The sequence below is a fragment of the Novosphingobium rhizosphaerae genome (genome assembly GCF_050920675.1).
GTDB lineage: Bacteria > Pseudomonadota > Alphaproteobacteria > Sphingomonadales > Sphingomonadaceae > Novosphingobium > Novosphingobium rhizosphaerae.
In genome coordinates, this window is record NZ_CP137862.1 from 1 (window position 1) to 56461 (window position 56461).

General features: G+C 66.1%; 51 protein-coding genes and 5 pseudogenes (1 of these 56 cut by a window edge). 26 read left to right on the forward strand and 30 right to left on the reverse strand.

Features of this window, described 5'->3' with window-relative positions:
* The 3 genes and pseudogenes from R9J51_RS20090 to R9J51_RS20100 form a co-directional block, all read right to left on the reverse strand.
* Positions 1–184 (reverse strand): annotated as a pseudogene (locus tag R9J51_RS20090) (acyl-CoA dehydrogenase family protein); the annotation flags it as partial.
* Between the two features lie 38 nt (positions 185–222).
* Positions 223–991 (reverse strand): annotated as a pseudogene (locus R9J51_RS20095) (SDR family NAD(P)-dependent oxidoreductase).
* Between the two features lie 85 nt (positions 992–1076).
* Positions 1077–2210 carry an acyl-CoA dehydrogenase family protein gene (locus R9J51_RS20100; protein WP_179562848.1) on the reverse strand — a complete coding sequence of 378 codons (1134 nt, stop codon included), beginning with the start codon at positions 2208–2210 and terminating at the stop codon, positions 1077–1079.
* A gap of 90 nt (positions 2211–2300) precedes the next feature.
* Between R9J51_RS20100 and R9J51_RS20105 the strand changes: the two are divergent.
* Positions 2301–2920: pseudogene (locus tag R9J51_RS20105) on the forward strand (TetR/AcrR family transcriptional regulator).
* Here the strand turns inward: R9J51_RS20105 and R9J51_RS20110 are convergent.
* From R9J51_RS20110 to R9J51_RS20140, 7 genes are read right to left on the reverse strand one after another with little or no spacing between them, the layout of a single operon-like run.
* Positions 2817–3191 (reverse strand): hypothetical protein, encoded by a 375-nt coding sequence (locus tag R9J51_RS20110; protein ID WP_432788055.1) that lies wholly within the window; start codon positions 3189–3191, stop codon positions 2817–2819. The pseudogene R9J51_RS20105 and the gene R9J51_RS20110 overlap by 104 nt on opposite strands.
* A 7-nt stretch (positions 3192–3198) precedes the next feature.
* On the reverse strand, positions 3199–3678 hold the full coding sequence (locus tag R9J51_RS20115; RefSeq protein ID WP_179562846.1) for a TspO/MBR family protein: 480 nt from the start codon (positions 3676–3678) through the stop codon (positions 3199–3201).
* Positions 3675–4904 (reverse strand): geranylgeranyl diphosphate reductase, encoded by a 1230-nt coding sequence (locus tag R9J51_RS20120; RefSeq protein ID WP_168557233.1) that lies wholly within the window; start codon positions 4902–4904, stop codon positions 3675–3677. Before R9J51_RS20120 ends, R9J51_RS20115 begins: the two co-directional genes overlap by 4 nt.
* On the reverse strand, positions 4901–6220 hold the full coding sequence (locus tag R9J51_RS20125; protein WP_432788056.1) for a BCD family MFS transporter: 1320 nt from the start codon (positions 6218–6220) through the stop codon (positions 4901–4903). Before R9J51_RS20125 ends, R9J51_RS20120 begins: the two co-directional genes overlap by 4 nt.
* Positions 6217–7119 carry a chlorophyll synthase ChlG gene (chlG, locus tag R9J51_RS20130; protein ID WP_179562844.1) on the reverse strand — a complete coding sequence of 301 codons (903 nt, stop codon included), beginning with the start codon at positions 7117–7119 and terminating at the stop codon, positions 6217–6219. Before chlG ends, R9J51_RS20125 begins: the two co-directional genes overlap by 4 nt.
* A 58-nt stretch (positions 7120–7177) precedes the next feature.
* Complete coding sequence (ppsR, locus tag R9J51_RS20135) at positions 7178–8632, reverse strand: transcriptional regulator PpsR (protein ID WP_168557235.1); 1455 nt, start codon at positions 8630–8632, stop codon at positions 7178–7180.
* Between the two features lie 12 nt (positions 8633–8644).
* Entirely contained in the window at positions 8645–9562 is a 918-nt protein-coding gene (locus R9J51_RS20140; protein ID WP_168557236.1) for a cobalamin B12-binding domain-containing protein, read from the reverse strand.
* Between the two features lie 276 nt (positions 9563–9838).
* Here R9J51_RS20140 and bchF point away from each other — a divergent pair, with 276 nt between their 5' ends.
* From bchF to hemA, 14 genes are read left to right on the forward strand one after another with little or no spacing between them, the layout of a single operon-like run.
* Positions 9839–10306: a 2-vinyl bacteriochlorophyllide hydratase gene (gene bchF / locus R9J51_RS20145; RefSeq protein WP_432788077.1), complete on the forward strand. Its 468-nt coding sequence runs from the start codon at positions 9839–9841 to the stop codon at positions 10304–10306.
* On the forward strand, positions 10303–11586 hold the full coding sequence (locus tag R9J51_RS20150) for a ferredoxin:protochlorophyllide reductase (ATP-dependent) subunit N (protein ID WP_179562840.1): 1284 nt from the start codon (positions 10303–10305) through the stop codon (positions 11584–11586). The genes bchF and R9J51_RS20150 overlap by 4 nt, the downstream gene beginning before the upstream one ends.
* Before the next feature lie 4 nt (positions 11587–11590).
* A complete protein-coding gene (gene bchB / locus R9J51_RS20155; protein ID WP_179562838.1) occupies positions 11591–13129 on the forward strand; it encodes a ferredoxin:protochlorophyllide reductase (ATP-dependent) subunit B in 1539 nt (512 codons plus the stop codon).
* Positions 13119–16709 (forward strand): cobaltochelatase subunit CobN, encoded by a 3591-nt coding sequence (locus tag R9J51_RS20160; RefSeq protein ID WP_179562836.1) that lies wholly within the window; start codon positions 13119–13121, stop codon positions 16707–16709. The genes bchB and R9J51_RS20160 overlap by 11 nt, the downstream gene beginning before the upstream one ends.
* Before the next feature lie 10 nt (positions 16710–16719).
* A complete protein-coding gene (gene bchL / locus R9J51_RS20165) occupies positions 16720–17640 on the forward strand; it encodes a ferredoxin:protochlorophyllide reductase (ATP-dependent) iron-sulfur ATP-binding protein (protein WP_179562834.1) in 921 nt (306 codons plus the stop codon).
* Positions 17640–18341, forward strand: coding sequence for a magnesium protoporphyrin IX methyltransferase (bchM, locus tag R9J51_RS20170; protein ID WP_168557320.1), 702 nt, complete (start codon positions 17640–17642; stop codon positions 18339–18341). The genes bchL and bchM overlap by 1 nt, the downstream gene beginning before the upstream one ends.
* A complete protein-coding gene (locus R9J51_RS20175) occupies positions 18341–19789 on the forward strand; it encodes a BCD family MFS transporter (RefSeq protein ID WP_179562832.1) in 1449 nt (482 codons plus the stop codon). Before bchM ends, R9J51_RS20175 begins: the two co-directional genes overlap by 1 nt.
* Positions 19790–19811: 22 nt before the next feature.
* Entirely contained in the window at positions 19812–20600 is a 789-nt protein-coding gene (puhA, locus tag R9J51_RS20180) for a photosynthetic reaction center subunit H (RefSeq protein WP_179562830.1), read from the forward strand.
* Positions 20597–21223, forward strand: a complete 627-nt coding sequence (gene puhB / locus R9J51_RS20185; protein WP_179562828.1) for a photosynthetic complex putative assembly protein PuhB — start codon at positions 20597–20599, stop codon at positions 21221–21223. The genes puhA and puhB overlap by 4 nt, the downstream gene beginning before the upstream one ends.
* Entirely contained in the window at positions 21220–21702 is a 483-nt protein-coding gene (gene puhC / locus R9J51_RS20190) for a photosynthetic complex assembly protein PuhC (RefSeq protein ID WP_169475132.1), read from the forward strand. Before puhB ends, puhC begins: the two co-directional genes overlap by 4 nt.
* On the forward strand, positions 21699–21989 hold the full coding sequence (locus R9J51_RS20195; protein WP_179562826.1) for a hypothetical protein: 291 nt from the start codon (positions 21699–21701) through the stop codon (positions 21987–21989). The genes puhC and R9J51_RS20195 overlap by 4 nt, the downstream gene beginning before the upstream one ends.
* Positions 21986–23062, forward strand: a complete 1077-nt coding sequence (gene acsF, locus R9J51_RS20200; RefSeq protein WP_168557246.1) for a magnesium-protoporphyrin IX monomethyl ester (oxidative) cyclase — start codon at positions 21986–21988, stop codon at positions 23060–23062. Before R9J51_RS20195 ends, acsF begins: the two co-directional genes overlap by 4 nt.
* Entirely contained in the window at positions 23056–23868 is an 813-nt protein-coding gene (gene puhE / locus R9J51_RS20205; protein ID WP_179562813.1) for a putative photosynthetic complex assembly protein PuhE, read from the forward strand. Before acsF ends, puhE begins: the two co-directional genes overlap by 7 nt.
* Before the next feature lie 33 nt (positions 23869–23901).
* Positions 23902–25122 carry a 5-aminolevulinate synthase gene (gene hemA, locus R9J51_RS20210; protein ID WP_179562811.1) on the forward strand — a complete coding sequence of 407 codons (1221 nt, stop codon included), beginning with the start codon at positions 23902–23904 and terminating at the stop codon, positions 25120–25122.
* Positions 25123–25198: 76 nt separating this feature from the next.
* Here hemA and R9J51_RS20215 read toward each other — a convergent pair whose 3' ends face one another.
* The 12 genes from R9J51_RS20215 to R9J51_RS20270 form a co-directional block, all read right to left on the reverse strand.
* On the reverse strand, positions 25199–25729 hold the full coding sequence (locus R9J51_RS20215) for a c-type cytochrome (RefSeq protein ID WP_169475135.1): 531 nt from the start codon (positions 25727–25729) through the stop codon (positions 25199–25201).
* A gap of 270 nt (positions 25730–25999) precedes the next feature.
* Positions 26000–27106 carry a photosynthetic reaction center cytochrome PufC gene (pufC, locus tag R9J51_RS20220; protein WP_179562809.1) on the reverse strand — a complete coding sequence of 369 codons (1107 nt, stop codon included), beginning with the start codon at positions 27104–27106 and terminating at the stop codon, positions 26000–26002.
* Positions 27103–28077, reverse strand: a complete 975-nt coding sequence (gene pufM / locus R9J51_RS20225; protein WP_179563094.1) for a photosynthetic reaction center subunit M — start codon at positions 28075–28077, stop codon at positions 27103–27105. The genes pufC and pufM overlap by 4 nt, the downstream gene beginning before the upstream one ends.
* A gap of 14 nt (positions 28078–28091) precedes the next feature.
* Positions 28092–28916, reverse strand: a complete 825-nt coding sequence (gene pufL, locus R9J51_RS20230; protein ID WP_168557252.1) for a photosynthetic reaction center subunit L — start codon at positions 28914–28916, stop codon at positions 28092–28094.
* A gap of 117 nt (positions 28917–29033) precedes the next feature.
* Positions 29034–29219 (reverse strand): light-harvesting antenna LH1, alpha subunit, encoded by a 186-nt coding sequence (gene pufA, locus R9J51_RS20235; RefSeq protein WP_168557253.1) that lies wholly within the window; start codon positions 29217–29219, stop codon positions 29034–29036.
* A 79-nt stretch (positions 29220–29298) separates the two neighbouring features.
* Positions 29299–29454, reverse strand: a complete 156-nt coding sequence (gene pufB / locus R9J51_RS20240) for a light-harvesting antenna LH1, beta subunit (protein ID WP_168557254.1) — start codon at positions 29452–29454, stop codon at positions 29299–29301.
* A complete protein-coding gene (locus tag R9J51_RS20245; RefSeq protein ID WP_179562807.1) occupies positions 29447–29617 on the reverse strand; it encodes a hypothetical protein in 171 nt (56 codons plus the stop codon). Before R9J51_RS20245 ends, pufB begins: the two co-directional genes overlap by 8 nt.
* Positions 29614–31074: a chlorophyllide a reductase subunit Z gene (gene bchZ / locus R9J51_RS20250; protein ID WP_179562805.1), complete on the reverse strand. Its 1461-nt coding sequence runs from the start codon at positions 31072–31074 to the stop codon at positions 29614–29616. Before bchZ ends, R9J51_RS20245 begins: the two co-directional genes overlap by 4 nt.
* Positions 31071–32612 carry a chlorophyllide a reductase subunit Y gene (bchY, locus tag R9J51_RS20255; protein WP_179562803.1) on the reverse strand — a complete coding sequence of 514 codons (1542 nt, stop codon included), beginning with the start codon at positions 32610–32612 and terminating at the stop codon, positions 31071–31073. Before bchY ends, bchZ begins: the two co-directional genes overlap by 4 nt.
* Complete coding sequence (locus tag R9J51_RS20260; RefSeq protein WP_179562801.1) at positions 32599–33600, reverse strand: chlorophyllide a reductase iron protein subunit X; 1002 nt, start codon at positions 33598–33600, stop codon at positions 32599–32601. Before R9J51_RS20260 ends, bchY begins: the two co-directional genes overlap by 14 nt.
* Entirely contained in the window at positions 33597–34574 is a 978-nt protein-coding gene (gene bchC, locus R9J51_RS20265) for a chlorophyll synthesis pathway protein BchC (protein WP_179562799.1), read from the reverse strand. The genes R9J51_RS20260 and bchC overlap by 4 nt, the downstream gene beginning before the upstream one ends.
* A gap of 124 nt (positions 34575–34698) precedes the next feature.
* Positions 34699–35817, reverse strand: a complete 1119-nt coding sequence (locus tag R9J51_RS20270) for a methyltransferase (RefSeq protein ID WP_179562797.1) — start codon at positions 35815–35817, stop codon at positions 34699–34701.
* Positions 35818–35920: 103 nt separating this feature from the next.
* Between R9J51_RS20270 and crtD the strand changes: the two genes are divergently transcribed.
* Both crtD and R9J51_RS20280 read left to right on the forward strand, forming a co-directional pair.
* Positions 35921–37480: a 1-hydroxycarotenoid 3,4-desaturase CrtD gene (crtD, locus tag R9J51_RS20275; RefSeq protein ID WP_179562795.1), complete on the forward strand. Its 1560-nt coding sequence runs from the start codon at positions 35921–35923 to the stop codon at positions 37478–37480.
* A gap of 23 nt (positions 37481–37503) precedes the next feature.
* Positions 37504–38319 carry a hydroxyneurosporene dehydrogenase gene (locus tag R9J51_RS20280; protein WP_432788057.1) on the forward strand — a complete coding sequence of 272 codons (816 nt, stop codon included), beginning with the start codon at positions 37504–37506 and terminating at the stop codon, positions 38317–38319.
* 250 nt (positions 38320–38569) lie between these two features.
* Here R9J51_RS20280 and R9J51_RS20285 read toward each other — a convergent pair whose 3' ends face one another.
* Together R9J51_RS20285 and R9J51_RS20290 are read right to left on the reverse strand one after the other, a co-directional pair.
* Complete coding sequence (locus tag R9J51_RS20285) at positions 38570–40036, reverse strand: PepSY domain-containing protein (RefSeq protein WP_432788058.1); 1467 nt, start codon at positions 40034–40036, stop codon at positions 38570–38572.
* A complete protein-coding gene (locus tag R9J51_RS20290; RefSeq protein WP_179562791.1) occupies positions 40023–42170 on the reverse strand; it encodes a TonB-dependent receptor in 2148 nt (715 codons plus the stop codon). Before R9J51_RS20290 ends, R9J51_RS20285 begins: the two co-directional genes overlap by 14 nt.
* Positions 42171–42694: 524 nt before the next feature.
* On the opposite strand from R9J51_RS20290, the gene R9J51_RS20295 reads away from it, so the two are divergent.
* Positions 42695–43081: a response regulator gene (locus R9J51_RS20295; protein ID WP_179563090.1), complete on the forward strand. Its 387-nt coding sequence runs from the start codon at positions 42695–42697 to the stop codon at positions 43079–43081.
* A 13-nt stretch (positions 43082–43094) separates the two neighbouring features.
* On the opposite strand, the gene R9J51_RS20300 is transcribed toward R9J51_RS20295, so the two are convergent.
* The 3 genes from R9J51_RS20300 to R9J51_RS20310 all read right to left on the reverse strand — a co-directional run bounded on the left by R9J51_RS20300 (position 43095) and on the right by R9J51_RS20310 (position 45848).
* Positions 43095–44585, reverse strand: a complete 1491-nt coding sequence (locus R9J51_RS20300) for a PAS domain-containing protein (RefSeq protein ID WP_179562790.1) — start codon at positions 44583–44585, stop codon at positions 43095–43097.
* Positions 44586–44768: 183 nt separating this feature from the next.
* Positions 44769–44885: a CsbD family protein gene (locus tag R9J51_RS20305; RefSeq protein ID WP_218847461.1), complete on the reverse strand. Its 117-nt coding sequence runs from the start codon at positions 44883–44885 to the stop codon at positions 44769–44771.
* Positions 44886–45299: 414 nt separating this feature from the next.
* Positions 45300–45848 carry a TetR/AcrR family transcriptional regulator gene (locus R9J51_RS20310; RefSeq protein WP_169475146.1) on the reverse strand — a complete coding sequence of 183 codons (549 nt, stop codon included), beginning with the start codon at positions 45846–45848 and terminating at the stop codon, positions 45300–45302.
* A gap of 108 nt (positions 45849–45956) precedes the next feature.
* Here R9J51_RS20310 and R9J51_RS20315 point away from each other — a divergent pair, with 108 nt between their 5' ends.
* The 5 genes from R9J51_RS20315 (at position 45957) to R9J51_RS20335 (ending at position 50759) form a co-directional block, all read left to right on the forward strand.
* The gene (locus R9J51_RS20315; protein WP_179562789.1) at positions 45957–46745 is read left to right on the forward strand and encodes an SDR family NAD(P)-dependent oxidoreductase; all 789 of its coding nucleotides are present in this window, start codon (positions 45957–45959) and stop codon (positions 46743–46745) included.
* Between the two features lie 55 nt (positions 46746–46800).
* Complete coding sequence (locus R9J51_RS20320) at positions 46801–47895, forward strand: alkene reductase (protein ID WP_179562787.1); 1095 nt, start codon at positions 46801–46803, stop codon at positions 47893–47895.
* Positions 47896–47990: 95 nt separating this feature from the next.
* Positions 47991–48815: an oxidoreductase gene (locus R9J51_RS20325; RefSeq protein ID WP_179562785.1), complete on the forward strand. Its 825-nt coding sequence runs from the start codon at positions 47991–47993 to the stop codon at positions 48813–48815.
* Between the two features lie 48 nt (positions 48816–48863).
* Positions 48864–49727, forward strand: a complete 864-nt coding sequence (locus R9J51_RS20330) for an alpha/beta fold hydrolase (RefSeq protein ID WP_179562783.1) — start codon at positions 48864–48866, stop codon at positions 49725–49727.
* Positions 49728–49757: 30 nt separating this feature from the next.
* Positions 49758–50759, forward strand: coding sequence for an NADP-dependent oxidoreductase (locus R9J51_RS20335; protein ID WP_179562781.1), 1002 nt, complete (start codon positions 49758–49760; stop codon positions 50757–50759).
* Positions 50760–50916: 157 nt separating this feature from the next.
* Here R9J51_RS20335 and R9J51_RS20340 read toward each other — a convergent pair.
* The 3 genes and pseudogenes from R9J51_RS20340 to R9J51_RS20350 all read right to left on the reverse strand — a co-directional run bounded on the left by R9J51_RS20340 (position 50917) and on the right by R9J51_RS20350 (position 53740).
* Positions 50917–52076, reverse strand: a pseudogene (locus R9J51_RS20340) (IS3 family transposase).
* Positions 52077–52113: 37 nt separating this feature from the next.
* Positions 52114–52293: a hypothetical protein gene (locus R9J51_RS20345; RefSeq protein WP_179562779.1), complete on the reverse strand. Its 180-nt coding sequence runs from the start codon at positions 52291–52293 to the stop codon at positions 52114–52116.
* Positions 52259–53740, reverse strand: a complete 1482-nt coding sequence (locus R9J51_RS20350; RefSeq protein WP_179562778.1) for an efflux transporter outer membrane subunit — start codon at positions 53738–53740, stop codon at positions 52259–52261. The genes R9J51_RS20345 and R9J51_RS20350 overlap by 35 nt, the downstream gene beginning before the upstream one ends.
* A 91-nt stretch (positions 53741–53831) precedes the next feature.
* On the opposite strand from R9J51_RS20350, the gene R9J51_RS20355 reads away from it, so the two are divergent.
* From R9J51_RS20355 to R9J51_RS20365, 3 genes and pseudogenes are all read left to right on the forward strand, one after another.
* On the forward strand, positions 53832–54446 hold the full coding sequence (locus R9J51_RS20355) for a TetR/AcrR family transcriptional regulator (protein ID WP_168553860.1): 615 nt from the start codon (positions 53832–53834) through the stop codon (positions 54444–54446).
* Positions 54447–54568: 122 nt separating this feature from the next.
* Positions 54569–55600: an efflux RND transporter periplasmic adaptor subunit gene (locus tag R9J51_RS20360; RefSeq protein WP_218847459.1), complete on the forward strand. Its 1032-nt coding sequence runs from the start codon at positions 54569–54571 to the stop codon at positions 55598–55600.
* A pseudogene (locus tag R9J51_RS20365) lies at positions 55597–56461 on the forward strand (efflux RND transporter permease subunit); it runs 2243 nt beyond the window's last position. Before R9J51_RS20360 ends, R9J51_RS20365 begins: the two are co-directional and overlap by 4 nt.

The window sequence follows — 56461 nt, forward strand, 5'->3', positions numbered from 1 at the left end:
GATATGCGGGGTCAGCACGCCCGCCGCGCGCGCCCTTTCGCGCAGTTCGCGCACCAGGTCGTCGGTCGGCGCGCCATGATGGTCGCGCCGACCGTCTTTTTTCATAAGGCACCACCACGGCGCGCACGAAGGCTTCCACCTTCCGCGCCAGGTCTTGCGCCGCTGCCATCCCGATCCCGCTCATCACCCTCTCCCTTTTCTGTTCGGCCCGGCGTCCTGGTGTCAGCGCGGCGCCATGCGGATCGCGCCGTCCAGGCGGATCACTTCGCCGTTGAGCATCGGGTTGGTCACGATCGCTTCCACCAGCTTGGCATATTCGGCCGGCTGGCCCAGGCGGCTGGGGAACGGCACTTGGTTGCCGAGCGAATCCTGCGCTTCCTGCGGCAGGCTGGCGAGCAGCGGCGTCCAGAAAATGCCCGGCGCGATGGTGTTGACGCGAATGCCGAAGCGGGCGAGTTCGCGGGCGATCGGCAGGGCCATGGCCACCACCCGCCTTTGCTGGCGGCATAGGCCGGCTGGCCGATCTGCCCGTCGAACGCGGCAACGCTGGCGGTGTTGACGATCACCCCGCGCGCACCATCGGCATCGAGCGGCTCGGCATCGAAAATGCGCGCGGCGAATTTCGACAGCACGTTGAACGTGCCGATCAGGTTGATGTTGATGATCCGGGCGAAATCGGCCAGCGGCAGCGGCTGCCCTTCGCGGTTGAGCACTTTGGCCGGCGGGCCGATCCCGGCGCAATTGACCAGGATCCGCGCCTTGCCGTTCAGGCCTTCGGCCTCGGCAATGGCATCGGCCACGGCGTCTTTCGTCGGTGACGTTGACCGCCTTGAACAGGCCGCCGATTTCCGCCCGCCTTGGCCGTGCCCAGTTCGGCATTGAGATCGAACAGCGTGACCTTGGCCCCGCGCGCGGCAAGCAGTTCGGCCGTAGCCGCGCCCAGGCCCGAGGCCCCGCCGGTCACGATTGCCGCAACGCCATTGATATCCATGAATGCATCTCCCGCAGATTATCGATTTGCTGATGTCTTAGACGGCTTTGCCGATGGGCCTCACTGGCCGAAAAACGAGGGTGCCCTATCCGGCCAGCGCGCGCGCAATCACCATGCGCTGGATATCGGATGTGCCTTCATAGATCTGGCACACGCGCACATCGCGATAGATCTTGGCCACGCCATATTCCTCCAGGTAGCCATAGCCACCCAGGGTCTGGATCGCGCCCGAAACCACCGCCTCGGCCGTTTCGGAGGCCACGAGCTTGGCCATCGACGCTTCGGTCAGGCACGGCGCGCCGGTCTGCTTGACGGCGGCGGCATGCAGCACCAGTTGCCGCGCCGCTTCCAGCCGGGCGGCCAGATCGGCCAGGCGGTGCCCCACCGCCTGGTGGGCGATGATCGGTTGGCCGAAGCTGCGCCGTTCCCTGGCATAGTCGAGCGCAATGGCCATGGCGGCGTCGGCCATGCCGATGCACTGCGCGGCAATGCCGATACGCCCGGCTTCCAGGTTGGACAGCGCGATGCGATAGCCCTCGCCGGGCGCGCCCAGCACCATGGCATCGGGCACGAACACGTCGTCAAAGCGGATCGCGCACGTGTCCGAGGCCCACTGCCCCAGCTTGTGCTCCACTTTGTCCACGACATAGCCAGGGCTATCGGTCGGGACCAGGAACGCGGTCATGCCCTTCTTGCCCGCTGCCGGGTCGGTCATGGCAAAGACGATTGCCAACCGGGCGATCCGGCCATTGGAAATGAACTGCTTGGCCCCGTTGAGGCGCCAGCCACCGTCCACCCGGTCGGCGCGGCACCGCAGTGCAGCGGCATCCGATCCGGCGTCGGCCTCGGTCAGGGCAAAGGCCCCGGTGGCGCAGCCTGCAACCAGATCGGGCAGGAACCGCGCCCGCTGCTGTTCGCTGCCATAGCGCAGGATGCCGGCCACGATCAGGCTGTTGTGGATCGAAACGATGGTCGACAGCGCGCCGTCGCCCGCAGCGATCTCCATCAGTGCCAGGGCATAGGACACCGCGTCGAGCCCGGCCCCGCCCTCGCTTTCAGGTGCGGTCATTCCCATCAGGCCCAATTGCGCAAGCTGCGCAAAGAGTTCGGGCGGATAGCCACCGGCCGCTTCGAACGCGCGGGCCTGCGGGCGCAACTGCTCCTGGGCAAAGGCATGGACCATGTCGCGCACGGCAATCTGGGTTTCATCGAGAATCATAAAACTGACCGGACTATTGTTTACTCATGAGTAGATTTGCCTTCTGCCTGGTATCGTGTCAACACGGCAGCGTTCCGCGCATGGAGTTAAATCTTGCCGCCTGCCGATTCCCCGTTCCAATCCCCGCAACAGCGCAGCAAGGCGCGCGCCGCCAAGCGCGAGGCGGTGCTGCGCGCGGCAGTGCAGATGTTCAACGAGCGCGGCTTTCACCAGACCTCGCTGGATGACGTTGCCGCGAGCCTGGGCATCTCCAAGCCGACGATCTACCACTACCTGGGCAACAAGGATCAGGTGCTGCTCGAATGCGTCACCATCGCCTGTCGCAACTGCTTGAGGCGGCCGAGCAATCGCGCCAGAGCGCGGGCACCGGGGCCGATCGACTGATTGCCTTTCTCACCCGCTATGCCCAGGTCAACATGGACGATTTCGGGCGATGCGTGGTGCGCACCGGGGCAGAGGCGCTTGGCCCGGAAAGCCGGGCACAGTTCCAGGCGCTCAAGCGCAAGATCGACACGGCGATGCGCGAACTGATCGAAGAAGGCGTGGCCGATGGCTCGCTCGCCCCGGTCGATACCAAGCTGCTGGGCTTTGCCCTGGCCGGTGCGCTCAACTGGCCGGGCCGCTGGCACGATCCGGGCGGCGCCCTGCAGCCGGCGCAAATCGCGCAGCAATTGGTCGCCATGCTCGCGCAAGGTTTCCTGCCGCGCTAGGGCGCGCGCTGCTTCCATCGGCGGGCGCGCGCTGCCACAGGCGCGGATCGGCCAGGTGGATCGGCAGCGACAGGGCCAGCGGCAGGGCGATCCATGGCCAGGGCGCACCAACCAGCGCCGCGCGCAGGCCCAGCACGATCAGCGCCGCCGGGCCCAGCATGACCAGCACCAGGCCCAGACGCCGCCCGCGCGCAAGCAGCCAGGCCGCCTCCAGCACCAGTGCGGCCAGCATCACGTCGGCCGCATAGCCCGAGGCAAAATAGGCCTGCATGGCCGTTCTAGAACGGCCCGTTGAGTTGCACGACCTGCCAGTTGAGCAGGCCCGCCACCGTGACCCAGGCCAGGTAGGGAAGCAGCAGCGCCGCTGCCAGGCGCGAAATGCGCAGGCAATAGACGATCAGCAGCGCAATGGAGCACCACAGCGCGATCAATTCGAAAAAGGCCCAGTCCGGCCGTTGCAGGCGAAAGAACAGCAGGCTCCACAATATGTTGAGGAAGCCATTGAGCGCGAAAAGGCCGATCACCGTGTCGGACGTGCGCACATCCCGCGCCCCGCGCCAGGCCGTGACCCCCGCCGTGGCGGCCAGGGCGAAAATCAGTGTCCAGGCAATCGGAAAGACCGGGCGCGGTGGGGTAAAGGCCGGCTTGTGCAAGCCCTGATACCAGGGCCCCAGATCCGTGATCGTGCCGCCCAGGAGCGCGATGACCAGCGCCGCGACGACCGCGATCCCCACCGGCATGGCCCATGGCCGGCTCATGGCGCGGGGCTTTCTGCAGGGCTGCGGGCAATACCCAGCAGGTGCGCGCAATCCTTGAGGAAAATGCGCAGGTGGGCCCAGGGGTGCTGCCGTACCAGCCGTTTGTTCATATAGGCCTGCCAGGTAAGCTGTTGCACATCGCGATCGGCGCACATCGCCACGAAGCGTTCGCGGCGCTTGTCGCTGGAATACCAGAAGCGCTGCATCATGCCCAAGATCCAGAACACCCGGCCATGCGCGCGCAGGAAATCGCGGCGCGCCTGGCGCAGCACCGCCGGATTGCCGCTGGCCAGGAAAGCCAGCGCGGTCTGTGCCGCGATGCGCCCCCCGGCCATGGCATAATAGATACCCTCGCCCGAGGCCGGGGCAACCACCCCGGCAGCATCGCCCGCCAGCAGCACGTCGCGCCCGTTGTCCCAGCGCTTCAATGGCTTGAGCGGAATTGGCGCGCCTTCGCGGCGGATTGTCTCGCAGCGCGCCAGGCCCATGTCCTCGCGCATCAGCTGCACCGCGCCGCGCAGCGAAAAGCCCTTGCGCGCGCTGCCCACGCCCACGCTGGCCGTCTCGCCATGGGGAAAGACCCAGCCATAGAAATCGGGCGACACCCGACCCTGGTAGAGCACATCGCAGCGCCCACCATCAAAGCCCCGCCCCGCCTGGCCCTCTCCAGTCTCGACCGGCGCGCGGATCACCTCGTGATAGGCAAAGACGCAAGGGTTGCGGCCGGCGCCGGGCACATGCGCGCGCGCGATGGCCGAACGCGCACCGTCGGCGCCGATTACCAGCCGGGCGCGCACGGCGTGCATGGCGCCGCCGCGCTGGGCGCGATAAGAGACGATCGCGCCACCCGCAGCGTCGTGCGTGATGCTTTCATACGTTCCGACGCGCCGCTCTGCCCCCGCCGTGGCCGCGCGCTGGCGCAGCCATTCGTCGAACGCGGCGCGGTCCACCATGCCGACATAGCCGATATCGCCCACTGGCATGTCCACCGCGCGGCGAGACGGGGCGACCATGCGCGCCGCGCGTGCACGCGCCACCAGCAGCGCTTGCGGCACATCGAATTCTTCCAGCAGCCGCGGCGGCACGGCACCGCCACAAGGCTTGATCCGCCCCGCCCTGTCGAGCAGCAGCACCGAACACCCGGCGCGGGCCAAGTCCCAGGCCGCGGTCGCGCCGCTTGGCCCACCGCCCACGACCACCACATCGAAAGTGGCGTCCGGTGTCATACGCCCACCGACTGCAAGCGAGCGGCGGGGGATGGCTGGCTGCGCGTGCGCATGGCCAGCACGGCGGAAGCCAGGAACAGCCCGGCTTCGGCAGCAAAGATCACCGCAAAAGCCATGCCCGGTCGGCCAAAGGCGCCCCGCGCCACGTCGACGCCCAACGCCCCGATCAGCCCGCCCAGCCCGAATGCGATCGCCTGCGCGGTGCCCCACACCCCCATGCGCACGCCTTCCCCGTTGCTGCGGCCTGCCCCGGCCAGCCCCATCATCGAGCCGATGGCCGAAACCGCAAAGGCGCCGTTGCACAGGCCGAGCAACGCGATATTGGCCGCAATCGGCCAGCCTGGGCCGACCCAGGCAGCCACCGCCAGGCCGGCCAGCGCCGCGGCAGAACCCAGGCAGCCCACCATCGTCCAGGTGCGCAATTCGATCGGCAGGCGCCCGCGAAACGCGCTGCCACCCACGCCCGAAACGATCATGCCGACCAGCACGCCGCCGTTCTGCAGGCCGGAAAGGCTGGTCGATTGGCCGGGCGTCAGTGCAAAGACCAGTCCCGTAAACGGCTCCAGGATCAGGTCCTGCATGCTGTAGGCCAGCATGGAGACAAAGATGAACAGCGTAAAGCGGCGCGCTTCATCGTCGGCGAAGATCTCTGCCAGCGCCTGCCGCAGGGACAGCGGCGGATCGGCCGAACGCGTGGTATTGCGCAGCAGCGGCGCCTGCCCCTCCAACCGGAACGTGGCCAGTATGGTCACCAGCAGCGCCACGCCGACCACGCCCGAGGCAACCGCCGTGAGCCGCTGCTTGGAATAGGGATCGAGCAGGGCGCCGGCCGCGCCCGCCGCCACCACGATGCCGAAGACCATCATGATCCACGTCACCGCCGCGGCCGCCGCGCGCCGTTCGGGCGCAACGCCCGTGGCCAGCAAGGCGAGCACCGATGTGCCCGCCGCGCCCACGCCGGCGCCGATCAGGGTAAAGGCAAACACAGCAAGGGCAATGCCCTGCCCGCGCGAAACGTCCAGCAGGGTAACGCCACGCACCGCCAGCAGCGCGCCCAGGCCCAAGGTTACCATCCCGGCCAGGATCCATGGCGTGCGGCGGCGGCCCACGTCCGATCCATGGCCCCACAGCGGGCGGGACAGCTGCACGCCGTAATGCCAGGCGACCAGGCCGGCCGGAATCCCCGCCGCCAGCCCATATTCCAGCACCATCAGGCGGTTAAGCAACGAAGTGGCCAGCATGGTGATCGCGCCGATCGCCGCTTGCACCGCACCCAGACGCAGGATGGACCACCAGCCGAATGCGTGCTGTCTCACAGGTATCCTCCCAGGCCGAACGCGGCGGCCATCATGCCGAGCACGTAAAGCGAAACCCCGGTGGCGTTGTACCAGGGCGCACGCGCCGCCGGATCGGCAACCAGCCGCGGCATCAGCGCGATCTGCGTCGCCAGCGCCAACGCCACGGCAAGCGCCGAAATGGCCATGTCCCAGCGCAGCAACAGCAGCACGACCAACGCTTGCGGCACGGCCATGACCGCGCTGGCCAACAGGGCCGCGCGGCGTTCACCCAGAACCACCGGCAGCGATCGCAATCCGGTCATCCGATCGCCGACCACGGCCTTGAAATCGTTCAAGGTCATGATCCCATGGGCGCCAAGGCTGTAAAGGCACAGCACCGCCAGGACACGGCCGGATGGCAGTGCCCCGGCCATGACCGCAGCCCCGGTGAACCAGCTCAGCCCCTCATAGCTCAGCGCAACGACTCCCGGGCCGATCCAGCCGCTGGTCTTAAAGCGCAGCGGCGGTGCGCTATAGGCCCAGGCACAGGCCAGGCCCAGCATGGTCGCTGCCAGGACCCACCGCCCGGTGAGCGCGGCGACCAGCAACGACAGGCCCGTCCAGCCGATGGCGATGGCCAGGCCCCAACGCCCGGCGATGCGCCCGGACGGGATTGGCCGGTGCGGTTCGTTGATGGCATCGACATGGCGATCGAACCAGTCGTTCACCGCCTGGCTGGTGCCGCACACCAGCGGCCCGGCCAGCGCCAGCCCGGCGATCAGGAAAGACCAGCGTGAAAGGACCGGCACGCCCGAAGAAACGACGCCGCACAGCAGCGCCCACATCGGCGGAAACCAGGTGATCGGCTTGAGCAGCGTGGCAACGTCCCGGACCGCCGGAAACGGCGCCATCGCAGGAAAGGCAGCAGAGCGAGCCATGGGCTGGAGACTAAGCCCAAGGCGCCCCATGCGTCAAATTAAATTGACAGATTTTGTGTCAATCTTCGGCGTCAGCCATGTTGCCCAGACCATAGCGATGCAGCTTGGAATAGAGGCTTTGGCGGCTCAGCCCGAGGATCTCGGCAGCCGATGCGCGATTGTTGGAGGTATATTCCAGCGCCGCCTCGATACACAGGCGCTCGATCAGATCCGTGCTTTCGCGCACGATGTCGCGCAGCGACATGCGGCCCACCAGTTCGGTCAATTGCTCGACCGAGCGCGGCGAGTCGCTGGTCGGCGGCAGGTCGCGCAGGCGGCGCCCGATCGGGCGGATGACAAAGCCATAAAAGACCTGCTCGCTGCCGATGCGCACGGCGGAAAGCTCCACCGGCTCGCCTTCAAAGCCATCGCGTGCGCCCACCACGGTCATCACGTTGCGGGCACTCTCGTGCTTGGCCAGTTGGCCATCGATGAGATCGAGATCGATGCCGGGACGCCCGACGTGGTCGCCAAGCGGCTGCCCGCGCAGTTGCTCGGCGCTGGCTGCCGCCACCAGTTCGACAAAGGCGGCATTGGCTTCGCGAATGATCATTGCCTCGTCGGTCAGCACGAAGGCATCGGGCATCGACTCGATCACCCGCGCGGTCACGCTGGCATCTGCACGCACCGTACCGGGCGCGCTCGCAAGCCGCACCAGCAGGAATTGGCCACCCCGCTCGCGAAACCCGCTGGCGGACAGCTGCACTTTGTCAACGCTGTGGGCCAGGGCGGCGTCAAGCGGCTGCAACCCGTGGGAAACCATGGCCGAACCCAGGAACGCAATGACCTGGTCACGCGCGGCGTGGGCAAACAGCGCGGTCAGCTTGCCGCCCGGCAAGGTGCCGGGGCGGCTGTGGAACAGCTGGTGCGCGGCCAGGTTGGCCTCGCGAATGCGGAATGTATCGGCATCGATGATCAGCACCGGCTCGGCGGTCTGCTCGAACAGCAGGCGATAGCGTGCTTCCAGCTGGCGCAGGCGGATGTAATCGCGTTCCAGCGATTGCTGCGCCTGGAGCAGGCGCTGCTGCAACTTGGCCTCGTCGCGCATGTCACGGCCAATGGCAATGCAGCCACCACCGTTGCCGCTGCCGTTACCCGTGCCGCTGCCCCCCGCCGCGCCGAGTGCCACGGTGACAAAGCGCACCGCGATATCGCCGTCGCTGGCCACCAGGTTGACCTGCCGCCAGTGCTGGGTCACGCCTTTGCGCATCCCGGCCAGCATTTCCATGATCTTGGGTCGGCTCTCGATCGTGACGGTGTCCAGCCATTCGCGTCCCACCCAGGCGGCCGCTTCGGGAAATGCGCGCGGGTCGGCCGCAACGTCCACAATACGGCCGGCCGCATCGAGGATCAGGGCGATGTCTCCAGCCACCATCGCCAGCTTGGCCGCAACATCGCCATCCAGGCCGGCAAAATGCCGGGTGGCCGTCGCGAAAGGCGATTTGCCTTCCAGGCTGTTTCTGCGGTTGGACATCGTCGGGCCGGACTAAACGTCGAAGGCGGCGGGAAACGCCGGCATCGGCACCAGTCGTTCTGCAAGAGCAAGCGCACCGCAAGCGTCAGGGGCGCTGCCATCGGCGCCGACCTCGTCAACGAGTGCGGGATTGGCGTTGACCATCTTTCCACCAATGAAAATCTTCAGATCGGGCGATCTCGATACACTGCGCATGGCGGAAATCAGGCTCGCTAGCTTGGCGTTAGGACAATCACAACTGATGGTCAAGCCAACCAGATTCACGCTGTGCGCGGAAATATGCTGGAGCAATTCCTTGCGTTCGGGTTCGATCAGAACCTCGGTCTGCCACCCGGCGCGGGCAAAGACTTCCTCCACCATCAGCGCGCCAAAACTGTGCACGTCACCCGGCACCGGCGCGAACAGCGCGGCGCGCTGGCGCGCCAGGGCAGAGCGCGGCGGCGGAAAGCGCATGGTCACCTCGCGCATCACTTCCTGAAGCCGCCACAAACCCATTGTCACATCGACGAAATCGCAATCGTCGTCTTCCCAGTGCTGCCCCAGGCGCCGGGCCGAGGTGGCCAGCAGATCGACGAATACGGATTCCACGCTAACCCCGCGCGCCAGGATGCCTTCGACCACCACCAGCAGTTCGTCGGCTTCCAGTTGCAAGGGCAGCGATGCGAAACGTTGGGCTTCGGCCGGATCGACGGTCAGATTTCCCGGCGTCACGTCGCGCGGTGGCACGCTGTGGGCCTGCGCCATCAACAGCCGCGGAATGATCTGTTCACTGATCAGCGCATCGACCGCGGCGGGCGGAAACGCCAGCGTGCATTCGCGTCGGGCCGCGCCTGGACGGCCCGGTGCAGTTCCCATTCCATCCTTGGTTCGAGGAGCGTTTTCTCCGCGACCGGCACGTTTTGCCGCGCCTGCACCAAAAACAGTTGCCATGACAGACCCCTCCGGTCCGGTTTGGCGCAGATCGCGCCTTGCCCGGACGGCTGCATCGACAAGTCGCTGCTGTTCGGGACCATCAGCCTACGCCCTTTTCCACCATCTGACAAATAGCAAAGTGTCATTTTTATTTGTCGTCAACCTAGATTGACACTTACCGGAAGGGAGGCGTAATCTCCGCCCAACAACAAAGGCGAGCGTCTGCACATGAGAGGGGATGCGATCAGTTCCGGCACCACGGGTGCGAACGGTCAGGGCCGCCAGCGCGGGCGCATGCTCTACACCGCAGAACAGCGCCGCCGCCGCGACGCGACTCGCTGGACACTGGTGCAGGGCCTGCTCGCGCCGTTCCAGTTCGCAGTCTTCCTCGCCAGCCTGGTGCTGGTGCTGCACAGCCTGGTCACGCACACCGGCACGGCCGCCGCCGACATTTCGGTCGTGGCCAAGACGCTCACCCTCTACGCCATCATGATCACCGGCTCGATCTGGGAGAAGGTCGTCTTCGGGCGCTGGCTGTTTGCGCCCGCGTTCTTCTGGGAAGACGTGTTCTCGATGCTCGTGATCGCGCTGCACACCGCCTATCTGGCGATGCTGCTGAGCGGCAGCGGCACGTTCGACCAGCGCATGGAGGTGGCCCTTGCCGGCTATGCCGCCTATCTCGTCAACGCCGGGCAGTTCCTGTTCAAGCTGCGCGCCGCACGGCTCGAAGCGCAAGGCCAGCCAGCGGCGGTGGTCGCATGATCGGCCAGGCAGACCTTGCCCCGCCAGCCCCGGCGGTGCTGCGCGAACGCGGCCAGCGCGAGGTGTTCTGCGGGTTGACCGGCATCGTCTGGCTGCATCGCAAGATGCAGGACGCATTCTTCCTGGTGGTTGGCTCGCGCACTTGCGCGCATCTGCTGCAATCGGCAGCCGGCGTGATGATCTTTGCCGAGCCGCGCTTTGCCACGGCGATCATCGAGGAGCGCGACCTGGCCGGCATGGCCGATTGCCAGGACGAGCTTGATCGCATCGCCTTGCAACTGCTGGAGCGGCGGCCGGAAATCCGCACGCTGTTCCTGGTCGGCTCGTGCCCGTCGGAAGTGATCAAGCTGGACCTGGGCATGGCGGCCCAGCGGCTCGACCGGCACCTGGCCGGGCGTGCCGGGGGCGGCCCGCGCGTGCTGCATTATTCGGGCAGCGGCATCGAAACGACTTTTACCGAAGGCGAGGACGCGTGCCTTGCCGCCCTGGTGCCGCACATGCCCGCACACGAAACCGCCGCCGCGCCGCAACTGCTGGTGGTGGGCACCCTGCCCGATATCGTGGAAGACCAGTTTCAGCGCCTGTTTGCCGAACTGGGCATTCCCGCCGTGGGCTGGCTGCCGGCGCGGCGGCTGGCAGACCTGCCGCCGGTGGGGCCGGCCACGCGCGTCCTGCTGGCCCAGCCGTTCCTGGGTGAAACCATGCGCGCCCTGCAGGATCGCGGGGCGCAGCGGCTCGACGCGCTGTTTCCGTTCGGGGCCGAAGGCACCACCGACTGGCTGCGCGCGGCAGCCGATGCCTTTGGCATCAGCCCCATGCACGTCAACCGCGTGGTCGCGCCGGGGCGGGAGCGGGCCAAGCGCGCCATGGCCCACAGCCACGATCGGCTGCGCGGCAAGCGCATCACGTTCCTGCCGGATTCGCAGCTGGAAGTGCCGCTGGCGCGGTTCCTGTCCAGCGAACTGGGCATGGTGCCGGTGGAAGTGGGCACGCCTTATCTTCACCGCGATCTGCTGGCGCGCGAATTGCCACTGCTGCCCCCGGCCACGCGGATCAGCGAAGGCCAGCACCTGGAGCGGCAGCTCGATCGCGTGCGCGCCGACCTGCCCGATCTCACCGTGTGCGGCCTGGGCCTGGCCAATCCGCTGGAAGCGGAAGGCTTTGCCACCAAGTGGGCGATCGAGCTGGTGTTCTCGCCCATCCATGGCTTCGAGCAGGCCGGCGACCTTGCCGACCTTTTTGCCCGGCCGCTGCGGCGGCGCGACATCTTGAGGGTATAGCGCCATGCAACTCGCCGTCTGGACCTATGAAGGCCCGCCCCACGTGGGGGCCATGCGGGTGGCCACGGCGATGGAGGGCGTGCACTTCGTGCTGCACGCGCCGCAGGGCGATACTTATGCCGACTTGCTGTTCACCATGATCGAGCGGCGCGACCGACGCCCGCCCGTCACTTACACCACGTTCCAGGCACGCGACCTGGGCAAGGACACCGCCGCTCTGTTGCAGGACGCGATCCGCCAAGCGGCCGCGCGCTTCGCGCCCCAGGCGCTGCTGGTCGGCGCGTCGTGCACCGCCGAACTGATCCAGGACGATCCGGCCGGACTGGCGCAGGCGCTTGACCTGCCCTGCCCGGTCATTCCACTCGAACTGCCCAGCTATCAGCGCAAGGAAAACTGGGGCGCGGCCGAAACCTTCTATCGCATGGTGCGCGCACTCGCCGATCCGGCCGTGCGCGCCGGGCCAAGACAAGGCCGCCGCCCGCTGGCCAACCTGCTCGGCCCCTGCGCCCTGGGCTTTCGCCATCGCGACGACGTGGTCGAAGTGGTCAAGCTGTTCGATAGCCTGGGCATCGGCGTCAATTGCGTCGCCCCGCTGGGCGCCACGCCGGCAGACTTGCGCGACCTGGGCCGCGCCGATTTCAACGTGGTGCTTTATCCCGAAATCGGGGCCGAGGCGGCGCGCTGGCTGGGCCGCACGTTCGGACAGCCCACCATCGACGTGGTGCCGATCGGCATTGGCGCCACCAACGATTTCATCCAGGCGGTCGCCGCGCTCGCCGGGGTCGATCCGGCCCCGGCCCTCGCCGCAGCAGGCGCACGCCTGCCTTGGTGGAGCCGCTCGGTCGACTCGACCTATCTGACCGGCAAACGCGTGTTCATTTTCGGCGATGCCACCCATGCCATCGCCGCCGCGCGCATCGCCAGCGAGGAACTGGGTTTCACCGTCTGCGGGCTGGGTTGCTACAACCGCGAATTCGCGCGCGAGATGCGCGCCGCCGCCGCGCGCCATGGTCTTGATCCGCTGATCACCGACGATCACCTGGCCGTCGAAGCCGCGATCCGCGCCAGCGCGCCCGAACTCGTGCTCGGCACCCAGATGGAACGCCACATCGCCAAGCGCCTGGGCCTTGCCTGCGCGGTCATTTCCGCGCCGGTCCACGTGCAGGATTTTCCCGCGCGCCACAGCCCGCAGATGGGCTTCGAAGGCGCCAACGTGATTTTCGATACCTGGGTCCATCCCCTGGTGATGGGGCTGGAAGAGCATCTGCTCACCATGTTCCGCGATGATTTCGAGTTTTCCGATGTGGCCGGCCCCTCGCACCTCCCCCCCGCCCACCTCCCCGCCGCGCCCCAGGCACCCGCGCCCGCTGAACCGGCAGCCGCGCCCGGCTGGACCGGCGAGGCCGAGCGCGAACTGCGCAAGATCCCGTTCTTCGTGCGCAACAAGGCCCGCGCCAACACCGAACGCTATGCCGCGCTCCACGGCCGCGCGCAGATCGACCTGGCGACCCTCTATGACGCCAAGGCCCACTATGCCCGCTAGCCCCGCCTCGCCCCTGCGCGCCGGTGCGGCGGTCCGCGTCGCCATCGTGACGCTCGACAACCACCTCAAGGGCGCGGTGGAACGCGCCGCCGTGCAGCTCGCCGCCGGCAACATCACGCTGACGCTCCACGCCGCAGCCGATTGGGATCGCGAGGCCGGCGCGCTCGACCGCGCCAAGGCCGCCGTGGCCAAGGCGGACATCGTCATCGCCACGATGCTGTTCCTCGACGATCACATCCGCGCGATCCAGCCCACGCTGGAAGCGCGGCGCGAAGCCTGCGACGCGATGGTCTGCATGATGTCGGCCGGGGACATCACGCGGCTGACACGCATGGGCGCCTATCGCATGGATGCCCCGGCCAAGGGGCCGCTGGCGCTGCTCAAGCGGCTGCGCGGATCGACCAAGCCCAAGGCCGGCGCCAGTGCCAATTCGGGTGCCGGCCAGATGCGCATGCTCCGCCGCCTGCCCAAGATCCTGCGCTTCATTCCCGGCACCGCGCAAGACGTGCGCGCCTATTTCCTGACGCTGCAATACTGGCTGGCCGGTTCGGACGAGAACGTGGTCGCCATGGTGCGCAACCTGATCGATCGCTATGCCGCCGGCCCCCGCGCCGCGCGCCGCGGCACTTTGGCGGCCGCACCGCCGCGCGACTATCCCGAACTGGGCGTCTATCACCCGCGCACCACGCAAAGGATGTCGGAAAGCGCAAGCCTGCTGCCTCCGGCCAAGGGCGCACGCGGCACGGTCGGGCTGCTGCTGCTGCGTTCCTACCTGCTCGGCAACGATACCGGCCATTACGACGGGCTGATCGCGGCGATGGAGCAGGCCGGTCTGCGCGTCATTCCAGCGTTCTTCTGCGGCCTGGACGCGCGCGCGGCGATGGATCGCTTTTTCCTGCGCGATGGTGCCGTGGCGGTCGATGCCATTGTCAATTGCACCGGTTTTTCGCTGGTCGGTGGCCCCGCCTACAACGATGCCGCGGCCGCCGTCGAAACCCTCGCGCGGTTCGATGTGCCCTATATTGCGGCCCACGCGCTGGAATTCCAGACGATCGAGGAATGGCGCGAGCGGCGCACCGGGCTGGTGCCGCTCGAAGCCACGATGATGGTGGCCTTGCCCGAACTCGATGGTGCGATCTGCCCGAGCGTGTTCGGCGGGCGCAGTGCCGCCCCGGCCGGTGCCGACCGGCCTGGTGCCGCGCATGTGCAGGCGATGTGCGGAGACGCGGAACGCGCCGCCGCGCTGGCCGCCAAAGTGCGCAAGCTGATCGTCTTGCGCCGCGCCGCCCGGGCCGAGCGGCGCCTGGCGATCACCATCTTCAACTTCCCGCCCAAGTCCGGCGCCACCGGCACGGCCGCGCATCTCGCGGTGTTCGAATCGCTCCACGCCCTGCTGCGCCGCCTGGGCGAGGAAGGCTATGACGTGGCCGTGCCCGAAAGCATCGCCGCGCTGCAGGCCGCCATCCTCCACGGCAATGCGGCGCGCTTTGGCGCCGATGCCAATGTCGCCGCGCGGATCAGTGCCGACGATCACGTGCGGCGCGAGGCGCACCTGGCGCAGATCGAGGCGCAATGGGGCCCGGCACCGGGCAAGCTGCAATCCGATGGATCGCATATCCACGTGCTGGGCGCGCATTTCGGCAAGGTCTTCGTGGGCGTGCAGCCCGGCTTTGGCTATGAAGGCGATCCGATGCGGCTGCTGTTCGAAGGCGGCTTTGCCCCGACGCATGCCTTCGCCGCGTTCTATAGCTATATCCGCCACGATTTTCGCGCCGATGCCGTGCTGCATTTCGGCACCCACGGCGCGCTGGAATTCATGCCCGGCAAGCAGGCCGGTCTGAGCGGAGCATGCTGGCCCGAACGGCTGATCGGCGATCTGCCCAATTTCTATCTCTACGCGTCCAACAATCCGTCGGAAGGCATCCTGGCCAAGCGGCGCTCTGGCGCCACGCTGGTCAGCTATCTCACCCCGGCCCTGGCCCGCGCCGGGCTCTATCGCGGGTTTGTCGAGCTCAAGTCCAGCGTCGAGCGCTGGCGCTGGTCGGCCGCCGGGGCAGAGCGCGACGCGCTCGAAACCCTGATCCAGGACCAGTGCGCCGCGCTCGATCTGGAATGCACGGACATCGCCGATCTTGCCCCGGCGCTCTATGAACTGGAACGGACGCTGATCCCCGAAGGGCTGCATGTGCTGGGCCAGTCGCCCCACGGCGCCGCAGGCCAAGACCTGGTCGGTGCCATGCTGGAAGCCGATCCTGCGGCCGAGCGCGCCACGCTGGAAGCCAGCCTTGCCGCCTGCGACGAGATCGGCGCGGTGATCCACGCCCTCGACGGTGGCTATATCAAGCCGGCACCGGGCGGAGACGTGCTGGCCAACCCGGCCGTGCTGCCCACTGGCCGCAACATCCATGGCTTCGATCCCTTTGCCATGCCCAGCCGGTTTGCCTGCATCCAGGGCGCCGAGCAGGCCGAACAGATCATCGCCCGCCACATCGCCAGCGGCCAGCCCTTCCCCGAAAGCCTGGCCATGGTGCTGTGGGGCACCGACAACATGAAAAGCGAAGGGCTGCAGATCGCCCAGGCGCTGAGCCTGATCGGCGCGCGCCCGCGCATCGACAGCTATGGGCGCGTGGTCGGCGCGCAGCTCGTGCCACTGGCAGAGCTGGGCCGCGCGCGCGTGGACGTGGTCGTCACGCTCTCGGGCATTTTCCGCGACCTGCTGCCGATGCAGACGCGGATGCTGGCCGAGGCGGCCTTGCTGGCGGCCAGCGCCGACGAGCCGCTGACTCACAATTTCGTGCGCAAGCACAGCCTCGCCCACCAGGCCCAGCACGGCTGCGACCTGGAAACGGCGGCGCTGCGCGTGTTTTCCAATGCCGAAGGGGCCTATGGCGCCAACGTCAACCAGTTGATCGACGGCGGCGTGTGGACCACGCCCGAAGACCTCGCCAATGCGTTCGAAACGCACAAGGGCTATGCCTATGGCGTGGCCGGCCCGCCCACGCAGCGGCGGGATCTGCTGCAAAGCGCGCTGCGCGATGTCGATTTCGTCTATCAGAACCTGGAAAGCGTCGAAGTCGGCATTACCGATCTCGATCAGTATGTCGATGGGCTGGGCGGGGTCAGCCGCTCGGTGGCGCGCGCCAAGGGCAGCGAGGCGCCGGTCTATATCGTCGATGCCACGCAAGGGGCGGCCAAAGTGCGCACCCTGGCCGAACAGATCGACCTGGAAACCCGCACCCGCACGCTCAATCCCAAGTGGTTCGAAGGCATGCTGCGGCACGGCTTCGAAGGCGTGCGCCACATCGAACAGCATGTGACCAACACGGTCGGCTGGTCCGCCACCACCGGGCAGGTCGCGCCCTGGATCTATCAGCGGATCAGCGAAACCTTCGTGCTCGATCCGCACATGCGCGCGCGGCTTTCGCAGCTCAACCCCGACAGTTCCGCCCGCGTCGCCAATCGCCTGCTCGAAGCCTGCGACCGGCATCTGTGGGAACCCGACGAACAGACGCTGGAGGCCCTGCGCGTGGCCAGCGACGAGCTGGAGGACCGCCTCGAAGGCGTGTTCGCGGCGCAATGAGGAAACCGGCATGACCCTGATCGACACCCCCACGCGCTTTCCCGCCAATCTTCTGGATAGAGAAGGCATTCTGGATGGCGAAGGCTCGGTGCAAGTGCGCCTCGACCCGCAGGACCGCATCGGCACGGCCAAGGTCTTTGCCATCTATGGCAAGGGCGGGATCGGCAAATCGACGACCTCGTCCAATCTCTCCGCCGCCTTTTCCAAGCTGGGGCACCGCGTGCTCCAGATCGGTTGCGATCCCAAGCACGATTCCACCTTCACCCTCACCAAGAAGCTGATGCCCACGGTGATCGACGTGCTCGAACAGGTGGAATTCCATGCCGAGGAACTGCGCCCCGAAGACTATATGTTCGAAGGCTATAACGGCGTCATGTGCGTGGAGGCCGGCGGCCCCCCGGCGGGCACCGGCTGCGGTGGCTATGTCGTGGGGCAGACGGTCAAGCTGCTCAAGCAACACCACCTGCTCGACGATACCGACGTGGTGATTTTCGACGTGCTGGGCGATGTGGTCTGCGGCGGCTTTGCCGCGCCGCTCCAGCATGCCGAACGCGCGCTGGTAGTGGCGGCCAACGATTTCGATTCGATCTTTGCCATGAACCGCATCGTCGCGGCGATCGGCGCCAAGGCGAAGAACTACAACGTGCGCCTCGCCGGCGTCATCGCCAACCGCTCAGCCGCCACGGACGAGATCGACCGCTTCAGCCAGGCCATCGGCATGCGCCGCCTCGCCCATTTCCGTGATCTCGATGCGATCCGGCGCAGCCGGCTCAAGAAATGCACGCTGTTCGAAATGGAGCCGTCGCCCGAAGTCCTGGCCGCGCAGCAGGAATACCTGCGCCTGGCGCAGATGCTGTGGGACGGCGTCGATCCGATCGCAGCGGCACCGATGAAAGACCGCGATATCTTCGATTTCCTGGGGTTCGAATGATGAGCACGCACCCGCTTTCCCCTTACGAGCTGCAACGCGAACGCCTTGCGCAGTATTTCGACGGCAGCGCCCGTAAGGCCTGGATCGACCTGACCTCCAACGCCAAGGTCAGCGGCATCCGCGCCACGGTGCGCGCCGGGCGCGATGCCATGCGCGCGCAATTGCTCGGCTGGCTGCCGCAAGACCTGCGGCGCTGCACCGTGCTCGATGCCGGCTGCGGCACCGGCAGCCTGAGTGTCGAGGCCGCCTGGCGCGGCGCGGCGGTGACGGCGGTGGATGTCGCGGGCGGGCTGGTGGACATCGCGCGCCAGCGCGCGCCCGGCTTCCTCGGCCATGGCCGCATCGATTGGCACGTGGGGGATATGCTCGATCCGCCCGGCGCTCCGTTCGACCATGTCGTGGCGATGGATTCGCTGATCCATTACCCGCTCGATGACATGGTCTGGGCGGTGGAGCGGCTTGCCGCGCGCTGCACCCGCTCGCTGCTCTTCACGTTTGCCCCGCACACCCGCCTTTTGGGGGCGATGCATGCGGTGGGCCAGGCCTTCCCGCGCGCCAACCGCTCGCCCGCGATCCAGCCAATTCCGCCCGCTGCGCTGCGCGCCCGGCTCGATGCGCTCGATGGCTGGCAGGTGGGCCGAACGGGCCGCATTTCCAGCGGGTTCTACATTTCCCAGGCTCTGGAACTGGTGCGCCGCTGATGGCCGTGCGCGCGCCTCGGTTCAGCCCCCTGGCCAGCCGATGGAGCCGGGTGGCGATGACCTGGCTGCCGTTTGCCGACGCGGCCAGTGTCGACATTCCCCTTTCGCGCCTGCTGCGCCTGTCGCTGTTCCAGGTCAGCGTGGGGATGATGACAGTGCTGCTCAACGGCACGCTCAACCGCGTGCTCATCGTGGAACTGGGCATTCCGGCCTGGCTGGTCTCGCTGATGATCGCCATTCCGCTGCTTGTCGCACCGTTTCGCGCTCTGATCGGGCATCGGTCCGATGTGCATCGCTCGGTGCTGGGCTGGCGCCGCGTGCCGTTCATCTGGTTCGGCACGCTGATGCAGTTCGGCGGCCTGGCGATCATGCCCTTTGCACTGTTGCTGATGCGCGATCCGCACCTGTTTGCCGTGGGGCTTGGCGCCAGCGCGCTGGCGTTCCTGCTGGCCGGCACGGGCATGCACACCACGCAAACCGCCGGCCTTGCCCTGGTGGGCGATCTCCTGCCCGACGATCGGCGCGCCCGCGCGGTGGCCTTGCTCTATCTCTCGCTGTTGGCGGGCATGATGGTCTGCTCCACCATCCTGGGCGGGCTGCTCAACCATTTCACCCCCACCCGGCTGGTGCAGGTGATCCAGGCCTGCGCCGTGCTGACGTTCGTGCTCAACGTCGTCGCCCTGTGGAAGCAGGAGGCGCGCAGCGCCGCGATCGCCTCCGCGCAAACGCCGCGCCCGCCCTTTGCGCAAGTCTGGCGCCAGTTCGCCGCCGATCCGCTGACCATGCGCCTCCTCGCCACGGTGGGCCTGGGCGCCGCCGCCTTTGCCATGCAGGATCCGCTGCTCGAACCTTATGGCGGCGAAGTGCTGCACCTTTCCGTGGGGGCCACCACCAGCCTTTCGGGCGCGTGGGCGCTGGGCGCGCTGGCCGGCTTTGGCTTTTCCGCGCGGTGGCTGGGCCATGGCACCGATGCCTTGCGCCTGGCCGGCTATGGCGTGGTGCTGGGCATTGCCGCCTTCCTGCTGGTGATCTTTGCTGCTCCGCTGGAAAGCCCGGTCACGCTGGGACTGGGCGCGCTGGCGATCGGCGCGGGGGCGGGTCTGTTCTCGGTCGGTACGCTCACCGCCGCCATGGGCCAGGCCGGCAGCGATACCGCAGGCCTGGCGCTGGGCGCATGGGGCGCGGTGCAGACCACGGCAGCGGGCCTGGCCATCGCCTTTGGCGGGATCGCGCGCGATCTCGTGTCCACCTTCGCCGTGGCCGATGGCCTGGGCCTTACCCTGGCGCACCATGCCACCGGTTATGGCGTGATCTACGCCATCGAGATCTGCCTGCTGCTGGCCACGCTGGTGCTGATGGGGCCGCTCGTCGGGCGGCTGTCGGGATCGCCGGCATCGCTTTCCGCCGCCGGGGCACACCGCTTCGGCCTTACCGAGTTCCCGACATGACCGGACGAGAAGGATAACGCCCATGAGACACGGCTATATCGTCGGCACTGTGGATGCCGCGCAGCTGGCGCTGATCGCATTCGTGCTCTTCTTCATCGCCCTGGTGTTCTGGTTGCGACGCGAAGACCGGCGCGAGGGCTATCCGCTGGAAGATGCGCTGACCGGCCGGGTCGACAGCAATGGTGGGCCGCTCTCTACCGCCAGCGTCAAGACTTTCGTCTTGCCCTTCGGCATGGGCACGGTGGTCGTGCCGCTGCCCGCCAGCGACAATCGCGAACCGGTGGATATCCGGGCAGAGCGGCGCGAAAACTTTGGCGGGGCGCCCTATTCGCCGATCGGCGATGTCTTTGCCGCCGGCGTCGGGCCGGGCGCCTATGCCAATCGTGCGCGCTTTGCCGATCGCGATGCCCATGGCCTGCCACGGATCGTGCCGATCGGCGCCGTGCCGCAGATCAGCGTGGCCAGCGCCAGCACCGATCCGCGCGGGCTGCCCGTCTATGGCGCCGACGGCGCCCGCGCCGGCACCGTGGCTGACTTGTGGGTCGATCGCGCGGAGCACGTGATCCGCTATCTGGCGGTCGATACCGGCCATGTGGAAGGAGGCGGGCGCACCGTGCTGGCGCCGATGGCCATGGCGGTGGTGCGCCGCGAAGGTGTCATCATCAGCGCGATCAACGCCGCAGACTTTGCCAATGCGCCTTTCCCCGAAAATCCCGGCGAGATCACCCGCTACGAGGAAGAGCGCGTCGTCGCTTACTTCGGCACCGGCTATCTCTATGCCAATGCCGATCGGCTGGAGCCACTGCTGTGATCGAATATGATTTTGAACCGGTGCGCGGGCTGCCGGGCACCCTGCCTCCGGGCGAATGGATCGTGTGGCAAGCCTCGCCCGATTGGCCTGCGTTCCGGCGCAGCGCGCTCCACGCGCGGTGGCTGGCGCTTTATTTCGCGGTGCTGGTCATCGCCGCGCTGGGCAGCGGCAATGCCGTTGGCGCGGCCGCGATTGCCGGGGCCGGGGTGATCCTGCAGGGGTTGCTCACGCTCTTTGCCTGGGCGGTGGCGCGCACCACGGTCTACACCCTCACCAACAAGCGGCTGGTCCTGCGCATCGGCGTGGCGCTGAACAAGTGCGTGAACCTGCCCCTGGCGCAGATCGCCGCCGCCGATCTGCGCAGCCATGGCGGCATGGCGGGCGATATCGCCCTCGCGCTCAAGGGGCCGCACCGCCTGGGCTATGCCATGCTCTGGCCGCACGCCCGCCCGTGGCACCTCTCGTGCCCGCAGCCGATGCTGCGCGCGCTGGTCGATGCGCCGCGCCTGGCCCAGGCCCTGGCGCAGGCCTGCGCGGCCGCCGCCCCGGCCGGCGTGGTCCGTGCCCCGGCGCCCACGCCCGACGCCGCCCCCGGCCCCGCCCTGCATGGAGCCGCCGCATGAGCCACGCCCATTCCCATGAAAACACCGTTCCCCGCCCGGCCCTGGTGCTGGCCGGCGCACTGGTGGCGATCACGCTGGCGCTGACCACCCTGGTGCGCGTGGGCGTGCTCGATCGCGAGGCGGTGCCGGCGGTGGAACGGGCCAAGGCCGGGGTTGGCGCGGTTGAAGTGCGCCACCTTACTTTTGCCGATCGCGCCGATGGCGCGGTGGTGGTGCGCGATACCGATAGCGACCAGGCGCTGGCCGTACTGGTGGGCGAAAACGATGGCGGTGGCTTCGTGCGCGGGGTGATGCGCGGCATGGCGCGCGAGCGGCGGATGAACGGCGTTGGCCCGGCCCGGCCGTTCGAATTGACGCAATGGGCCAATGGCGCGCTCACGCTGCGCGACCCCGCCACCGGCCGCGCGATCGAGCTGGGCTCGTTCGGGGCGACCAACCGCGCCGCCTTTGCCCGCTTTCTGAAAGGCAGCGCGGCATGATCCGCCCTCGCGCCCTGACCGTGCCCTGCCGTATCGCGGTTGAACAAAGCGCCGCGCATTTTCACGCCCATGTCGAACTGGCGGGCAACCTGGCCATGGCGCCGGGCGACCGGGTCTGCGTCCTTGGCGATCCGGTTCGCGTGTCGTTTGGCGAAAATGCCGTGTTCGAGCGTATGGCAACCGTGGAGCGCGCCGGCCCGGTGCGCCGCGCGTGGACACGGCTGGTGGCCTACCTTGGCCTGACCGAGCTTTACGAAGTGAGCTTTACCCCTGGGAGCCTGAGATGAACGCGCACACCCCTGTTCAGCCTGCCCCGGCCGCCACAGCCGACGTGCACGCGATGGTCAGCCACGAAACCGTGCTGAGCCCGCGTTTCTACACCACCGATTTCAAGGCGCTGGACGCGATCGACGTATCCCCCGTGCGCCAGGAATGGGACGCCCTGATTGCCGAAATGGCCAGCGACCCCAACAAGCGCCACTTCAAGCGCGAGCAGGATTTTGCCGGCATCATCGCCGCGCTCGAACCGGCCTTGCGGGCCGAGTTCATCGATTTCCTGGTCAGCTCGCTCACCTCGGAATTTTCCGGCTGCATCCTCTATGCCGAAATGGCGCGGCGCACGACCAACCCCGACATGAAGATGCTGTTCAAGCTGCTGGCGCGCGATGAAAGCCGCCACGCTGGCTTCATCAACGAAGCCTTGAAGGACGAAGGCATCGGCATCGACTTGAGCTTCCTGACCAAGGCCAAGAAATACCACTATTTCAAGCCGAAGTTCATCTTCTATTCGGTCTACCTGTCTGAAAAGATTGGCTATGCCCGCTATATCACGATCTATCGCCAGCTCGCCGCGCGGCCGGAATTGCGCTTTCACCCGATCTTCGCGTGGTTCGAAAACTGGTGCAACGACGAGTTCCGCCATGGCGAGGCGTTCGCCCTGCTGCTGCGCGCCGATCCTGCGCTGCTGCGCGGGGCCAACACGCTGTGGGTGCGCTTCTTCCTGCTCGCCGTCTATGCCACGATGTACGTGCGCGATCACGCCCGGCCGGCATTCCACCAGGCCCTGGGCCTTGATCCCACCGATTACGATTATCGCGTGTTCACGATCTGCTCGCAGATCGCCCGCCAGGTCTTCCCGGTAGAGCTGGACACCGACGATCCGCGCTTCCGCCGCGCCATGGCGCGCCTGCTGGTGGCCAGCAACCGCCTTGCCGCGGGCAAGGCGCGGGGCGGGCTGGCCGGGGCCTGGCTGCGCGCCACCGGGGCCCTGGGTGCCGGGGCCAACTTTGCCCGCATGTACCTGCTGCGCCCGCGCCGCAATGCCCTGCCCGCCACGGTGCGGCTGCAACCGGCATGGTAAGCCTGGGCGCGATCAGTTTTACCGGCCATGTCCTGCCGGTGCTGGCCACGGTCCTGGTCTGGTTCCTGGCCACCGGGCTGGTGGCCTGGCTGGACAACCGTGCGCGCCACACGTTCGCGCGCAGCCTGCTCCTTGCCGGCGTGGCGGCGATCGGCGGCATCGCGATCATCGCCGCCACGATGCATTCGGCCACGTTGTGGGGTGTCTATGCCTCGCTTGCCGGCGCAATCCTGGTCTGGGCCTGGCACGAAATCAGCTTCCTCACCGGCGTGATCACCGGCCCGCGGCGTGAAGCCTGCCCGCCCGGCGCGCGGGGGTGGCAGCGCTTCACCCATGCCGTGGCGGTGGTCGCCTGGCACGAAGTGGCCCTGGCACTCAGCGCCGCCGGGTTGATCTGGATGAGCCAGGGCGCACCCAACCAGGTTGGCGCCATGGCCTTTGCCCTGCTGCTCGCCATGCGATTGAGCACCAAGATCGCGATTTTCCTTGGCGTTCCCAACATGAGCGCGGATATCCTGCCCCAGCATCTGGCTTACCTGAAAAGCTATTTCGGCAAACCGCGGCTGGGCCCCGAACTCTATGCCGCGATCGCCGCCTGCCTTGCGCTTGCGGCATGGCTGGCCACCATTGCCCTTGCCGCCCCGGCCGGCAGTGCCGATGCCGCCGGCGCCAGCCTGCTCTTCGCGCTCGCCGCGCTGGGCGCGCTCGAACACCTCTTCCTGGCCCTGCCGTTGCGGGATGGGGCCTTGTGGGGCTGGGCCCTGCCGGTCCGAACGCCGGCAACCCGCCGCCATCCCGCCAATTGAACAAGCAAGACAAGCACGAGAGGACCGATCACGATGGATTTCGAAACCTACTTCATGGGGGAACTGGAGTCGGTCCGCGAGGAAGGCCGCTATCGCATCTTTACCGAGATCGAGCGCCACTGTGGCCAATTCCCCCATGCCACCCGTTATGTCGACGAGCAGACCCACCCGATCACGGTGTGGTGCTCCAACGATTACCTGGGCATGGGGCAGCATGCGGCCGTGCTCGATGCGATGCACACCGTGCTGGATGAATGCGGCGCGGGCGCGGGCGGCACGCGCAACATTTCCGGCACAAACCATCACCACGTCATGCTGGAACGCGAACTGGCAGACCTGCACGGCAAGGAAGCCGCGCTGCTGTTCACCAGCGGCTATGTCTCCAACTGGGCGGGCCTGGGCACGCTGGCCGCGAAAATCCCTGGCTGCGTGGTCTTTTCCGATGCGCTCAACCACGCCTCGATGATCGAGGGGATCCGCCACTCCCGCGCCAAGTGCCACATCTGGCGCCACAACGATGCCGCGCACCTCGATCAACTGCTGGCGCAATACGGGCCCGACGTGCCCAAGCTGGTGGCGTTCGAAAGCGTCTATTCGATGGATGGCGATATCGCGCCGATCGCCGATATCCTTGATGTGTGCGACGCGCACGGCGCGATGACCTATATCGACGAAGTGCACGCGGTGGGCCTTTATGGCCCGCGCGGCGGCGGCGTGGCCGAACGCGAAGGGCTGATGGACCGCATCACGGTGATCGAAGGCACGCTGGGCAAGGCCTTTGGTGTCATGGGGGGCTATATCGCCGCCTCGGCCGCGCTGTGCGATTTCGTGCGCACCTTTTCCAGCGGCTTCATCTTCACCACCGCCCTGCCGCCGGCGCTGGCCGCCGGCGCCACCGCCAGCATCCGCCATCTCAAGACCAGCCAGATCGAGCGCGCACGCCACAAGGAACGCGTCGCCAATGTGCGCCGCCGGCTCGATGCCATGGGCATTCCGCACCTGCCCAATCCCAGCCACATCATTCCGGTGATGGTGGGCGATGCCAAGAAGTGCAAGCGGATCAGCGACTGGCTGATGGACAACCACGGCATCTATGTGCAGCCGATCAATTATCCCACCGTGCCGCGCGGCACCGAACGCCTGCGCATCACGCCCTCGCCGGTGCACAGCGATGCCGACATCGAACGCCTGATCGAGGCATTGAGCGACATCTGGTCGCAGTGCGAGCTGGCCCGGCGCTCCGCCGCGGCCTGAACAACAGCCAAAAAAGGGGGCCGCGAACCATATTGGTCGCGGCCCCCTTTTTCGTGGCCTTCCGGCAAGCGGTGCGTCAGGTCGGGTTCTTGAGATAGGCGATCACGTCGGCGCGGTCCTGCGCCTTGGGCAGGCCGGCGAACGTCATCTTGGTGCCGGGCACCACGCGCTGCGGCTTTTCCAGATACTGGAACAGCTTTTCGGCGGTCCAGGTGATGCCGCTGTTCTTGTTGGCATTGGAATAGGCAAACCCGGCGATCTGCCCGGCCTTGCGGCCCACCACGCCCGCCAGCGACGGGCCGATCATGTTCTTGCCCGGTTCGGCCGAATGGCAGGCCTGGCATTGGGTGAAGATCGCCTTGCCATGGACCGCATCGCCCGTCAGCGATGCCAGCGTGGTCCCGTCCAGCGTATCGGTCGAATCCGCGGTCGGCGCCGCGGTGCTGGTTGCCGCAGCAGGGGTCATTGCGGCAGCCGCCGCCGTGGTCGTTTCGCTGGCGGCAGGTGCCTGTTCTGCCGCGGATTTGTCGGAACTGCTCCCGCCGCCGCACGCTGCAAGCAGCAAGGTGGCGGAACCCAGCACAAGATAGTGGATCTTGGATTTCATCTGCATCCTCCATTATTTTTTGAGGGTGCGCGTCACGCAGGACGGCAGAAAAATAGAACAAGTCCTATAGTGCCACGCAATACGGCCGTTAGGGCGGTCAACCGATCTTCGCTTGCATGCGGCCGTGGGTGCCGAAAGGGCTCTGTTTGCCGCACTTTCCTGTGACTTCCCTGGCGCGAAAACGATTTGTGGCACCAGCGGTTCCTTGCGCCGTCTTGCGGGGCCGATGGCGGACCGCTCAGGGCGGATGCAGCAGGCTCGCCATCGCCATCAGCCCGCCGGGTTGGCCCGTGCCGGCGCGGCCGAGGCAACCGGTTGTGCCGGCGGCGGCGCCAGCAGCGGGCGGGGCAGCGTGGCCGGTACGGTGTTGGGCCCGGGCGCGCCCCACAGCGCGTGATAATCACGGGCCATGGGATAGCCGCCCAGCGGCTTGTTCTTGCCCTGGTGGCACGTGGCGCAGCTCACCTTGAGCGGATCGCCCATCGGCCCCTTGCGATAGGCCGGAAACACGTTGGCGAGCGAGCCGATATATTGCCCGTTGGTCTCGCGCACCATGCGGATGCCATACCAGGCCTTGGCGCGCTTGGGCGTGCTGATCGGCCAGGTGCCAAACGACTGGGCATTGTGGCAGAACGTGCAGTTCACCCCCAGGGCCTTGGAAACGTGGACCATCACGGCATAGGAATTTTCGGTCTGCATTACGCTGGTCTTGTCGGCCGGCGAAGGATGCGCGCTGGTCGATTGCACGCGAATGTTCTGGTCGCGCTTGGGATCGCCGGTCAGATAGAGCGCCAGCGAGGCTTGCGGCAGCGCAGAAAAGCCCGTCGCGTCGATCGGATTGTCCTGGCCGTGGCGATTGCCGATGATGCCGTTGGGACCTTGTGGCGGCAGCGCCCAGTTATAGGCCGGCACCGCCTGCCCGCGATGGCAGGTATAGCACGTCACGCCGGTCTGTCCCACGTGCGCGCCCCAGTTGTGGTTGATGTTGCGCGTCATCTGCAGCATGCGCCGGGCGACAACCTTGGTGTAGAGTTCGTCAGAGGCCATGTTGTTGGGATTGTGGCAATAGTTGCAGCCCTCCTTGGGCGCCACCCAGGCCGTGATCGCGGCCATGGTATAGCTCAGCTGCTCGGCGGATTCATCGCCCAGGACTTGCAGGTTCTGGAACGATTCCCGGGCGCGGGGCCCGTCGTTGGACGGCGGATCATAGGGCGGCGGTGGCACCTCGTCCTTGGCCATGGCCACTTTCTTGACCGTGACCTGGTCCATGCCCGTGCCGCGATAGCCGTTCTGGCCGGAAACCTTGTGCGCCAGTTCGCAGCCCCCCAGGGAAAGCGCGGCCAGCGTTGCCAGCGCAAATGCGGTGATCCGTCTCATTTCCCGGCGCTCCCCAAGGTGGCGGGGTCGATCACCCCGGTTGCGGGATAGTTGGGGGCATAGCCGTGCTGCTGTGCCCACAGATACCAGTTGTCCACCACCGTGCCGGTCAGCAGGATGCCGATGCCGCCGGTCAGCGTGGTCAGCACCGCAAACCACCACGCCCAGCGGTGGATCGATTCCATCGTGGCGTTGAACCCCATGGTCCAGCGCCAGAACAGCGCGGCGCGTTCCGATGCCGTGCCCCGGTCGGTGATCTGCTCGATCTCGCGCTCCCCGCCATAGCGGCCCACGGCCAGGATCGTGGCGCCATGCATGGCAAACAGCAGCGTCGAACCGTAAAGGAACGCGATCGAGAAGCAGTGGAACGGGTTGTAGAACAAGTTGCCGTAGCGGATCGAAAAGGCCGCCGTCCAATCCAGGTGCGGAAAGATGCCGAACGGCACGCTTTCGGCCCAGCTGCCCATGAAGAACGGGCGGATGAAGCCCAGCACCAGGAACAGCCAGATCGCGCTGAGGAATGCCCAGGCCACGTGGGTGCCCATGCCCAGCGCCCTTGCGCGGGTATAGGTTCGCACCCACCACAGCAGCACCGACGTGGTCAGGCAGAACCCGGCCATGATCCACCAGCCCCCCTTGGCCAGCGGCACGAAGGGGGTAAAGCCATATTCCGGCCCCGGCGGTTCCAGCGAGAGCCAAGGCAGCAGGCGCACGAACTGGATCGGATTCCAATGCACCGACGCCAGCATGTTGAGCCCGATGATCTCGAACGCGGTAAAGCCGAAGATCAGCGAAAGCAGCCCGGTCCAGCCCAGGTAGATCGGCCCGATCTGTGCCTGGCCGATCAGGCCAAGCACGTGGACGAAGCCACCCTGGCCGATCCGCGCCTCGCTGCCGGGCGGCAGGGCCACGCCCATCTCGGGCTGCCCACGCAACTGCACTTGGGTGAAGATGTTCTGATAGGTCGCCATCGCACGGTGCTCCTTCACGACCAGATCGGCAGGTTGAGCCACCAGGTCCACCACTCGGGCCACCCGCGGGTCCACAGCGGGCCGCTGATGACGATGCACACCGCGCTCCAGAACCCGGCGTTGAGCGCCAGCAACAGGCCCACGCGATGGATGCCCAGGGTGCCGACGGAATAGCCGATCAGATCGCGGAAGAAGGTGTCTTCGTATTCGGGCGTCTTCACTTCGCCACCGTTCGGCGGGTTCACCGCCGAAAGCACCAGGGCGCCATGCAGCGCCAGTGCAAGCGTGGTGGTGAAGAAGAACGACACCGCCAGCATGTGCGCCGGGTTATAGTGGAAGTGGAGGTACTGGTATCCCGTGTTGGACACCCAGTCGAGGTGGCTGAAAATGCCATAGGGAAAGCCCCAATGCCACGCGCCCAGCAGGACCGGGCGGATCACCACCAGGGTAAAATAGGCAAAGATCGCCATGCCGAAGGCCACCGGCACATGATAGCCCATGCCCAGCTTGCGGCAGATTTCCACTTCGCGCAGCGCCCATGACACGAATGACACCAGCGCGCAGACCGTGATGATCTGCCAGAAGCCGCCCTCCTTCAGCGGCGCCAGCGCCAGGCCATATTTCAGGTCGGGCGGCGCCACCGAGATCAGCCACGGGTTCCACGTCGGGCCCTGGCTGGCGGCATAGAAAATCAGCGCCGTGCCCAACGAGGCGAAGATCGCCGTCACCACGCCGAAAAAGCCGACGTAGAACGGGCCCACCCAGAAATCGAACAGGTCGCCACCGATCAAGGTGCCGCCGCGCACGCGATATTTTCGTTCGAAACTCAGGAGTGCCATGGCCATCCCCTTCCCCGCCTGGATGCGGCGGCGTTTGTTATCGGTTGCCCCCTTGTCGATCGGCCGGGCCCTTGAGGCGGCGGTCGGGACAGCCGCCGCCTCTCGCACGGGCTTTCGTCAGCTTGCCGGCTTCGCGGCTGCGGCGGCATGCGCGGCGCCCTGCGCCGAGTTGGGGCCGTCGAGCCAGTTGTAGGTATCGGTGCTGAGCAGGATGAAGTGAATGATCAGCGCCAGCACGAGCAGGAAAGCAAACAGGGCAACCAGTGTCCTGCGCGGGTCGAAAATCAGCCAAAGTCTCCACATGGGTTTTATCCTTGTGCAAGATTGTTGGCCCCCGCCCCATCAAGCCGTGATGGCCCGAGGTCGCGAGGGAAACGCGCGTTCAGAGCCAGGGCTTCCACATCCAGACAAGGACATGTGCAACCACGGCCACGGCGGTGAAGCCAAGGAAGCTGCTCATGAACAGCTTGTGGAATTCCTTTGCTTCTTCGGGCGTTAGATATGTTCTCAGCCCAAAGCGATCGTCACGATCACTCATAGCCCAATCTCCTTTCGTTGGTGGTGTGCGAGAGGCGGAAGACCTCTTCGGTATCCTCGCGAACCTGCGGGGCGATCCGCCGCGCTTCGATGGTGCCGCGAGAATGGCAAGGCCGGGTTGCCCAAAGCCGGGCAGCGGGGCGATCGGGGTCGGCGCGGGTCATGCGACCTGTGCCTCAAGCAGGGCATCGGCCAGGCGATCGGCGCTGACGCGGTCTTCACCGCACCGGCGCGCGGCGCGCTCTGCCGCATCGCGCAGCCGCTTGGCGGCTGAAATGCGGATCAGCACCGGTTGAGCCGAAACCACATCGTCAAGCCGCGCCTTGGCATCTTCGTCCCACGGCAATTCGCGCCAGGCCGCGTCGCCGGCTACGCGCGCAAGCGTGGGCTCCACCTTGTCCATCTCGGTGGCCAGCGGCAGGATGTGGAACAGCGCGTCGAACAGCGCATTGCACACTTCCTGCACCAGATAGGTCGCCCCGGCATAGCCCATGAACGGCGTGCCGGTGTGGCGGCGGATGGCAGCGCCGGGGAAACTCGCCGGGATATAGATCCCGCGCCCGCCACGCTCGGCGTTGTACATGCGCTCGTTATAACTGCCCAGCAACACCAGCGGCGGATTGGCATGGATCGCGGCGCGCACGTCCTCGTTGCGCGGCTTCACCCCTGGCTCGCGCGCAAAGGCAAAGTTGCACGGCAGGCCCATGTCCTGTTCCAGGAAGTGCCGGATGCCACGCGCATAAGTGCCGTTGGCCACGATGCCGAAGCTGGCCGTGGCAAAGAAATCCTGCGTCACCGAGCGCCACAAGTCCCACAAGGGCTTGATCGTGGTGTGCTTTTCGCGGGTGATGAAGGGTTCTGCGTCCAGCCCCAGTTCCGCCGCTAGCGCGCGCAGGAACCGCGTCGTGCTGTCCAGCCCGATCGGCGCCTGGAAATAGGGCCGCTCTAGCACTTCGCACAAGTTGCGCCCGAATTCGCGATAGAGGCAGACATTGGCCTGCGCATCGGCCAGCTTGCGGATATCGGCCAGGTGGCAGCCGAGCGGAAACACCAGGTTGACCTCCGCCCCGATCCCCTCGATCAGGCGGCGCACTTCGTGCAGGTCGCTGGCCATGTTGAACATGCCATAAGACGGGCCGATGATATTCACGCGCGGCTTTTCGCCCGGCTTCACCGGGCGCGCCGCCGGCACGGTCTTCGGCCCGAATTCCGACCACAGCCAGCTCAGCGCGCGGTCCGCGCTCTGCCACTGGTCCTCGTCGATGGTGCGCGGCAGGAAGCGCTTGATATTGGTGCCCTGCGGCGTCACCCCGCCGCCGATCATTTCGGCAATGGAGCCGGTCACGACCACGGCAGGCAAATCCGGGTCCAGCGTGGCCCAGGCCCGCTTCATCGCCCCTTCGGTGCCGGTCTTGCCCAGCTCCTCCTCGCCCAGGCCGGTCACGACGATGGGCAATTCGTGCGGCGGCAAGCCGTCGGTATAATGCAGCACCGATGTGACCGGCAGGTTTTCGCAGCCCACCGGCCCGTCGATGATCACCTGCAGCCCCTTGGCCGCGGCAAAGACATAGACCGCGCCCCAATAGCCGCCGGCCCGGTCGTGATCGAGCACCAGCGTCATGATCCCACCGCCTCGGCCGCCTTGCGCGCGGCTTCATTGAGCGCGGCATATTTCTTCTTGAACTGCGGCCGATCCTGCGGCGTGTCTTCCCACACGCCTGCACCCGGTCCAGTGCCCACGCCGTCAAAAAACGCGCGCATCGCGTCGAAACGCGGCTTGTTGGCCATCGCCGCATTGATCACTTGCGCCAGGCTGCCCGCGCCGGCCATGCCCATCAGCGGCCGCGCCGAAATCAGGTTGGTAAAATAGAGCGCCGGAATCGCCCGCTGCTTGGCATATTGCACCACCGGCGTGGTGCCGATCGCCAGGTCCGGGGCAAATTCCTCGACCGCGGCAATGTCCTGCTCCAGGCTGGCGCGGAACTGCACACGCACGCCGCGCGCTTCCAGCCAGGCGCGGTCTGCCGCCCCGGCCACGGTGGCGGGGCAGGCCGTGCCGACATAAGGCACATCGGCGCCGCTTTCGATCAAGAGCCGCGCCACCAGCAGTTCCGATCCTTCATAGCCGGTCACGGTGATCCGCCCGTTGATCGGATTGGCCGCCAGCGCGCCACCGATCGCGGGCAGGAAGCGGTCCTTGGCATTGTCGATCAGGCGCTGCGCCACGCCGCAGGCCGCGCCGATGGCATCGAGCCAGGCCGCCGTGCCTTCCACGCCCACGGGTGCCGACCCGACGATGGGCCGCCCGGCATGTTCGAATTCGCGCATGCTGGCGCTGTAGAACGGATGGATCGCACCCACTGCGGCGCAATCGAGCGCGGCATAAAGCTCGCGCCATTCGCGCGTCGGCACCACCGGCCCCGCCGCCAGGCCCAGCGGCTCCAGCAGCATGCCGATGCCAACCGGATCGGCCGGAAACATCTCGCCCAGCAGCGTCACCGTGGGCCGGTCCGCCTTCACGCGCGGCGCGGCCACCGGCCCGGCCTCGGCCTCGGCGCGGGCATAGGCCAGCATCGCACCGGCCAGCACGTCCTTGGCCTCGGCATGGGTGGGAATGCCGAAACCGGGCACGTCGATGCCGATGATGCGCACCCCGTTGATCTGCTTTTTCAGCAGGCGCAGCGGCACCCCGCTGGCCGTGGGCACGCACAGGTTGGTGACCACGATGGCGTCATAGAGCGCCGGATCGGCCAGCCCTTCCACCGCTTCCTTGATGTCCTCGAACAGCTTGCCGGTCACCAGCGTTTCGGAGTTGAACGGCACATAGCCCACCGTCCGCCGCGCGCCGTAAAAGTGCGACGTGAACGTCAGGCCATAGACGCAGCAGGCCGAGCCGGAGAGCACCGTGGCGGTGCGGCGCATGCGCAGCCCCACGCGCAGCGAGCCGAATGCCGGGCACATGCTTTGCGGCTGGTCGTGCGGGCCGACGGGATAATCGGCGGCATAGCGCGCCAGCAATTCGCTGCCCTGCGCCTTGTCCGTCGCCGCGCGCAACACGCCCGCATCGGCATGGCAGCCCCCGCCTTCGGCCGGCGGACCAAGCGCGATCCGGTCTGGCTGGCGCTCCAGCACGGGCGCGGGCGCGTCACGCTTCGTCATAGATCACCTCGAGCGAGGGCTTCTGGACGAAGGCGCCGCCGCGCATGTCGGCCTGGGTGGCCGGCACCAGCACCACGCCCCCGCCCACGTCCTCGGGCGAGAACAGGCCAAGCAGGCCATCCTGGTCGAGCGGGCGCGGCTGCCGCGCCGGCGCTGCGGCCACGTTGCGCGCAAGGTCTTCGAACAGGCTGCCCCATTGCCCGCCGGGCCGGCCGATGATCTGGTAATTGGCGGACTTGCGGCGGATGTCCTCGTCCGCCGGAATGGCGCAGAGCACCGGAATATCCACCGTGCGGGCAAAAGCCGCGGCTTCGCCGGTGCCATCGTCCTTGTTCACGATCATGCCGGCAACGCCCACGTTGCCGCCCATCTTGCGGAAGTATTCCACCGCCTTGCAGACGTTGTTGGCCACATAGAGCGATTGCAGGTCGTTGGAGCCGACCACGATCACTTTCTGGCACATGTCCCGCGCAATCGGCAGGCCGAACCCGCCGCAGACCACGTCGCCCAGGAAATCGAGCAGCACGTAGTCGAACCCCCAATCGTGGAAGCCCAGCTTTTCCAGCAGCTCGAACCCATGGATGATGCCGCGCCCGCCACAGCCGCGGCCCACTTCCGGCCCGCCCAGCTCCATCGCGAAAACCCCGTCGCGCTGGAAGCACACGTCCTCGATCCGCACCTCTTCGCCCGCCAGCTTCTTGGCGGCAGAGGTTTCGATAATCGTCGGGCAACTGCGCCCGCCAAACAGCAGGCTGGTGGTGTCGGACTTGGGATCGCAGCCGATCAGCAGCACGCGCTTGCCTTGCTGCGCCATCATGTAGCTCAGGTTCGACAGGGCAAAGCTCTTGCCCGATCCACCCTTGCCATAGATTGCGATCACCTGGGTCTGCTTGGTCGCTTCGCCCATATGGGGCAGGTCAGGTTCGATCGCAGCTTCGGCGCGCAGCATGGCGCCGTGCGGGGCGTTGGCAGTGTTCAGCAAGGTCATGCGCAAGCGCTCCAATCGAGAACCGTCTTGAGGCAGTCGGTGGCCAGGAAAGTTTCGGGGTAGGCATCCTGCGCCTCGTGCGCGGGGCGCATGTGGCTGATCACGCCAGCCAGGCTGCACGCCCCCCGCTCGACCAGCGCGCGCGTCGCCTCCAGGTCTTCGCTCCGCCACTCTGCCGCAATGCGAAAGCGCGTCTCGCGCATGAAGGCGGGGGCAAAGGCAAAGCTCGGGCGGTTGGCATAGAACCCGGCCATCACGATTTCGCCGCCGTGGCGCAGCCGCGGGATCAGCAGGTCCAGGCAATCGGCATTGCCGCTGGCATCATAGATCGTGCCATAGTCGTGCCGGTCGTCGTCCTTGGGCGCGATCACGCGATAGCCGGTATCGCCCGTGCGCCGCAGCGGATTGCGCTCCCACACCGTCGGCGCGGGCGCACCCTGCGCGATCGCCAGCCGCGCGAGCAAGCGGCCCAGCGCGCCATGCCCGATGATCAGATCGGGCGCCGCTCCGCCGTTGAGCGCGTGAAGCGCGGTTGCGGCCAGGGCAAAGAGCACGCCATCGGCGCCCAGCGTTTCGGCCACCGGAAAGGCGCGCGCCGACGGCACGATCAGGGCTTGCGCGGTTCCACCGAACAAGGCGCGCGCATCGGCATAGCAGGCCGCGCCGGGCACGAAGACCCAGTCACCGATCCGCCCCTGGGCGTCGGCCCCGGCGTCCACGATACGGCCCAGCGATTCATAGCCCGGCACCAGGGGATAGCCCATTCCGGGAAAGGCCGGCATTTCGCCCGACCACAAGAGCTTCTCGGTGCCGGTGCTGATGCCGCTCCACCGCACGTCGACCAGCACGTCGCCAGGGCCGAGCGGCGCCGGCGAAGCGCCCGCCGCAGGCCCCGCTCCGGCCGAGCCGGTCAACGTCAGCTTGCGCAGCGCGATGCACCTGGGTGCCTCGAGTATGACGGCCAGCGCATCCATGCCCCGGTCCTTCTCCCATCGGTCTGTTCGACCCCGGCGCAACACCCAAAGGCGGATGTGGTCCGGCAAGAATCAACATACGCCAACGCGGTCAAACGTCAATTACAGTTGACGCTTTATTTTGTCATCTAAACGCGACAATCAGGCTGGACACGACCGGGTAATCCGTCGCCTGGCGCCGCCAGCGGGAAAACCCGGCGTTTTTCAGCATCGCGCCATATTCGCAGGCAGAGCGCGGGCGGCCGGCATTCATCGCCCAAAGGTAGAGCCCGAAATAGGCCTCGCCCATCGCGGCGGCCCCCGCCGTCGCTGCCATCGGCTCTGCCACCACGAGTCGCCCACCGGGCGGCAGGGCACGGTGCACGGCGCGCAACAGCGCCGCACAAGCGGCATCGTCATGATCGTGCAGCACCCGCACCAGCGTGATGCAATCATACCCCGCGGGCAGCGGATCGCGGAAGAAATCGCCCACGTGCAACGCAATGCGCCGGTCCACTTGCGCCCCGGCGATCACCGGCGGCAGGTCAAGCACCCCCACATCCACCCGCGGGCAGGCGCGCGCCACCGCGTTGGCAAAGGCGCCGTGCCCACCCCCCACATCGAGCACCCGGCGATGCCGCGCAAAGCGATAGGCCCCCAGCGCCTGGCTGGCGACCATGGCTTGCGAGGTGGCCATCAACGCGGAATAGGCCGCAGCCTCGGGCGCAGGGGCGTTGCCCGCATAGTGCCAGAACGCGGAAAGCGCAGTGGGCGCAGCACGATCGGCCCGCAGCAGGGCCACCGGATCGGCCAGATCGGCATAAAGCAGGGCGTGATGCCGAACCATCGCGATCGCACCCGGATTGGCCTGCAGCGCCGCCCCCTGCGGCCCAAGCAGCCACCATCCCGGCGCCACTTCCTCGGCCAGGTCGAGCGCGGCCGCCGCGCGCACAAGGCGCAGCGCGGCCGCTTGCGAAAGGCCGCTGGCCTTCATCACACCGGGCAGATCGCAGGGGCCCCGGCGCAACAGGTCGAGCAGCCCGACCTGCACCGCCGCTGCCAGAACCTGCGAATAGCAAAAGCCCGCCACCAGATCGAATGCCTGCACCGCGCGCCGCCGCGCCACCCAGGACAGCAGCGGCAGACGCGCCGCCCACAACTGGAAATGCGGGCTGGCCAAGACCGCGTTGCGCCACGCTACCCACCGCCCCTTCCAGCGCATGAGCCATGGCAAGGCTTGAAAGCCTTCAATGGTGGTAGACATCAGCATATGTCTATCTTGTTTGACACATATGCGGTAAAGTTCAATTGCGAACACGCAGGCTCGATTCCTTTTCCAACGCATTCATGCAGACGGGGGCACGCAGATGGCGGCACGTGTTGCGATCATCGGCGCCGGGATCGGCGGCCTGGCGGCAGCGGCGCTGCTCGCGGCGCGGGGCCACGCCGTGACCGTGATCGAGAAAGCCGCCCATCCGGGGGGCAAGGCGCGGCAGATCGCGGTAGACGGCGTGGCCGTGGATGCCGGGCCAACCGTGTTCACCCTGCGCGACGTGTTCGACGAGATTTTCCACGAATGCGGGGCAAGCCTTGCCGATCACGTGACGATCCGGCGCGCGCAAGTGCTGGCCCGCCACGCCTGGGACGAGACCCGCCAGCTCGATCTTCATGCCGATCCGGCGCGCAGCGAAGAGGCGATCGGTGATTTCGCCGGGGCCGGCGCGGCCGCCGGGTTTCGCGCGTTTCGGGCAGAGGCGGCGCGCATCCACGGCATTCTCGATGCCACGATGTTGCGCGGCAGCAAGCTCGCCTGGCCGCCATCGCTGATGTGGCGCATCGGCCTTTGGCGCTTGGGCGATCTGCTGGCGATCCGCCCTTATGAAAGCCTGTGGGCCGTGTTGGGGCAGCACTTTACCGATCCCCGCCTGCGCCAGCTTTTCGCGCGCTATGCCACCTATTGCGGCTCTTCCCCCTTTGCCACGCCGGCCACGCTGATGCTGATCGCGCATGTCGAGTCGCTTGGCGTCTGGCTGATCGATGGCGGGATGAGCGCGCTGGCCCAGGCGCTGATGAACCTGGCCAAGGCACATGGCGCGCAGTTCCGCTTCGGCACCGGCGCGGCAATGCTGGAAACCGCGCTCGGCAGGGCATCAGGCGTGGTCCTGGCCAACGGCGATCACGTGGCCGCAGATGCCGTGATTGCCAATGCCGATCCCGAAGCGCTGGCAGCGGGCCGCCTGGGCCCGGTGGCGGCCATGGCAGTCAGCAGCCACGGGGTGCGCAAGCGCTCGCTATCGGCGATGGTCTGGCTCGCCCATGCGCGCAGCAGCGGCAGCTTTCCGTTGCAACGCCACAACGTCCTGTTCTCGCCCGATTACCCGCGCGAATTCCGCGATATCGCCGGGGGCCGCCCACCCGCCGATCCCAGCGTCTATGTCTGCGCGCAGGATCGCGACGGCGCCGTGGCCAACGATGGCGGCCGCGAACGGCTGCAGATCATCGTCAACGCGCCCGCCAATGGCGACAGCCACGTCTATACCGAAAAGGAGAGGGACCAATGCACGTTGGCCATGAGCCGGGCGCTGCAGCGCTGCGGGCTGGAACTGGAAGTGGATTTTCCCCGCGTGCTGCTGACGCCGAACGCGTTCGAGACCTTTTCGCCCTCGACCGGCGGAGCGATCTATGGACGGGCCTCGCACGGCTGGGCGGCCTCCTTCCTGCGCCAGGGCACGCGGACGCGGATCCCTGGGCTTTATTGCGCGGGTGGAAGCACCCACCCGGGGGCCGGGGTGCCGATGGCCGCCTTGTCGGGACGGCTGGCAGCCCAGGTGGTGATGCAAGACCTCGCTTCGATGCGGCGGTTCCACCCGGTGGCTACGGCTGGTGGTATGTCGACGCGATCAGCGCCTGCGGGCGCCACGGGCTGACCATCATCGCCTTCATCGGCAGCGTGTTTTCGCCCTATTACAAGAAAAGCGGCCGGGCCGATCCGCTCGATCACTGCGCGCTCAACGTCGCGCTCTATGGTCCCGGCGCGCGCTGGACGATGACGGAGCGCGCGCGCGGCGCCGTGCGGCGCGATGCCGATACGCTTCAGATCGGGCCCAGCAGCGTGCACTGGACCGGCAATGCCCTGGAAATCGAGATCGAGGAAATGGACAAGCGCGTGGGCGTGCCCTGGCAACGCCGCGTCGCCGGCCGCATCCGGGTCATTCCCGAAACCATGAATGCCACGGCCTTTGCGCTCGATCCGCAAGGCTTGCACCGCTGGCACTGCCTGGCCCCGCGCGCGCGGATCGAAGTGACGATGCAGGCGCCCGCGCTGTCGTGGCAGGGCAGCGCCTATCTCGATTCCAACTTCGGCGCAGAGGCGCTGGAACAAGGCTTTCGCGTGTGGCACTGGTCCCGCGCGCACAGCCGGAAAGGCGCTTTCGTCATGTACGAAGGCATTCGTCAGAGCGGCCGCCCCTTCGCCAGCGCCCTGCGCTTCGCCGCCGACGGCACCCCGCACGAGGAAGACGTGCTCCCCCCCGTCGCCCCCCTGCCCAACACCCTGTGGCAAATGGAACGCAAGACCCGCGCCGACCGCGGCCTGGCCAGCGTGGCCCGCACCTGGGAAGACGCCCCCTTCTACGCCCGCTCCACCCTGCGCTCCACCCTCTACGGCGAACCGGTCGTCTCGGTGCAGGAAAGCCTCGACATGGCCCGCTTCGCCTCGCCCGTGGTGCAATTCATGCTGCCGTACCGGATTCCGCGGGTGGGGTGATGGGGGTGTCGGAGGTTAGGACATTGCTGCTGCTCGCAATCTGCTCGTTGAAGGGCAGAATTCGGCAAGAGCGGACGTTTATCTAGGTCGTGAACTTATAAATGCCGACCCCGACCTGCACGCTGCTGCTCCAGCATCGGCCAGGGCCCATCGCGATTGAGGCATGCCTATGGAGCTGTCGCTAAAAGTCTAGGCGGCGAGGACAAATTCCACAACGCCACGGTTGCGCTGTGCAATTTGTCCACGCCGCCTAGCGATTCAAGCGCCGCCAGCCGATCACGACGCCACTTACCGCGATTAGCAGGCCTGCGAGCGATGTCAGCCAAAGCACTGCGTCCCAGGCGGGCCGCGCTTGGGTCAAGCCGTTCAGATCCCATTTGTGCAGGAGGTCGAAAGCCCAGCGATAGAGGCGGCGCCGGGTGTCGGTATCGCCGACGATCGCACCACTCGCCGGATCGATATAGACCCAGCTTCGCGCCGGATCGTCAAAGCGGATGCGCAGGACGGGGAGCAGCGGCAGTCCGTCGGTTTCGTACCAATAGGCATCTGGTGCTACGAGGCGATCAACAGCGATGATATGGCCCGCAGGGACAAGCTGCGCAGCGCGCTGCTCGATGGTGGCGCGATCAGTTTGCCATGGCGTGAGCGTCTTGCCACTGAGGAAGCTTGCCTGTTGCGGGCCGCGCTCGACCAGTACCTGCGGCCTGCCAAGGCTCCAGCGGATGCGCACCAGCTTCGCCCCCGTCGCAGACCGTCCCAGCGCATCAGCGGCAAGTGTCAGCGGTTTGTCGGCTCCCGCATAGCTGATCTGGGAAGCGAGACTGAGGCCTGGGCTCGCGAAGAGCCGGCCTGGGTCGACCGACAGCCACCCGCTGAAAATCCAGGTTGTGAGGAAGACCCCGCCAACGAGCCCTGAAACATGGTGCCATTTCATCCAGCCGCGATAGGGTGTGAAGCGCCCTGCGCTGTAGCGGCGGCGTCCCGTGCGCAACCGCAGTATCCCGATCCAAATTCCGGTAATCGCACCGATGATGCAGGGGCCCGACACCCACATGACGACTTGCCGCCAGACCAGATTGTACTGCCGCAGCACCGTTGGATAGATCCAGTGCGGAACGGATCCGATCCAGTTCCAGAAACGCTCCATCCCGTTGGTGTCGAGCACCACCTCACCGGTCCGCGACGAGACGTACAGCACCCTGCCGCCCTCGCCCGCGAGTTCGGCCTTCCAGAGCGGTCGGTGGCGGTCGAAGCTGCCCGCAACGGTCCACTGGTCGCGTTCGAGAGCTGTGATCAGGCGAACTGGAGCATGCCCGAAATCACCGGCGATTCGGCGCGCAGACGCTCCGTCGGTTTGAGCCAGAACATTGCCCGAGACGGCAGAGATCGCCACCGGAGCGGCATCCCACGGCTCGATCTGCCATACCGGCGCGCGATCGCGCATTTCCAGAGTCAGGTTGCGCACCGGCCTGCCGCCTGCAACCCGTCGCGCTTCTTCGGGCGTCACACGCACTGCTGCCCAATCGATCGGCGCGAGACCGGCCAGCCGCTCGGCCTTGCCGAGCGACGGGAACGGAACGTAGATCATCACCAGGCCGGAAACGAGCCATATCGTGAAGAGCATACAAGTGACGATGCCGATCCAGCGGTGAGCCAGAAAAAGCCACCGCTTGAGATGATGACCGAGCCTGCCGCCAGACATGTCAGAGGCGGACACGAACCGTGAGATCGAGCGAGCGCGGACGGCCGAGGATCCATTGTTCGTCATTGTAGGTGGTCGTCGCATAATCCTTGTCGAAGAGATTATAGAACCTGAGGTCAACAGCGACTTTGCTAGTCACGGCATAGCTCAGTCCGCCGTCTACAACCGCATAGGCGGGCACCCGGAAGCTGTTGGCGTTGTCGGAATAGGTGCGGCCGACATAGCGAAGACCGGCCCGTACCTGCACCTGTTTGGCCGCATCCCAACGCAGCCATACATTGGCCGATTGTTCCGGGACGCCGGGCGGCGTCTTGCCGGTGTAGATGCTCGTGCCGCTGACGAAATCGTCAAAACGCGCGTCGAGTATGGTGCCATTCGCATCGATGCCGAAGCCCAGCGGCAAATCGAGCGAGACAGAAGCTTCGATACCCTTCGACGAGCGCTGGCCCACCTGTTCGATCGGGCTGGTCGCCGTCCGCTGCGACAACAGGCCCTTCTTGGCGATGCGATAGGCAGCGATCGAGGCCGTCCCCCGCCCATCGAGGAAGCTGGCCTTGACGCCGATTTCGACCTGATTGCCGGTCGCATTGCTGAACCCGGTCTGCGAACCCGAATACGTGGTGAGTGTGCCGAGCGGATCGGTGCCCGTCGAATACTGCCCATAGAGCGACACTGTCGCGGTCGGCTGGTAAACCGCGCCGGCCCGCCAGGTCGTGTTGCGCAGCGTCTTGGTGAAGAGCCGCGCGCTGATTGCGCCGGCAGGGTCGATGTTCTGGCGATAGACCCGGTCGTGCTCGTCGCGGATACCGGCAACGATCGAAAGCTGGTCGCTGAGGCGCAACCGGTCCTCGGCGAAGAAGCTGTATTCGGTGGTGCGCGTGCGGTACCGCGGGGCGATACCCTGTGTATCGAAGAACAACCCCGGATCGAATGTCCGCGGGTCGACAAAATCCTCCTGAAGGTCCGAACCAAAATCGTTCGAATAGGTCAGGTTGATCCTGTTGACGTCGAACCCGACCACGAGGTCGTTGCGGATAGCTCCGAAAGAGCCGTTCCACTTGACGCTGCCCTGGTTACCGATCTGCGATTGGTCGTGAAAGATGCCGAGATTGTCGGTGCGGTAGATCGTGCCCGGGGTGCCGGAGGTGCCATTATAGCCATTGGGACAATCGCCGCTGGCACCGATCCAGCAATAGCTCTCGAGATTCTTGAACAGGCGCTTGCTGGTCAGCCAATACGCTGTGTTGGAAATGCTGATGGCTGCGGCAGGCGCCCACTCTGCGGTCAGGATCACACGGTTATCGCGGTAGTGCAGCTTGGCGTCGGCGACGTTGTAGTTGCGGCGACGGATGCTCCTGTCGAGCTTGCCGTCGATCAGCGGCGTGCCGAAATACTCGGTTGGCCGCTGGTTCGCATAATCGTCACGCAGCGTGAGCGAGAAAGAGTCGGACGGCGCAAAACGCAGCGCTGCCGAAAGGGCATAGCTGCTGGAGTCCCCGCGATCGACATAGCCGTCAGATTGCCGGTAACTGCCATCGATGCGGTAGGACAGCCTGTCACCGATTGGCCCTCCCGAGCCAGCCGCAACATGCCAGCTGTTCTGCGCACCATAGCTGGCTTCGCCGTTGACCTCGGTCCTGGCGGTGTTCGGCTTCTTGGTGATCACATTGGCCGCGCCGCCGAGCGCGCCTTGCCCGTAGAGCACAGACGACGGACCGTTGAGCACTTCGACCCTTTCCACGTTGAACGGATCTGCCGGAAAGGTGATCGTGCCGGCAACCGGAAAGAGCCGAACGCCGTCGTAGAGTTGCAGGACCGAACCTTGTCCACTGAAGCCTCGCGCAACCAGCGCGGTCCCGCCATTGCCGGGGTTTGCCGAGGAAGTGATCCCAGGCGCACGGGTAACCGCATCGACGATTGTCAGATCGCCTCGAGCGCGCAGTTCGTCGCCGTCGATGATCGAGATGGTGGCGGGGGTTTCCAGCGGGGTCAGACCAAGGCGGCTGCCGGTGGGAGCCGGTGCCGTGAGAGCGGCCAGCGGCCTGCCGACCACAAGAATGTCGTTGTTTTGAGGATCGTCTTCCTCAGCCGCGCGCGCTTCCGCCACAACCAATATTGCCGTCATCGACCACCCGGCCAATGCCAGCATCCGCGCCGTGCATTTCATTCCACCCCCCCCAATAATCTGTATCACGTGTTGCTTAGGGGTGCGCCGTGCAGCGGCCAGTTATGTACCGTAATAGGGCCGACAGTCACAGGTTACAGCGTCGTTACAAGATGTTGCGGAACCACGCAGTCCCGATTTGCGTAGCCGGGCAAGGAAACTCCTGCATAGCCCGCAACTTGTCCCAGATCGGCCCCATGTATTCAGGGCTGGACGCGCTGGAATTGTGCAGCTCTCCGCCGAGCGCCAGATAGGGTCTGCCATCCACCAACAGCTGGCGGTCCTTGATCTCCGGGAGCGGTTCGGCGTTAACCGCATCGATCGACAGGGAAATGGCCGCGGCAGATGACGCCAGACGTGCGTCAAGGCATACGCGCCACCGACGTTCCGGCCTTGACCAATGCCGATCTGCAAGCCGGCTTGAGCAGCAAATGAATGCATTGCCAGGGGCCAATTGAAAAGGGAACGGGTGCGGCGCTGCAGCATTGTGAATGCATGAGGTTCCCAGTATGAAATCCGTGCTTATCGTCGAGGACGAAATCTTCATCGCCTTGGAGATAGAGCGGATTCTTCAGGATGCCGGGTACACCGTCGTTGCCATTGCAGCCGATCAGACGGAAGCGCTGGCTGCTGGAGCGACAGCCAAAGTAGCGTTCGTTGATCTGAATCTGAGAGATGGGCCGACCGGCCCTGGGCTGGCGCTGGAGCTGGCGGACAGGTTCAGTATGAGGATCGTCTACGTGACCGCCAACCCAAATCAGATCGAACAACCTGCCCGGACGGCTGTCGGCTATATCCGTAAACCATTTTCGGAAGACGCGGTCCTCGCGGCAGCGGCTATCGCAGCGGATCCGGAATCAGCGAACGTGATCCATCAGGATGTCATCATCATTTAGCAGACGACGTCCGCTAGCGATGTAGTGCCGCAGTGGGAACGACGAGGCGCAGACGCAAGCCTTCGACGGACCAGTTCCGCTCTATGTGACCGCCCAACTGCTTGATCGCGCTGAGCTCGATCAATTTGGTGCCGAAACCGTCGTGCGAGGGCGCGGCGACCGGCGGCCCCCCGCGCTCGAGCCATTCGATTTCTGCGCGACCATCGCCCACCTCGATCGTGATCTGGACTCTGCCATCGGCGGACGAAAGCGATCCATATTTCGCTGCATTGGTGGCCAGCTCGTGAAACAGCAGGGCCAAGGGCGTGGCAGAGCGATCGTCGATGGTCGTATCATCTCCCAAGATGGCGATGCGCCCGGCATATGCATCCATCAGTTCACCGAGCATCCCTGACAGGCTGTCCTGCACGGCGCTCGGCTTGGATGCATCGCTATGCGGTCGAACGAAATCATGCGCGCGCCCGAGTGCCAGGATCCGTTCGCGCAAATCATCTGCGACGGGTTTCATCTGGGGATGTTGCCGTGTCGAGAAGCTGATCAAGCCGCTGATCACGGCGAAGATATTCTTGATACGATGGCTGAGCTCGTGCGCCACGATCTCTCTTTGCGCCTGTATCATCTTTTGATCGTGGATATCCGTGCACGTTCCAAACCATCTTGTGATCACGCCGTTTCGATCACGGATGGGGAGAGCTCGGCCCAAAGTCCACCGATACTCGCCGTCCGCACGTCTCAGTCGATACTCGATTTCGTACGGTTCGCCCGTTGCCAGCGATCGGCGCCAGACCGACCAAGCGTGGGGTTGGTCCTCCGGATGGAACATGCCATTCCAGCCTTCGCCATCGGTGGAGCCAGCCGGCATGCCCGTGAATTCATACCAGCGCGCGTTGTAGTAGTCGTGGAACCCGTCTGGACGCGCCGACCAGACCATCTGCGGCATCGCATCCGCCAGGATCCGGAATTTGGCTTCCCGTTCGTCCAACTCCCGGTCGGTCCGGAGAGACGCACGGCGTGCGGTCAGCAATGACATGATATTCGCGGCCAGGACGAACAATCCTTCGCGCTGCACCGTGGTTAGTCCAGAACGCGGTTCTCGATCGATGACGCAAAGCGCGCCGAGCTGTACACCGTCGTCCGAGATGAGCGGCGTACCCGCATAAAATCGAATGTAGGGCGCGCCGGCCACCAGCGGATTGTCTGCAAACCGCAGATCTTGCGTTGCATCAGGCACGACCATGAGATCGGTGCCGCGCATGGCGTGCGCGCAGAAAGATGTCTCACGCGGAGTCTCTGCAACGTCGAGCCCGGTTCGTGCAGGAAACCATTGTCGCTCGCGTTCGACGATGCTCACAAGGGCGATCGGTGTAGCGCACAAAGCGGCTGCGAAATCGGTGATGCGCGTCAGCGCCGCGCTGCCGGCCAACTCTTCCAAGTCAAAACTCAGGAGGGATTCGGCCCGTTCGGACTCCTCCTCGATGGACGTACCGTCAAATTTCTCGGTCATCAGCAGGACATTCGCTTCTATTGGTTGCGCGCGAGGCCGCGATAGCCGCGCCCTGGTGGGTGGCTCGAAAAGGGAATGCTTCCGTGGCAGTCCGCACGGACCGTGCCAAGCAACAGGCTGAGATATTGTCGCCGAGCGGGCCCCGACGGTGCCTTTCACATCCTGCGCCATACGCTTGAGCCGTTACGCCTCGCCTTCGACGACCAGCTTCTCGTTGTCAGTCGCTTTGCCAATCGCCTCCTTGTCGTTGCCCACCACTTTGTTGCTGGCGGCGCTGATCTTGTTTGTGAGTTCGCCCATGGTCGTTCCTGTCACTTGGGTCCCTGAAGACAGTGCCAGTCAACGTCCTGATCCATGTCACGTTCCTTAATCAAGGCACCTGCGTGGCTTCTAGGCAGCCTCACCAATCGGCGGGTCCGACCTGTCTCCTTCGGTAACTTCAGTCGGAACCGGACATTTGGCTCAACAAGGTGAATACCCGAAGGTGGTCGGGCGCTGCCGAAAGCGAAGGTGGCATCGCGGGACGAAGCCGTCGATCCAACACGGCGTGTGGAATGGCGGATCTTTCCATAAGCAGACGCGCCTCAACGTCGCGGTGCCCCGTACAGACGAGGAGTGGCTAGAGAGGCGCCAAAGTTGCCCCAGCGGCGGCCCGAGAATGTAAAAGCCAGCGGACCCGCGCAGGGCCGGTTCTCCTGTCGGCGACGCTGCGGCCTACCTGACGGCAGCGTCGATCCATGCGCGCGTTCGCTCGAGCACCTCGTCCGACAATTGTGGGTCATCGACGGCCCGCGCCAGGATGACCGCCCCAACCATCGCCGCCCAGCTTCCGATTGCAGCGGTACGCTTGTCCGCTGCGGGCAACGCCGGAAGCGCATGTTCGATGCGCGCGATCTGCGTTCGCAGCCCTTCCGTCATGGTGGCTTTCGCTGCAGGCGTCTGGTGGCGCATGGCAGCGGCGAGGCCGGCGGTCGGGCAACCGCCGCCGGGATTATCCCGGTGTCGCGGGGCCAGATAGGCCCGGACAAAATCGCTGAAGCTTCCGTTCTCGAAACTGTCCGCTGCAAGCGCGTTCGCAAGCGCCTGCGCCACCAGATCGTCCTTCGAGCGGAAATGCCCGTAAAAGCCGCCATGGGTGAGGCCTGCCGCCTTCATCACCTCCGCGACACTCACCGCCTCGATGCCCTTTTCCCTGAACAAGGCGCTGGCGACTTTCAGAATTCGGCGACGGTTTTCCGCCATCTGCTCTCTGCTGACCTTCATATCCAAATTTCTCCGCGACCGCCGTTGACATTTAGATGATGGCTATCATATTTAGCCAATCATGATCGCTGTCATGAATATAGAGCCCGATACAGAAAGAGCAATCCGATGAGCGACATTCCTGCAGTTCTGATCACCGGCGCTTCCACCGGCATTGGCGCCACCTATGCCGAGCGGTTCGCCCGCCGCGGCCATGCCTTGGTGCTTGTCGCGCGCGATGCGACGCGGATGGAAGCGCTTGCGGCGCGCCTGCGGCAGGAAACCGGGGTGACGATCGACATCCTCCCGGCCGATCTTACCCAGGCGGCAGATCTCGCCAAGGTCGAGGCCAGGCTGCGGGAGGATGCGCGCATCGGCATCCTGGTCAACAATGCCGGAACGGCGATCGGCGGAAGCTTCGTCGACCAGAGCATCGAAGACATGACCAGGCTCGTCGCGCTCAACGCAACCGCGCTGCTGCGCCTTTCCAAGGCGATTGCCCCGCGCCTTGCCGAGGCCGGCGAAGGTGCGATCATCAATATCGGCTCGGTCGTTGGCGTGGCACCGGAATTCGGCATGACAGTATATGGTGCAACCAAGGCCTTCGTGCAGTTCCTGTCGCAGGGCCTTGCGCAGGAGCTCGGGCCGAAGGGCGTCTACGTCCAGGCGGTGCTTCCGGCCTCGACCCGCACCGAGATCTGGGGTCATGCCGGTGCAGACGTCGATGCCATGAGCAACGTCATGGAAGTGGGCGATCTGGTGGACGCGGCCCTGGTCGGCTTCGACCGCCGCGAACCGGTGACGATCCCGCCGCTGCACGATGCCGGCCAGTGGGATGCGTTCGACGGCGCGCGCAAGGCCATGATCGGCAACATCGGCAACGCCCTGCCGGCCGAGCGCTATCGAAAGCGCGCCTGAGCACCAAGACCTCCCCATGCCCATGCCGCGACAGCGGCCATCCTTCAGGTGCATCATGACCAGCAACACGCTTTTCGAACCCTACGCCCTCGGCGCCATTCCACTTTCCAACCGGATCGTGATGGCGCCACTTACCCGCAACCGCGCCGGGGCCGGCCTGGTGCCGGGTGACCTGACCACCGAATATTACGCCCAGCGGGCTTCAGCCGGACTGATCATCTCGGAGGCGACCCAGGTTTCGCAGCAAGGGCAAGGCTATCAGGACACGCCCGGCATCTACACCAGCGACCAGATCGAAGGTTGGCGCAAGGTGACCGCGGCGGTGCACGAAAAGGGTGGCCGCATCGTCCTCCAGCTCTGGCATGTCGGCCGGATCAGCCATCTCGACCTCCAGCCTGACGGCGGCCAGCCGGTCGCGCCTTCGGCCATCCGGGCCGAGACCAAGACCTTCGTCAACAACGCCTTTGTCGATGTCTCCGAGCCCCGCGCGCTAAGGATCGAGGAGCTGGCTGGCATCGTCGACGACTTCCGCCAGGCGGCCGCCAACGCGATCGAGGCGGGTTTCGACGGGGTCGAGGTGCACGGTGCCAATGGCTATCTGCTCGAGCAGTTCGCCAAAGACGGGGCCAATGTCCGAACCGACGCCTATGGCGGCTCGGTGGAAAACCGCGCGCGGCTGATGCTGGAAGTCACGGCCGCGGTGGCGCAGGAGATCGGAGCGGAGCGCACCGGCATCCGGATTTCCCCGGTCTCGCCCGCCAACGGTATCGCCTGCAGCGATCCGCAGGCACAATATGACTATATCGTCGATCAGCTCGACACTCTGGGTATCGCCTACATCCACGTCGTCGAAGGCGCGACCGGTGGCCCGCGCGACGTCGCGCCCTTCGATTACGGCTCGCTGCGCCGCCGCTTCTCGAAGGCCTATATCGCCAACAACGGCTATGATCTGGGTCTCGCGACCGCGCATCTGGCGGAAGGCAAGGCCGACCTGATCGCCTTCGGGCGCCCGTTCATCTCCAATCCGGACCTCGTCGAACGGCTGCAGCGCGGCGCGCCCCTGGCCGAGATCGATCCGGCCACGCTCTATGGCGGAGGCGCCGCAGGCTACACGGATTACCCCCGCTTTACCGACGCGTCCGGCAACTGAGCCAGCGGGGGCCGTGCTGCGGCACGGTCCTCGATACCCACCCCACCATCAACCGCCGCGCGGCCAATGCCGCACGCCAGATCGAGAACAACGCCATGGCGACCTCCACATCCAACGCATCGAAGACAGCATTCGTGACCGGCGCCTCGAGCGGCATCGGCAAGGCGGCCGCTATGGCGCTCGCCCGCGCGGGCTACCGGGTGATCGGCACCAGCCGCAAGGCGGCACCCGGCGAAATCCGCGATGGCATCCGGATGATCGCCTGCGACGTGACATCGGACGCCTCGGTTGCCGCAGCAGTGGCATCCGCGCACGCCGAGCTCGGCCGCATCGACCTGCTGGTCAACAACGCCGGCTATGCAATTTCCGGCGCTGCGGAGGAGAGCTCGATCGAGCAGGTCCGCGCCTTGTTCGACACCAACTATCTGGGCGTCGTCCGGGTAACGAACGCGGTGCTGCCGATCCTCCGCGGCCAGGGCGGCGGGCGGATCCTGAATATCGGCTCGGTCGTGGGGCTGATCCCCGGTCCCTTCGGCGCCCATTACACGGCGAGCAAGCACGCCATTGAAGGCTATTCGGAATCGCTCGACCACGAAGTGCGCCCGTTCGGCATTCGCGTCGCCGTGATCGAGCCCTGGGCGACCAAGACATCCATCGAAGCCAATTCGCCGCGCGGCGATCGACCCGTCGCGGACTATAACGACGCGTTCGCGCGCTACCAGGCCGCGTTCGCGGCGGCGATGGCGACCGGCGATACGGCGGAGGATGTGGCGGAAACCATTGTCGCCGCAGCACAGGCCGGCAAACCGCAGCTGCGTTACCCTTCGGGCAAGGCGGCGCGACAGACGGCCTTCGCCCGGCGCTTTCTGCCCCGCGCGCTGTTCGATCGCACGCTGCGCAAGCAGTTCAACATCGCCTGAGCGCCCCTTCCCCTTCATCGGCCCGTGCGCGGGCAACGCAGGCCCATCATGACCAACGCAACCCATCCGACCGCATCGCCACGCCGCTATCGCGACGCCCCCAACCGCTTCGTGACCATGGGCAAGATCCGCTTCGCCTATCGCGAACTCGGGCCACGCGGCGGGACGCCGCTGGTCCTGCTCAACCACTGGGGCGCGGTGCTGGATAATTTCGATCCACGCATCGTCGACGGACTCGCCACCGCACGCCACGTGATCGCGCTCGACTATCGCGGGATCGGTCTTTCCGGCGGATCGGCCCCGGTGACTATAGGGGAGATGGCGCGCGACGTGCAGGCCGTCATCAGCGCGCTGGGCTTCACCAAGGTCGATCTGCTGGGCTTCTCGCTGGGGGGCTTCGTCGCCCAGGATCTCGTGCTCAGGGCGCCGGGCCTGGTGCGCAAGCTGATCCTCACCGGCACCGGCCCTGCGGGCGGCACCGGCATCGATAGAGTCGGCGCCATCTCGTGGCCGCTGATCCTCAAAGGCATGCTGACCGCACGCGACCCGAAGACCTATCTGTTCTTCACGGGCACCACCAGCGGCCGCCGCGCGGCCAGGGACTTTCTCGCGCGCTTGAACGAGCGCAAGGCGGATCGTGACAAAGGACCGACGCCGCGTGCCTTCCTGCGCCAGCTTGCCGCGATCAAGGCCTGGGGACGCCAGTCTCCGCAAGATCTCGCGCGGATCGTGATACCGGTGCTTGTCGCCAATGGAGACAACGACATCATGGTGCCCACCGCGAACAGCCTGGACTTGGCCCGGCGCATTCCGAATGCCGAACTGGTGATCTACCCTGACGCCGGCCATGGCGGCATCTTCCAGTATCACGACGAGTTCGTCTCGAAAGCCGCAGCTTTCCTCGCCGATTGACCCGACACCATCTCACGCTGGAGACCGCACGTGAAAGCCTTTGTCGTCGACAAGTACAAGAAGAAGGGCCCGCTGCGCCTGGGCGACATGCCCGATCCCGAGATCGGTGCCGACGATGTTCTCGTCCGCATCGACGCCGCCGCGATCAACCTTCTCGATTCCAAGATCCGTGACGGCGAGTTCAAGCTCTTCCTGCCCTATCGCCCGCCGTTCATCCTGGGGCACGATCTGGCCGGAACCGTGATCCGCACCGGCGCCAATGTGCGGCAGTTCAAGGCCGGCGACGAAGTCTATGCGCGCCCGCGCGATGGCCGCGCCGGCACGTTTGCGGAGAGGATCGCGGTGAACGCGGCGGACCTCGCGCTGAAACCGGCGAGCCTGTCGATGGAAGAGGCCGCGTCGATCCCGCTCGTCGGTCTCACCGCCTGGCAGGCGCTGGTCGAACTGGGCAAAGTGAAGCCCGGGCAGAAGGTGTTCATCCAGGCCGGTTCGGGCGGCGTCGGCACCTTTGCCATCCAGCTGGCCAAGCATCTCGGCGCGACCGTCGCCACCACCACCAGCGCCGCGAATGCCGAACTGGTCCGAAGCCTCGGCGCGGATGTGGTGATCGATTACAGGACGCAGGATTTCGAACAGCTGCTGTCCGGCTACGACCTTGTGCTCCACAGCCAGGATGCCAAGGCTCTGGCAAAGTCGTTGAACGTGCTGAAGCCGGGCGGGAAGCTGATCTCCATCTCCGGCCCGCCGGACATCGGCTTTGCCCGATCGCTGGGGATGAACCCCGTCCTGCGCCTCGTGGTGCGGATGCTGAGCCGGGGCACCGTGAAAAAGGCGAAGCGCCTGGGCGTCGACTATAGCTTCCTGTTCATGCGCGCGGATGGTGGCCAACTAGCGGAGATCGCCAAGCTGATCGATGCCGGTGCGATCCGCGCGATCGTCGACAAGGTCTTTCCTTTTGCGCAGACTGCGGACGCCCTTGCCTATGTCGAAACCGGGCGAGCCAAGGGAAAGGTTGTCGTCCAGGGTTTGTGACCAAGCGCGGCATGCGCTTTCAGAGCGCGCTCCACCTCCGGGGGGCAGCGGTATCCGGGATCGTCGCCAGTGATTGGCCAAATCTCATCGAGCAAACGCCCTTGCTCTAGCTAGGTCGTGACCTCATAAATGGCGCCCCTGAATAGCCCCTAGTTTTCTAGACGCCTTCTGCTTTCAAAATCTGCTGTCGTTCGAACTCGACGGGCGACAGCATCCGGTTCCTGACCTGCTTGCGAACCGGGTTGTAGAACATCTCGATGTAATCGAACACGTTCTGCCGGGCTTCCTCGCGGGTTTTGTAGGTCCGGCGCCGGATGCGCTCGCGCTTGAGCGAGGAGAAGAAGCTCTCGGCCACGGCATTGTCATTGCAGTTGCCCCGTCGGCTCATCGAGTGCTCAAGATTGTGAGCCCGGATGAAGGCGGCCCAGTCCATGCTGGTGAACTGCGAGCCCTGGTCCGAGTGGATCAGCACCCGTTGCTTTGGTTTGCGCCGCCATACCGCCATATGCAGCGCCTGCAGCACCACATCGGCGGTCTGTCGGCTCTGCATCGACCAACCCACCACGCGGCGCGAGTAGAGGTCGATCACGACCGCCAAATAGGCAAAGCCTTCCAGTGTGCGAATTTAAGTGATGTCGGTCACCCAGGCGCGATCGGGCGCAGCAACGTCGAACTGGCGATCCAGCGTGTTGTCGACCACTAGGGACGGCTTGCCGCCGTAGCTGCCAGGCCGGCGTTTGTAGCCGATCTGTGCTCTGATGTCCGCCAGCCTGGTTAACCGCGCAACGCGGTTGGGGCAGCAGGTCTCGCCGTGATCCAGCAGGTCGTCGTGCCGCTTGCGGTAGCCATAGACTTTGCCGCTGTCGTTCCAAGCCTTGCGGATCAGACCGGTCTGCCGGGCATCCTCCCGAGCCCGCTGGCTCAGCGGGTTCTTCTGCCATGCATAGAAACCGCTGGGCTGCACGGCGAGGCAGCGGCACATTGCCCGCACGCCAAAGCGATCGCGATGCTCGGCAATGAACGCGTATCTCACTTTGCATCCCTGGCGAAATACGCGGTGGCTTTTTTTAGGATGTCGCGCTCCTCGGTCACCCGAGCCAACTCGCGCTTCAGCTGGCGGATCTCGGCATCCTTGCCAGCATCGCCGGATACGACCTTCGCCAGCTGCCGCTTCCACGCATACAGCGAGTGCGCACTGACCCCGAGCCGCTGCGAGACCTCCGCTACCGGATACCCGCGCTCGGTGATCTGCGCCACCGCATCACGCTTGAACTCATCACTGAAATGGGCTTCCCCATCATCGCCTCCTGTCCTCAAAATTAGGATCAAAGGCGTCCAGAAATCTAGGGGCTATTCAGATCGGGATGCGCCGATCTTTCAGGTCGCTGCCGTCGGTCTGTCGGCCGATTTGTTCGGCGCTGTACCCGAACTGCTCGCCAAGGCCTGACCGACGGCTGCCGAAAAAATCCGGCGCATGGAGATGATCTATGATCTGATCATCATAGGTGGTGGCCCGGACTGCCTGCCGCAGCATCCCAGCCGCCACCCAGCGCGCGGAACGAGGCGATGGCGCCGCGCGCGGCGGCAGCGCGCGCCTGGACCAGGCCATCGCGGGTTTCCAGCAAGCGGCGATCGGCGTCGAGCACTTCGACCAGGCTGACCATTCCGCCCTTGTAGGCCGCCAGCGACGCGTCGCGTGCACGCGCCAGCGCGGTTTCCCCCTCGCCCAGCGCCTGGACCCGCGCTTCCTGCTGGACGAGGGAGGAGAAGGCATCCTCGACATCCTGCGAGGCGCGCAGCACCGCGAGGCGATAGGCCGCCAGCGCTTCGACATTGCGCCCCTTGGCGGCCTTGATTTCGGCATCGACCCGGCCAAAATCGAACAGGCGCCAGCGCAGCCCGAGAATGCCGCTGGCTTGCGTCGCGCCGCCCGAGAGCAGGCTGCCGGCCGACGTTGTCGCGGTGCCGAGCAGGCCGCTCAGCGAGAACTTGGGATAGTATTCCGCCGTCGCTACCCGGATGCGCGCGTTCGACGCGGCGAGGGTGCGCTCGGCCGCGATGATGTCAGGTCGGCGGCGCAACATGGCCGCCGGCCCACCCGCCGTAGAAATCGCGGGCGGCGCGGGAACGGGAGCGCTGGCGGCAAGCTCTGCCCGCGTGGTTCCCGGCTGCACCCCGATCAGCACATCCAGCGCATTGAGGGTCATGTCCAGTTCGTTCTGCAGCGCGGGGATCGATGCCCGCACTTGCGCCAGCGCGCCTTCCGCCTGGTTCCATTGCAGCTCTGCCGCAAAACCCTTGCGATATTGCAGCGCTACCAGATCGGCGAGGCGTTGCTGGGTGCCAAGCTGCGCTCCGGCCACGTCGAGCCGGGCCTGCAGCATGCGGATGCCGACATAGGTATCGGCAATCTGGGCGGTCACGGCCAGCCGCGCTGCCACCGCACCCGCTTGCGAGGCCTGCCAATCAGCCCTCGCCGCATCGCGCGCGGCGTCACGGCCGCCGAAGACATCGATTTCCCAGCTTGCCCCCAGATCGAGTTCATAGGTCTGGGTCGATCGCTCGAACGACGGGAAGGCACTGCCGAGGCGGCCGATCGGCGTCTCGCGGGATTGGTAGACCTCTCCGCCCTGCCCGCTGACCTGGCCCGAGGGCAGCATCGCGGCGTTAGCACCCTTGAGCGCGGCGCGCGCCTGGCTCACGCGGGCGGCCGCCTGCTGCAGATCGAGATTCTGCGCCAGCCCCCGCTCGACTAGGCTGGTGAGCACGGGATCGTTGAACGTGTGCCACCAGGCTATGATATCCGCGGACGCTGCGCCTGCCGCCACCGGCCGCGCTTCTACCGCCGCGCTGCCCTGGAAAGCCGTCGGCAGCGCCGGAACGGTATCGGCTGCAGACAGCGCGTGGCTGCCGTCGGTGGCACATCCGGCCAGCAGCAGAGGCGCGCAGCCGGCAGTCATGATCAGGGGGAGCAACCGCATCTTTTCCTCGAGCCGCGAAAATTGAGTAGTGACCATTATATTATTTGGTCACTCGTTGTCAATCTACTCGGCCCGGCTTATGCTGATATCCATGTCTGATGCTACGCCCGAAACCCACACCCGCGGCCCTGCCGAACATGCCGTGCGCGACCAGATCGTCGAAGCGGCGAACGAATGCTTCGCACGCTATGGCTACGCCAAGACCACCGTGGCCGACCTTGCCCGCGAGATCGGCTTTTCCAAGGCCTACATCTATCGCTTCTTTGAATCGAAACAGGCGATCGGCGAAGCGATCTGCAGCAGCAGATTGCAGCGGATCGCCGCGGAGACACGCCAAACGGTGGATGAAGGCGGCAGCGCATCAGAACGTTTTCGCCGCATGTTCAAGACGCTGACCCAGCTTAGCGTCGCGCTTTTCTTTCACGATCGCAAGATCTACGACATCACCGCCCATTCCGCGGCGGAGCAATGGGGCTCTGCCCAGGCCTATAAGGCAACCTTGCGCGAGATGATCGAGGAGATCGTCCGGCTCGGGCGGGAGAGCGGCGAATTCGAACGCAAGACGCCGCTGGACGAGACTTGTCGCGCGATCTTCTACGCGATGATGCCGTTTGTCGATCCGCTCCACCTCGAACGCAACCTGGACTTGCTGCCCGATGCGCAGACCGAGGTTGCCAACCTGATCCTGCGCAGCCTTTCGCTCTGACTGCCCCAAGTTTTAAGTTGTGACCTATTGACAGATTGGTCACATGAAAACAAATGGACCCTCGAAATCTGGAGGAGTCCACCGTGTCGAGTCGGCCGAGCAAAATCGGGTTCGCTGCCCTCATGCTGTCCCTGCCCCTGGCTGCTTGCCACCAGCAGGAGACTGACCCGCGCACCGAGCCACCGCTTGTGCGTGTTTTGGCCGCCTGGCCACAGGATGCGGATGGGCGGGAATTCACCGGCGTGATTGCCGCCCGCGTCCAGAGCGACCTTGGCTTCCGGGTGGGCGGCAAAGTCGTCGAGCGTCTCGTCGATGCCGGGCAAACGGTGCACAAGGGCCAACCGCTGATGCGGATCGATCGCACCGATCTTGCGCTCAACACGCAATCGACACTGGAAACCGTCGCCGCTGCGCGCGCCCGCGCGGTGCAAACCGCTGCCGACGAACGCCGAATGCGCGATCTGGTCAGCGCGGGGGCCGTATCGGCATCGGCCTATGACCAGGCCAAGGCCGCCGCCGACGCCGCGCGCGCCCAGCTCTCGGCCGCCCAGGCCCAGGCCCGCGTCGCGGGCAACGCAGCGGGCTATAGTGTTTTGGTTGCCGATGCCGATGGCACGGTCGTCGAAACCCTGGCCGAGCCCGGGCAGGTGGTCGGCGCTGGGCAGATCGTCGTGCGTATTGCCAGGTCCGGTCCGCGCGAGGCGTTGGTGCAACTGCCCGAAACCCTGCGCCCAGCCATTGGCTCGACGGCCCCGGCCCGGACGTTTGGCGGTGCCGCCGGCATCGGCACCTTGCGCCTGCTCTCTGACGCCGCCGATCCGATGACGCGCACGTTCGAGGCGCGCTACGTGCTGTCCGGCGATGCCGCGCGCGCACCGCTGGGTTCGACCGTTACGGTCAATCTGGCTCGTCCCGGCAATACCAAGGCAATCCAGGTTCCGCTCGGCGCGATCCGCGATGTCGGCAAAGGGCCGGGAGTCTGGGTGGTGGGCCTGGGACAGCGCACCACCGTCTCCTGGCGCCCGGTCGTCGTCAGCGGCCTTGGCGAAGAAACCGCCACCATCGCCAGCGGCCTCAACCCCGGCGACCGCTTCGTGGCGATGGGGGCGCACCTGCTGCGCCAAGGCCAGGCCGTGCGGGTGGCCGCACGATGAGCGCGCCCAGCCCCGATGCCGGCTCCGGCCGCTTCAACCTGTCCGCGCTGGCCGTGCGCGAGCAATCGGTCACGCTATTCTTCCTGGTCGCGATCATCGTGGCCGGCCTGTTCGCCTTTCTCAAACTGGGCCGTGCCGAAGATCCCGGCTTCACGATCAAGACCATGACCGTGGTCACCGCCTGGCCCGGCGCCACCGCGGCCGAAATGCAGGACCAAGTGGCCGAGCCCCTGGAAAAGCGCCTGCAGGAATTGCGCTGGTACGATCGCAGTGAGACGTTCACTCGACCGGCCTGGCCTTCACCACGTTGACCCTGCGCGACCAGACCCCGCCGCAGGACGTGCCGGAGCAATTCTACCAGGCGCGCAAGAAGATGTCGGACGAAGCCCCCCGGCTGCCGCGTGGCGTGGTCGGGCCGTTCGTCGACGACGAATACGGCGACGTGAGCTTTGCGCTCCTGGCTCTCAAGGCCAAGGGCGAACCCCAGCGCGACATGGCGCGCGAGGCCGAAACGCTGCGGCAGCGGCTTCTGCACGTTCCTGGCGTCGACAAGATCAAGATCCTCGGCGAACGACCTGAGCGCATCTATGTGGAATTCGCGCAGGATCGCCTGGCGACACTGGGCGTTTCGGCGCGCGCGGTGTTCGATGCCCTCAACCGCCAGAACCTGGTCACGCCGGCCGGATCGGTGGAAACCAAGGGCCAGCAGATGTTCGTGAGGCTCGATGGCGCGTTCGACGACCTCGCCAAGATCCGCGACCTGCCCATCGTGGCCAATGGCAAGACCTTGCCGCTGTCGGCAATCGCCAAAGTCGAGCGGGGCTATGAAGACCCGGCCTCGTTCCTGATCCGCAGCGAAGG

Coding starts and splice junctions, on each gene's coding strand:
- R9J51_RS20195 (WP_179562826.1), top strand. CDS start 21,699: ATGATCCGCCCTCGCGCCCTGACCGTGCCCTGCCGTATCGCGGTTGAA.
- R9J51_RS20355 (WP_168553860.1), top strand. CDS start 53,832: ATGTCTGATGCTACGCCCGAAACCCACACCCGCGGCCCTGCCGAACAT.
- pufL (WP_168557252.1), bottom strand. CDS start 28,916: ATGGCACTCCTGAGTTTCGAACGAAAATATCGCGTGCGCGGCGGCACC.
- R9J51_RS20270 (WP_179562797.1), bottom strand. CDS start 35,817: ATGTCTACCACCATTGAAGGCTTTCAAGCCTTGCCATGGCTCATGCGC.
- puhC (WP_169475132.1), top strand. CDS start 21,220: ATGAGCCACGCCCATTCCCATGAAAACACCGTTCCCCGCCCGGCCCTG.
- bchZ (WP_179562805.1), bottom strand. CDS start 31,074: ATGACGCTGGTGCTCGATCACGACCGGGCCGGCGGCTATTGGGGCGCG.
- R9J51_RS20350 (WP_179562778.1), bottom strand. CDS start 53,740: ATGCGGTTGCTCCCCCTGATCATGACTGCCGGCTGCGCGCCTCTGCTG.
- bchY (WP_179562803.1), bottom strand. CDS start 32,612: ATGACGAAGCGTGACGCGCCCGCGCCCGTGCTGGAGCGCCAGCCAGAC.
- R9J51_RS20110 (WP_432788055.1), bottom strand. CDS start 3,191: ATGCAGGCCTATTTTGCCTCGGGCTATGCGGCCGACGTGATGCTGGCC.
- R9J51_RS20325 (WP_179562785.1), top strand. CDS start 47,991: ATGGCGACCTCCACATCCAACGCATCGAAGACAGCATTCGTGACCGGC.
- R9J51_RS20305 (WP_218847461.1), bottom strand. CDS start 44,885: ATGGGCGAACTCACAAACAAGATCAGCGCCGCCAGCAACAAAGTGGTG.
- R9J51_RS20345 (WP_179562779.1), bottom strand. CDS start 52,293: ATGCTGCGGCAGGCAGTCCGGGCCACCACCTATGATGATCAGATCATA.
- pufA (WP_168557253.1), bottom strand. CDS start 29,219: ATGTGGAGACTTTGGCTGATTTTCGACCCGCGCAGGACACTGGTTGCC.
- puhE (WP_179562813.1), top strand. CDS start 23,056: ATGGTAAGCCTGGGCGCGATCAGTTTTACCGGCCATGTCCTGCCGGTG.
- R9J51_RS20215 (WP_169475135.1), bottom strand. CDS start 25,729: ATGAAATCCAAGATCCACTATCTTGTGCTGGGTTCCGCCACCTTGCTG.
- R9J51_RS20175 (WP_179562832.1), top strand. CDS start 18,341: ATGGCCGTGCGCGCGCCTCGGTTCAGCCCCCTGGCCAGCCGATGGAGC.
- ppsR (WP_168557235.1), bottom strand. CDS start 8,632: ATGTCCAACCGCAGAAACAGCCTGGAAGGCAAATCGCCTTTCGCGACG.
- bchB (WP_179562838.1), top strand. CDS start 11,591: ATGCAACTCGCCGTCTGGACCTATGAAGGCCCGCCCCACGTGGGGGCC.
- bchL (WP_179562834.1), top strand. CDS start 16,720: ATGACCCTGATCGACACCCCCACGCGCTTTCCCGCCAATCTTCTGGAT.
- R9J51_RS20260 (WP_179562801.1), bottom strand. CDS start 33,600: ATGACCTTGCTGAACACTGCCAACGCCCCGCACGGCGCCATGCTGCGC.
- pufB (WP_168557254.1), bottom strand. CDS start 29,454: ATGAGTGATCGTGACGATCGCTTTGGGCTGAGAACATATCTAACGCCC.
- R9J51_RS20315 (WP_179562789.1), top strand. CDS start 45,957: ATGAGCGACATTCCTGCAGTTCTGATCACCGGCGCTTCCACCGGCATT.
- R9J51_RS20150 (WP_179562840.1), top strand. CDS start 10,303: ATGATCGGCCAGGCAGACCTTGCCCCGCCAGCCCCGGCGGTGCTGCGC.
- pufM (WP_179563094.1), bottom strand. CDS start 28,077: ATGGCGACCTATCAGAACATCTTCACCCAAGTGCAGTTGCGTGGGCAG.
- R9J51_RS20140 (WP_168557236.1), bottom strand. CDS start 9,562: ATGGCAACTGTTTTTGGTGCAGGCGCGGCAAAACGTGCCGGTCGCGGA.
- R9J51_RS20295 (WP_179563090.1), top strand. CDS start 42,695: ATGAAATCCGTGCTTATCGTCGAGGACGAAATCTTCATCGCCTTGGAG.
- bchM (WP_168557320.1), top strand. CDS start 17,640: ATGAGCACGCACCCGCTTTCCCCTTACGAGCTGCAACGCGAACGCCTT.
- bchC (WP_179562799.1), bottom strand. CDS start 34,574: ATGGATGCGCTGGCCGTCATACTCGAGGCACCCAGGTGCATCGCGCTG.
- R9J51_RS20115 (WP_179562846.1), bottom strand. CDS start 3,678: ATGAGCCGGCCATGGGCCATGCCGGTGGGGATCGCGGTCGTCGCGGCG.
- R9J51_RS20300 (WP_179562790.1), bottom strand. CDS start 44,585: ATGACCGAGAAATTTGACGGTACGTCCATCGAGGAGGAGTCCGAACGG.
- R9J51_RS20360 (WP_218847459.1), top strand. CDS start 54,569: ATGCTGTCCCTGCCCCTGGCTGCTTGCCACCAGCAGGAGACTGACCCG.
- R9J51_RS20320 (WP_179562787.1), top strand. CDS start 46,801: ATGACCAGCAACACGCTTTTCGAACCCTACGCCCTCGGCGCCATTCCA.
- R9J51_RS20160 (WP_179562836.1), top strand. CDS start 13,119: ATGCCCGCTAGCCCCGCCTCGCCCCTGCGCGCCGGTGCGGCGGTCCGC.
- pufC (WP_179562809.1), bottom strand. CDS start 27,106: ATGAGACGGATCACCGCATTTGCGCTGGCAACGCTGGCCGCGCTTTCC.
- R9J51_RS20245 (WP_179562807.1), bottom strand. CDS start 29,617: ATGACCCGCGCCGACCCCGATCGCCCCGCTGCCCGGCTTTGGGCAACC.
- R9J51_RS20100 (WP_179562848.1), bottom strand. CDS start 2,210: ATGATTCTCGATGAAACCCAGATTGCCGTGCGCGACATGGTCCATGCC.
- crtD (WP_179562795.1), top strand. CDS start 35,921: ATGGCGGCACGTGTTGCGATCATCGGCGCCGGGATCGGCGGCCTGGCG.
- R9J51_RS20330 (WP_179562783.1), top strand. CDS start 48,864: ATGACCAACGCAACCCATCCGACCGCATCGCCACGCCGCTATCGCGAC.
- chlG (WP_179562844.1), bottom strand. CDS start 7,119: ATGGCTCGCTCTGCTGCCTTTCCTGCGATGGCGCCGTTTCCGGCGGTC.
- R9J51_RS20120 (WP_168557233.1), bottom strand. CDS start 4,904: ATGACACCGGACGCCACTTTCGATGTGGTGGTCGTGGGCGGTGGGCCA.
- hemA (WP_179562811.1), top strand. CDS start 23,902: ATGGATTTCGAAACCTACTTCATGGGGGAACTGGAGTCGGTCCGCGAG.
- acsF (WP_168557246.1), top strand. CDS start 21,986: ATGAACGCGCACACCCCTGTTCAGCCTGCCCCGGCCGCCACAGCCGAC.
- R9J51_RS20310 (WP_169475146.1), bottom strand. CDS start 45,848: ATGAAGGTCAGCAGAGAGCAGATGGCGGAAAACCGTCGCCGAATTCTG.
- R9J51_RS20290 (WP_179562791.1), bottom strand. CDS start 42,170: ATGCTGGCATTGGCCGGGTGGTCGATGACGGCAATATTGGTTGTGGCG.
- puhA (WP_179562830.1), top strand. CDS start 19,812: ATGAGACACGGCTATATCGTCGGCACTGTGGATGCCGCGCAGCTGGCG.
- bchF (WP_432788077.1), top strand. CDS start 9,839: ATGCTCTACACCGCAGAACAGCGCCGCCGCCGCGACGCGACTCGCTGG.